Here is a 51,116-nt window from a genome sequence, read left to right as displayed (position 1 = left end):
CACGCGTGGGAGCGGGCTTGCCCCGCGATGCTTTTGGCTGCTTAACAAAACATAACGTCCCACTCGTTGTGTTCCTCAAGAAATCCCCGATAGGATGGCCCAAAGCTATTGCAGGGCTCTGGCACAGGGTTTTCGCAGTGCCTGCAATGAATTGACCCACTTACAAGAACACAACAGGGGACGGTCATGAGGGAGCGGGGAATGGCGCAAGCCAGGCGTGGTGCCTGGCCGCTGGCGACCGGCGCGATGCTGGTGCTGGCACTGGGGATGTGGACAGGCAGCGTTGAAGCTGCTGCTGCCGACGAGTATTCGACCGAATCTGCCAAGGCTAGCGATAGCCTGCTGATCGACGCTGCCCATGCCGGCAAGCGTCTGGTGGTGGTCGGTGATCGCGGCCATATCCTGTTCTCCGACGACCAGGGCAAGACCTGGACCCAGGCCCGGGTGCCCACCCGGCAACTGCTCACCGCAGTGTTCTTCCTCGACGACAAGCGCGGCTGGGCGGTCGGCCACGACGCGCAGATCCTTGCCAGCACCGATGGCGGCGCCACCTGGAGCAAGCAGTTCGAAGACCTTTCCCGCGAAGCGCCGTTGCTCGACGTCAAATTCCTCGACGCCCAGCATGGCTTTGCCGTGGGCGCTTATGGTGCGCTGCTGGAAACCACCGATGGCGGCCAGCATTGGCAGGACGTCGCCAAGCGCCTGGACAACCCTGATCAGCTGCACCTCAATGGCATTGCCGCAATCAAGGACGCCGGCCTGTTCATCGTCGGTGAGCAGGGCAGCATGTTCCGCTCCAGCGATAACGGCCAGAGCTGGACCACCGTGCAAGGCCCCTACGAGGGCTCGCTGTTCGGCGTGATCGGCACCGCCCAGGCGCAGACCCTGTTGGCCTATGGTTTGCGCGGCAACCTGTACCGCTCGACTGATTTTGGTGACAGCTGGCAACAGATCGATCTCAAGGCCGCGCGTGGCCCGCTCGAATTCGGCCTGGCAAGCGCTACGCTTCTCGATGACGGCAGCCTGGTGCTGGTCGGCAATGGCGGCAGCGTGCTGCGCAGCCATGACGACGGCCAGAGTTTCACGGTCTACAACCGCGCTGATCGGATTGCCCTGGCTGGGGTCAGTGGCCTGGCCGATGGCGGCCTGCTGCTGGTCGGCCAAGGCGGGCTGTACCTGGCCAACGGCGAAGGTGCCGAAGAGGTGCGGCCATGACTCGCCAGGAGAGCTTTGACATGCACCAGCACCATCAGGACAAGGCCACGCTGCTCGAACGGCTGATCTTCAACAACCGCCCGGTAGTGATCGGCCTGTGCTTGTTGGTGAGCATCTTCCTGTTCTGGCAGGCCACGCAGATCCGGCCATCGACCAGCTTCGAGAAGATGATCCCGCTCGAGCACCCGTTCATCGAACAGATGCTCGAGCACCGCAACGACCTGGCCAACCTCGGCAACACCGTGCGCATCTCGGTCGAAGCGGTCAATGGCGATATCTTCGACAAGGACTACATGGAGACCCTGCGTCAGATCCATGACGAGGTGTTCTACATCCCCGGCGTCGATCGGGCCGGGCTCAAGTCGCTGTGGAGCCCCAGCGTGCGCTGGACCGAGGTCACCGAGGAAGGCTTTGCCGGCGGCGAGGTGATCCCCAATACCTACAACGGCTCGGCCGACAGCCTCGACCAGTTGCGCGACAACGTGCTCAAGTCTGGCCAGGTCGGGCGCCTAGTGGCCAACAACTTCAAGTCGAGCATCGTCGATGTACCGCTCTTGGAGAGCTACCCCGACCCGCAGGATCAGGGTAAGCAGATCAAGCTCGACTACCAGCAGTTCTCCCATCAGCTGGAAGAGAAGATCCGTGACAAGTTCCAGGCGCAGAACCCCAATGTGAAGATTCACATCGTCGGCTTCGCCAAGAAGGTCGGCGACCTGATCGATGGCCTGGTGATGGTGGCGCTGTTCTTTGGCGTGGCGCTGGTGATTACCTGGATCCTGTTGTACTGGTTCACCTGGTGCATCCGCAGCACCATCGCCGTGCTCATCACCACCTTGGTGGCGGTGGTCTGGCAGCTTGGGCTGATGCATGCGGTGGGCTTTGGTCTTGACCCGTACTCGATGCTGGTGCCATTCCTGATCTTCGCTATCGGCATTTCCCACGGGGTGCAGAAGATCAACGGCATCGCCCTGCAATCGAGTGGCGCCGACAATGCCCTGACAGCTGCCCGGCGCACCTTCCGCCAGCTGTTCCTGCCGGGGATGATCGCCATCCTCGCCGACGCCGTGGGCTTCATCACGCTGTTGATCATCGACATCGGCGTGATTCGCGAGCTGGCCATCGGCGCTTCGATTGGCGTGGCGGTCATCGTCTTCACCAACCTGATCCTGCTGCCGGTCGCCATCTCCTATGTGGGCATCAGCAAGAAGGCGATCGAGCGCAGCAAGAAGGATGCGACCCGCGAGCATCCGTTCTGGCGCCTGCTGGCCAATTTCGCCAGCGCCAAGGTCGCGCCGATCTCCATCGCCCTGGCCTTGGTCGCCTTCGCCGGTGGTCTGTGGTACAGCCAGAACCTGAAGATCGGCGACCTGGACCAAGGCGCGCCTGAGCTGCGCCCGGACTCGCGCTACAACCAGGATAACCACTTCATCATCAGCAACTACTCGACCAGTTCCGATGTCCTGGTGATCATGGTCAAGACCCCGTCGGAAAGCTGCTCGATCCACTCGACCCTGGCGCCGATCGACGAGCTGATGTGGACCATGCAGAACACCCCGGGGGTGCAGTCGGCGATCTCCCTGGTGACGGTGTCCAAGCAGATGATCAAGGGCATGAACGAGGGCAACCTGAAATGGGAGACCTTGTCGCGTAACCCGGATGTGCTCAACAGCTCGATCGCCCGGGCCGATGGCCTGTACAACGCCGACTGCTCGCTGGCACCGGTGCTGGTGTTCCTCAACGACCACAAGGCCGAGACCCTGGAGCGGGTGACGGCGGTGGCCAAGACGTTTGCCGACAGCCATAACAAAGAAGGCCTGCAGTTCCTTCTGGCGGCGGGTAACGCAGGTATCGAGGCGGCCACCAACGAGGTGATCAAGTCGGCCGAGTTGACCATCCTGATCCTGGTCTACCTGTGCGTGGCGGTGATGTGCATGATCACCTTCCGCTCGTTTGCCGCGACCTTGTGTATCGTTCTGCCGCTGGTACTGACCTCGGTGCTGGGCAATGCGCTGATGGCCTTCATGGGCATTGGCGTGAAGGTCGCTACCCTGCCGGTAGTGGCGTTGGGGGTGGGGATTGGCGTGGACTACGGCATCTACATCTACAGCCGCCTGGAGAGCTTCCTGCGGGCTGGGTTGCCGTTGCAGGAAGCCTATTACCAGACCCTGCGCTCGACCGGTAAAGCGGTGCTGTTCACCGGTTTGTGCCTGGCGATTGGCGTGTGCACCTGGATCTTCTCGGCGATCAAGTTCCAGGCCGACATGGGCTTGATGCTGACCTTCATGCTGCTGTGGAACATGTTTGGTGCGCTGTGGCTGCTGCCGGCGCTGGCGCGGTTCTTGATCAAACCGCAGAAGTTGGCGGGCAAGGAGGGCGGCTCGATCTTCGCTCATTGATCGGTGTACGGGGGCCGCAAAGCGGCCCCACAGGTATACTGCGGGTCTTTGCTCCCCAGGTACCCCTTCGATGACCACCCTCGCCACCGCCCTCGAATCCAGCGACATGCTCCTGATCGACGGCCTGCACGCCTTCGACTTCACCTTCAATGCCAACGGTCTGCTGATCGAATGCATGGACGGCCGCGACCTCAAGCGCTGGACCTTCACCCCCGAACAAGTCGCCGCGGCAATCGGCGCGGGTGAACAGTGGCGCCTCAACGATGATCAGGGCGAGCATCAACTAGTCTGTATGAGTGCCGTGTACGGCTCGGACGATGACGATGAATACGACGATGATGAACCGGACCTGGAAGTGCCTGCTGGCCGCTAGTCTGATGAGCCTTGTTCTCCAGGCCCACGCCGTGACCCTGCTGGTGGGCAGCTACACCGACGGCGCCAGCAAGGGTATCTACCGCTACCATTTCGACACTGAGCGCGGCCAGATCGATACCCAGCCGCTGCAAGTGGTCAACAGCGTCAGCCCGTCGTGGCTGGTGCTCTCTGCTGACCAGCGCCTCTTGTTTGCGGTCAATGAAACGCCCAAGGGCCAGGTCAGCAGTTTTGCCCTCAGCAGCAAGGGCGAGATCAAACCGTTGAACCAGGTCGCCAGCCAAGGCGATGAGCCGACCCACGCCAGCCTCAGCCACGATCAGCGCTACTTGTTCGTCGCCAACTACGCGGTCGCCGCCGACCCGGGCGGCAGCCTGGTGGTGATCCCGGTGGCCAAGGACGGCAAGCTCAAGCCGATGGTACAGCAGGCGCGGCATGCGCCGAGCAAGGTCAACCCCGAGCGCCAGGCCGGCGCCCATGTGCATTCGCTGGTGCCTTCGCCTGAAGGCCGCCACCTGTATGCCAGCGATTTGGGCGCGGACAAGGTGTTCATCTACCGCTACGACGGCGCCAGCACCGAACAGCCGCTGAGCGCGGCGATTCCGGCCTCGGTCAGCCTGCCGCCAGGCAGCGGGCCGCGGCATTTGCTGTTCGATGCCAAGGGCCAGCACGCTTATCTCACCCTGGAGATGAGTGGCGAAGTGGTGGTGTTCGATGTTGAGGATGGCGCCCTGATCGAGCGCCAGCGCCTGCCCTTGAGCGAACGCCAAGACGCCGCTGCAAAAGCGTCGGGTGGCTTGCATCTGTCGGTCGATGGACGCTTCTTGTATGTCAGTAACCGCGGTACGGCGAATGAAATCGTGGTGTATGCGGTGGCCAAGGACAACGGCCAGCTAACCTTGCTGCAGCGCCGTTCGGTCGAGGGCGATCATCCGCGTGAGTTCGCCCTGGATCCCAGTGGCAACTACCTGCTGGTGGCCAACCAGAAGAGCAACCAGATCGTGGTCATGCGCCGCGACCCGCGTAGCGGCAAGCTCGGGGAGACGGTACAGAAGCTGGCCCAGGATGCGCCCTCGGACCTCAAGTTCATCGAGTGACTATCAACAGGGGCTATCAACAGCGACTATCAACCGGGGTGATAATTGCTACTGCTGCAATAAATTTCAGTGGCAGACCTTGGCGGCGTAAGTTTGACCCAAGGCCCACCCGGGCCATTGTCAAACCACCGATGTCGAGGTCAGCCCAGATGAACTTCAATCTCTTCCCGGTTATCGCCGCTTCCGCCATTTCCGCCTCGGTTGTGCTACCGACGCATGCCCATGCCGACACCAGCCGCAAGGCATCTGCCACCCACAGCTATACCGAGCAGTACCTGCGCCAGAGTGCCCATTTTCATGCGGCGTTGAGTGGCAAGAACGGCCTCTGATCCCGATGTCAGCACTGAACCTGTGGGAGCGGGCTTGCCCGCGAACAATACCCTGCGGTGTATGGCCAAGGCTTTGCCCTGGTTCGCGGGCAAGCCCGCTCCCACAGGTTCCGCTCTCAGGCTGATAGCTATTTAGCCATAACGGCCTTGAACAGCTCTGAAGCCAGCCACCCCTGCAACCAGCTCCGCACCCGCGGATAAGCCGCCTCGGCGAACCACTGCGGTTCGACCCCGGCAAACTGGCGCATAAGGGGTAGCAGGGCGGCATCGGCCAGGCTTGGATGCCCGGCAAGCAGATAAGGCCGGCCTTCGAGCAGGCCTTCAAGCTCCGCCAGCCAGGGCTCGGCCTGCTGGCGGTAATGCTCACGCGAATGCTCGGGGTAGCGCTCGGCATACTTGTACAGGTTGACCTGGGCCTTGAATACGCTGTCGTTGCGTGCGATCAGGGCCTCAGCGTGCTGCGCCGCAGCCGGGTCTGCTTGCAGCCGCCAGTCCTGCGGATCGTTCTGCGCCAGTGCCCAGCGCATGATATCCAGGCTTTCTTCCAGTACGCCGTCGGCAGTCGCCAGCACCGGCACCGTGCCCTTGGGCGACAGTGCCAGCAGTTCGGCCGGTTTGTTCTTCATTGCCACTTCACACACCTGCACGGCGCAGCCGGCATAGCGCAGGGCCAGGCGCGCACGCATGGCCCAGGGGCAGCGGCGGAACGAGTAGAGGATCATCCGCAGACTTCCACATCGCTCAAACCGTTGCCCTGACGGCGCACCTGGATCTGCACCGGAATCCGTTCGTGCATCTCCTGCACGTGCGAGATCACCGCGACCTTGCGGCCCTGGGCCTGCAAGCCATCGAGGGCGTCCATGGCCAGTTGCAGCGACTCAGGATCAAGGCTGCCAAAGCCTTCGTCGATGAACAGCGACTCGATGCGCAGGGTACTCGAAGCCATCGAGGCCAGGCCCAAGGCCAGGGCCAGCGAAACCAGGAAGGTCTCACCGCCAGACAACGAGTGCACCGAGCGCAGCTCATCGCCCATCTCGGTGTCCAGCACCAGCAGGCCAAGGGCACTGCCGCCGCGTTTGAGGCGGTAGCGCTTGGCCAACTGGCGCAGCTGGCTGTTGGCGTGGTGCAGCAGCAAGTCGAGGTTGTAGCCCTGGGCGATCTTGCGGAACACATCGCCAGAGGCCGAGCCGATCAGGGCATTCAAGCGCGCCCAGCGTTGCCACTGTTGATAGGCCTGCTCGATCTCTGCGGCCAGGGCCTGATGCGCTTGCTGGCGACGCTGGTCGTCGGCCTGTTGCGCGCGCAGTTCGGCGCACTGGTGTTCATGCACGGCCAGTTGTTGCTGCAGCTGGCTGAGGGTCTGCTCCAGCTCTTCAATGGGCATTTCGCTGATGGCGTGCTGGTTGTGCTGTTGCAGGCGCTGCTGGCGCTCTTGCAGCAGTACGCGGCCTTGTTCGATGGCTTTGTCGGCAGCTTGCACGCGTTGGCGTAGCTCGGCCACTGCGCCATCGTCGATAGCCAGCAGCCGGTCCAGGCCTTGGTCGTCCAGCTCCGGATGATCGGCGCGCCATTGGCTGATTTGCTGTTGCAGCGCCTGGTGCTCCTGCTCCAGGGCCTCGCGGCGCTGTTGATTGGCCTTGAGTTCAGCGGCCACTTGCAGGCTTTGCGTGTTGGCCTCCTGGAGCGCCTGGGCAGTGCTGGCTTCGCTGCTGCGCGCCTGTTCTACCTGCTGCTCCAGATGCTGCTGCCAGGCTTGGGCATTGGCGTGCTCGGCCAACAGTTCGGCCAGGGTCGCGCGCGCTTGTTGCTGTTGCTCGGCAAGGCTGGCCAGTTGCTGTTGCAGCTCGCCCAGGCGTTGCAGGCGCGCTTGCTGCTGGTCGCGCAGGCGTTCCAGTTGTTGCTGGCGCTGCTGCTGTTGTTGCTGTTCGTCCTGTTGCTGCTCCAGCTGGAGCATGCGCTGGGCCACCTGCTGATCCAGCGCCAGGAAGGCATGCGCAGGTTCGTCGCGCAGGGCCTGGAGAATGTCGGCGGGCAATACCCCGGCAAAATCAGCCAATGCCTGCTCCAGGCGCTCCTGGTCGGCGTCGAGTGCCTGGTGCTGCTGGTCGAGGCGCCTCTGGGCCTGCTGTTGCGCTTCGTTGGCGGCCTGTAATTGCTGGGTGAGGCGGGCAGCGTCCTTTTGCAGGGTCAGCAGCGCGCTCTGGCGTTGTTCGTCGCGGCTGATCTCGCCGTCCAGACGGCGCAATTGGCCCTCCAGCCAGCTGCTGCGGGTGCTGTCGTCCTGAGCGCTGAGCGACGGCCACAGGGCATGCGCCTGCAACTGCTGCTGCAGCGGTTGCAACTGCTCGGCCAATTGCCCCTGCTGGTGCTGGTACTCCTTGACCTGGCCATTGACCATACCGACCTGGGTGCGCAGGTCGATCAGGCGGGCATTGAGGCTTTCCACCTGAGCCAAGGCAGCGGCTTCTTCGGCCTGGTCATGTCGGCCAAGGCTATTGAGCAGCGCCTCGGGCTGATGGAACGGGTGCTCGGCGCTGCCGCAGACCGGGCATGGCTCGCCATCGCGCAACTGGGCGCGCAGTTCTTCGACGCTGGTATTGCGTGCCAGGCGCTGGCGTTCGAGCAACTGGCGGGTCAGCGTCAGGGCTTGCTCGGCGGTTTCCAGCTCGGCCTTGGCCGACTGGCCTTCGGTGATCAATTGCTGGCGTTGGTGCAGGCCCTGTTGCTGACGTTCGCGCAGCGACTGGATGTTCTGTTGCAGCTCTTGCTCACGGGCGTACAGGCGTGACAGTTCTTCCACGGCGCGCTGCTGCTTGCGGTTTTCCTGCAGCATGGTACCGAGCAGGTCGAGCTGTTCGGCCAGCGCCTGCGGCTCGGCGCCAGCTTCACGGAACAACACCTCGAAGGCGTCGCGCTGTTCCTGCAACTGGGCATTGGCCTGGCTGGCCTGGGCTTGCAGGCCGGGCAGTTCAGCGCGGCCCTGGCTCAGGCGATTGCCGATTTGCAGCAGCTGCTGCAGTTGCCCGCGATAAGCCTGCCAAGCGCTGGCCAATGCGGCCAGCGGGGCGCTGTCGGCCAGGGCGGCATCGATTGCGGCCAGTTGCTGCTGGCTGCGTTGTTGCTGCTCGTCGAGCTGCTGCAACTGCTGCTGAGCGTCACTGACGGCCTGCTCGGCGTCTCGGGCGGAGTCGCCGAGCTTGGCCGACTCACTGTCCAGACGCGCCAGGTTGTCCTGGGCGGCGAAGGCCTGGCGCAGGTGCGGGGCGCTGTCGCTTTGCACGGTCTGGGCCTGGCTCAGCGCCTGGCGTGCCGCTTGCAGGGCGTGTTGCAGCTCCAGGGCGCGTGCTTGCAGGCTCTGTTGCTGGTCTTGCTGCGCCGCAAGCGCAGCAGCCAGCGGCGTGAGCTGGCTGGCCAAGGCTTGCTGGCGATGGAACGGGTGGCGCTGCGGCGCCAGGCGTTCCAGGTGCTGCAGATCCAGGCGCGGTCCGGCCAGTTGTTGCCAGTCGTGCTCAGCGCTTTGCAAGGCTTGGCTGGCAGCGCTGTGCTGGGCTTGCAGTTGGTGCTGTTCATTGAGCCAGGCGCGTTGCTGTTCCAGTTGGCGCTCGCGCGCCTGCTCGGCCTTGAGCGCTTGTTGCGCCTGCTCCAAGCGCTGATCGAGCTCGGCGCGAGCCTCCACGGCCATCGGCAGCAGGTGGCTGGCGCGGTCCTTGAGGGCGTTGTGGGCTTCGCCCGCTTCTCGCGATTTACTGAATGCACGCTGACCGAGGCGGGTATAGATCGCAGTGTTGGTGAGCTTTTCCAGCAGTTCGCTGCGCTCTTTGTCGTCGGCCTTGAGGAAGGCGCTGAACTCGCTCTGGGCCAGCATCACCGCGCGGGTGAACTGCTCGAAGTTCAGGCCAAGGCGCGCTTCGACCAATTGCTTGTATTCGTTCTTGCCGCTGCCCAGCAGCTGCTCGCTGTCCAGGTCGTAGAGGCTCTGGCGGCTGTGCTGCAGCTTGCCGTTGGCCTTGTCGCGGGCGCGGTTGGCCTCCCAGCGGGCGCGGTAGCGGTGGCCGTCGATACCCACGAAGTCGACCTCGGCAAAACCGCTGCCGGTGCCCCGGCGCAACAGGTTGCGCGGATCGTAGGTGGGGATGTCGCCGTCGGCATCGGGCACCTTGGCCTCGCGGCCGATCGCATTGAGGCGCGGCACGGTGCCGAACAAGGCCAGGCACAGGGCATCGAGCAGGGTACTCTTGCCCGCGCCGGTCGGGCCGGTAATGGCGAACAGACCAGCGCTGGCCAAGGGCTCGGCGGTAAAGTCGATGTCGATCGGGCCGGCCAGCGAGGCGAGGTTCTTCAGGCGAATGGCAAGGATCTTCATGGCTGCTCCTGCTCCAGCTGGACATCCTGCAGGAGCAGGGCGAAATCGCTCAGGGCCTGCTCGTCGACGGGATTGCCGTAGGCTTGCTCCCAGGCCCGGCTGAACAAGTCCTGCGGGGTCATCTGGCTCAGCTCGACGAACTCCAGCTCGTCCTCCTCCAGTGTCCCGCGCCCGGCATATTCGGCACTGATGCGCACCAGGCGCACGGCCTTGCCTTGCAGCGCCGTTTCAATCTGCTGGCGCAGGTCTGGCTGTGGCTCGTCCAGGCGCACCCGCACTTCCAGCCAGGGCTGGCGATTGGGGTCTTCGAGCAGGTCGATCACCGGCAGCTCGGCGAGCAGTTCGAGCAGCTCGGCCAGCGGCGCCGGGCCCATGCGTTGCAGGGCTACAGCGCGGGGCACCGGCCGCGGTTCGACGCTGACCAGCTCGGCACCTTCGAGCTCGACTTCCAGCACCTGGTGGGGGTAGTTGATTTCCGCGAACGACAGCGGGATCGGCGAGCCGCTGTAGCGGATGCGTTCTTCGCGATTGACCTTCTGCGGCTTGTGCAAGTGGCCCAGGGCGACGTAGCTGATGGCCTTGTCGAACAGCTTGGCCGGCAGCGCCTCGGCGTTGCCGATGATCAGGCTACGTTCGGAGTCTTCGGAGATCGAGCCGCCTGCCATATGCGCGTGGCTGATGGCGATCAGCGCCTGGTCTTTCTTGCGTTTGGCCTGGCCGGCAGCGATCAGTTGCTGGTGCACCTGGGTGATGCCTTGCAGGTAGTCATCGCCCAACTGCGGGCCGGTGACTTCGGCAGGGCGCAGGAACGGCAGGGCCAGGCACCAGGCGCTGACCTTGCCACGGGCGTTGGTCAGGGGGATCAGCAGGCGTTCGGCGTCCAGCTGGCCTTCGTCGAGCCAGTGCACCCGGCCCAGGGCGTGGGTGCGCAACCGGCGCATCAGCGCGGCAGGCAGCTCGATGCGCGAGCCGGAGTCGTGGTTGCCGGCGATCATCACGATGTCCAGCTTGGGCTGTTGCTCGTGGGCCTGGACGATGAATTCGTAGAGGCGTTCCTGGGCTTTGACCGGCGGGTTGACCGTGTCGAAGATATCGCCAGCGATCAGCAGCGCGTCGGGCTGGCGCAGTTTCAGCTGGCCGAGCAGCCAGTGCAGGAAACAGGCGTGTTCGAAGTCGCGTTCCTGGCCATGCAGGCTTTGGCCCAGGTGCCAGTCGGAGGTGTGAAACAGACGCATGGGTGACCTGTAGGTGTTGAGTCGGGGTTGCTTGCGATGGAATTTTTGCGGGTGGGTATGGTAACCCAAGTTGCGATCAGCAATGTGCGGTGGATGTGCGGGCCTCATCGTGGTACGAGGCCCGAACCCACGCCAGCGAAACGCTACTTGGGATAAAGCGGCGGCAAGCTGCCGCTATCCCCAGTCGGCGCGAGCAATTGCTCGGCTGGCGGGATGGCCCCAATCGCCCGCCACAGCTCATCGCCATGCCAATACTGGCCGCTCTCGCTATACAACGCGCCATTCAATCCATCCAGCGCATCCGACAACGGCACAAAGCGCGCCGCCATTTCGGCCAGGGTTTCGGGCTGCTGGCGTGCCCAGGCATCCAGCGCCTGTCGGGTAGCCTGCGGATCATTGGCCTGACAGGCGCGCTTGAGGTCATCGAGCAAGGTACGCGGGCTCGGGCCAGCCTGCGCCGCGCGCAACACCGCTGGCTGCGAGCGTGCGCGCCACCACAAGGCAAAGCCGAGCAGCGTGGTCAATGCCAACACCAGGGTCGCCAGTTGCCAAGGCCACAGCAGGGTGCTGGCAGAGCTGCTATCACCCACCGGGGTTTCGGCACTCAAGGCAGGGTTGTCCTGCACGTTGAGGCTGCGCGCCGGCAGGCTGCTGTGTTCCAGGTGATCCTCGCGGGTGTTCCACCAGGTCACGTCGACGGTCGGCAAGGTCAGCTCGCCGCTGTGGGTCGGTACCAGCGCTTCACGTTCTTCACGGTTGGCGGTCATGCCGCGCTCGTTGATCTCGTTACGCAGCAGTGGCTGGTCAGGGTAGCGGCGCAGGCCAAGGATTTCGGTGGCCGGTAGTGGCGGCAACTGAGTGCTGGACAGGCCATCGGCGCGCAGGGTGACGCTGCGGGTCATTGAATCGCCGATCTGCACCGTTTGGGTGCTGGGGTCGGGGTTCCAGCGTTCTTCCAGGGTCAAGCTGCGTGCTGGCAGCCACGGGGTGTCGGCAGGATAGTTGGCCGGGATCGGCCGCACGCTAAGACGCAGCGGCAGCGAGCTGACTTGTATCTGGCGACCGGCGCGCTGCTCGGCGCTGTCGGCGGCGGTGGCGGTGAAGGTCAGCGAGGGGATATCGAGGCTGCCGCTGTGCTGCGGATAAACCGCATAGCGGGTTTCGATGACGCCGTGGCGCACGCCGTCGATGTCTTTTTCATAAGTGCGCGACTCGCCCAGCGGCTCGACCTTGGCGTTGTCCAACTGCAGTGGGGTGAGGCTGCTGTCGTCGTACAGCGACACCGAATGGTAAATGCGCAGGGTCAGCACGGCCTGGGCCTGAACGTAGACCTCAGTGCTGTCCAGGGTCGCTTCGATGAACACCTTGGCGGCGCTGTCCGGGCGGCTGGCATCGGCTTGGAGTACTTGCAGGTCGATGGGCAGGCTATGCGACTGGCCCAGTTGCAACGCGGGGATGCTCAAGCTGCCGCTGCGCCGCGGCAGCAGGGTGATGATCCAGCGGGTGCTGGCGCGGGTTTCGCCATCGAGGGTGTGCAGGCTGTTCAGCTGACGGGTGCCGCGCACTTCGAAGTCGGCATCCAGGGCACGCAGGTCGGGTTTGCCGAACTGGGTGACATCCTGGCTTTCGAGGATCAGCTCCAGGGTTTCCCCGGCTTGCAGGCGGCTGCGATCGACGCTGGCTTGCAGGGTCGGCTGGGCGTGGACCTGGACGATCCATAGCAGGGTGAGGAGCAAGACGCCGAAGCGACTCATCGTGGGTTTTCCTGATGCAATTGCTGTTCATACCAGAATTTGCGCCGCAACAGCTGCGCTGGATTGTCCGGAATCTCTCGTAGCCACTGCTCCAACGCCTGGCGTTGTTCGGCATCCAGGCTGGTGGCAGCCGGGCGTTGCGGCGGCTGGGTAAGGCTGTCGTCATCGCCGGCCTGATTGCCTGGCGGCGGCGGGCCGTTGCTGCTGTCGCCTTGCTCCTGGCCGGGCGCTTGCTCCTCGTTGCCGGGGGTGGCTTGCGCCTGATTGGCCGCCGAGCTGCTGTTACCGTCGGTTTCGCTGCCTGGGGTGCCTTGGGCATCGCTGCTGGCTTGTTGCTGTTCGGCCTTGGCTTGACGCTGCAGCAACAGTTGCTGGACCAGGGCCTGGTTGTCCAGTGCCGCTTGCAGTTCCGGTTGGCGCTCAAGGGCCTGCTCGTAGGCGTCCAGGGCTGCCTCCAGCTGATCGGCACGGGCCAGGGCATTGCCTCGATTGTAGTGGGCGGCGGCCGTGCTGCCTTGGGCAAATGCCTTGGCCGCACCTTCATAGTCACCGGCCTGGTACAGGGCTATGCCACGCCATTGCGGATCGTCGAAGTGGCGTGCGGCCTCGGCCGGGCGTTGTTGCTCCAGCAGGCGCTGGCCTTGCTGGTCAGGGCGCAGCCACAGGTCGTTGAATTCGAACGCCTGGCTCGGTTGCGGCAGCGCCAGCAGCAATGGCAGGCAAAACAGCCAGCCGCGCCGTCCGGCACAGGCAGCCAGCAACAAAAGCGGCAGCAGTAGCCAGTAGCCCTGGTCGGCCCAGCTGTCCAATTGCACGGTCTGGCCATCGTTGCGCAAGCCGCGCGGATTATCGAACAGGCCCAGGCCGCGCAGGTCCAGGTCGTCGATGCGAGCGTGGCGATAGCGCCCGCCAGTGCCGTTGATGAAGGCTTTGAGGCTGGCGCTGTCCAAACGGGGGAGGAGGATGCCGCCTTGCTCATCCTTGAGGTATTCGCCATTGACCTGGCGCACCGGCGCGCCCTCGCTGCTGCCGATGCCGAGCATCAGCAGGCTAGGGCCCTGGCGGCCTAGCGCCTGCTTGATGCCGTCGCGCTCCTGATCGCTCAAGGCCGAGCCGATCAGCAATAGGCGGCCTTGGCCCAGGCCACTTTGGGCCAGTAATGCCAGACCTTTGTGCACTGCAAGGTCCGCGCGCTGGCCCGGCTGGGGCATGATCGACGGGTCGATCGCTTCCAGCAGGTTGCGCGTGGTACCGAGGTCGTCGGACAGCGGCACCAGGGTGTGGGCGCTACCGGCATAGACGATCAACGCGGTCTGGCTGTCGCGGCGGTGTTCGAGCAGGTCGAGCACCTTGCGCCGAGCCTGCTCCAGGCGATTGGGCGGGCTGTCTTCGGCGAGCATCTGCGGGGTTAGCTCAAGCATGATCACCAGTGGGTCGGCGGGGCGTTGGCGGGATTCTTCCACCCGCTGCCAACTGGTGCCAAGTAAGGCCAGGACGATCAGTAACCAGGCCAGGCCCAAGGCGATCCACGGCAACTTGCTGTTGCTGCCACTGCCGCCGCCAAGCAGTACCGCATGAAATTGTGGCGGCAGGATCATCTGCCAGCGCCCGGCGCGCTTGCGCCGGTGCCAGAGCTTGAACAGCAGCCAGGCGAGCAGCGGCACGACCAGCAGCCAGAGCGGGCGCAACCATTGTGGCCAGAGATCGATCATCGCCGCCTCCTAAGCCGTAGGCGTTTCAAGCGCTCGCGCCATTGCGGGTGCGGTTGCAAGAAGCTGGGGCGACGCAGGACCCGCTGCAACAGGTTATCCGGCCATTGCACGGCGACTACCAGCAACACACTCAGCAGCAGCGCCAGGGCCAGCGGCCAGGCATACAGCTCCTTGGCAGTGCGCGCCTGGGTCGGTTGCTGGGCCACCGGCTCCAACTGATCGAGGGTGTCGCCGATCGCATCCAGCTCGGCGCCGTCATGGGCGCGGAAATAGCTGCCCTGGGTCAGTTCGGCGATTTCCCGCAGCGAGGCTTCATCCAGGTCCAGGCTCGGGTTCAGCCCCAGCAGGCCAGGAGTGCCGCTGGCCTCGGGGTTGGCGCCGATGCCGATGGTATAGATGCGCACGCCTTCCTGGGCGGCCAGGCGGGCAGCGGTCAGCGGATGGATCTGCCCGCCGTTGTTGGCGCCGTCAGTGATCAGCACCAGTACTCGGCTCTGTGCCGGGCGTTGGCGCAGGCGCTTGACGGCCAGGCCAATGGCATCGCCAATCGCCGTGTTCTTGCCGGCGATGCCGATCTGCGCTTCGTCGAGGAAGGTGCGTACGGTGCGCCGGTCGAAGGTCAGTGGCGCTTGCAGGTAAGCCTCGCTGCCGAACAGGATCAGGCCCACCCGGTCGCCCTCGCGGTCCTGGAGGAAATCGCCGAGCAGCGCCTTGACCAGGTCCAAACGGCTGATTTCCTCATCCTTCCACAGCATGTCGGGGAAATCCATCGACCCGGAGACATCCACGGCCACCAGCAGATCACGCCCGCTGGCCGCCACCGGCACCGGCTCGCCGAGCCATTGCGGGCGGGCGGCGGCGATCAGCAGCAGCAGCCAGATCAGGACGTAGGGTGCCTGCTGGCGCCAGGTCGGCAGGTTCAGTCGCGCGCGCCGGCCGGCCAGGCCTTCGAGCTCATTGAGAAAGCCAACCTTGAGCACCGGCTCACCGCTGTCGGCGGCCGGCAGCAGCAAGCGCGCCAGCCACGGCAGCGGCAGCAGCAGGAAGATCCACGGCCAGGCCAGCTCAAACATGCTTGCGGATCCAGGTTTCGACCGCCTGGCTGAGCCCGGCGATCGCTTTGTCGTCGAGCTTGCACTCGGGTTTGTAGGTGCCTTCGACCAGTACCATCCAGCGGGTCAGGCCAGCAGCGGGGCAGCGGTTGTCGAGAAACGCCAGCCACTGGCGGCCGCTGAGCGTGTGGCTGTTGGCGCCGGGGTAGTGGTTGCGGCACAGGCGTTTGAGCAGGGCGTTGATCTGCTGCAACCAGGCGCCTGCGGGTGCGCCGTCATAGGGGCGGGGCAGGCGTGCGAGCTCGGCCAGGGCTTCCACCCGTACCGGGTCCAGGGGTTGTTCGGCGCGCACGATCCGCCGCTTGCCAGGGCGCCATTTACGCACCCGCCACAGGCCCCAAGCGAGCAGCGGCAGCAGCGCCAGTAACACCCACCAGCCGGGTGCAGGTGGCCACCAGCCAATCGCCGCGGGGGCGATCAACGGCTGCAGCGAATCCAGCGGGTTCATGTGCTGCTCCCTGGGCGCTGGGCGTTGAGGTACTCGCGCAGCTGCTCGATCATCTCGCTTTGGGTGCTCAGTGGCATCAGCACCACGCGCAGCTTTTGCGCCAGCAGCTCCCAGCGCTCGATCCGCGCTTCGGCCTGCTGGTGGTAGGTGCGGCGCAGGTTGGCGTCGAGGGTGTCGAGTTCGAGCTGGGCGCCGCGCTGGGCGAAGCGCAGCAGGCCGGCGGCGGGCAGGGCATGGTCAAGTGGATCGGAGACCGGCATGAGCAGCACGTCGCAGTGGCGTGAGAGCATCGACAGGTGCTGCTCGACGCCCTCGCTGAGTGCGCGTTCGTCGCAAATGACGATGGCCAAGCTGCCCGGGCGCAGCACTTCGCGCGCCCGGCGCAGGGCCAGGGCCAGGCTGTCGGCCTGCGGCACCGCTTCGGTGTGCAGCGCCTGGTTGACCTTGGCCAGCCGGTTGAGCAGTTGCAACAGGCTCTGCTTGCTGCGCCGCGGCTTGACTTCATGGTGCTCGTTATCGCCGAACACCAGGCCGCCGATACGGTCGTTATGGCCCAGCGCGGCCCAGCCGAACAGCGCCGCAGCCTGGGCCGCCAGGACCGACTTGAACATCAATCCGGAGCTGAAGAACAGCCGCTGGCTCTGCTCGACCATGATGAAGATCGGCCGCTCGCGCTCCTCGTGGAACAGCTTGGTATGCGGCTCCTGGGTACGCGCGGTGACGCGCCAGTCGATGTTGCGCACATCGTCGCCAGCCTGATACACACGCACCTGGTCGAAGTCCACGCCACGGCCACGCAGCTTGGAATGGTGCAGGCCGACCAATGGGCTGCGCTGGCCGGGCCGCGAGAACAGCTGGATCTCGCGCACGCGGTGGCGCATGTCGATCAACTCGCCGAGGCTGGTGCGGATACCGGGTTCGGCCAACGTCGCAGTGGGCATGGGCTCAGGCGACTGCAACGACGTCGAGGATGCGTTGGACCACGCGGTCCTGGTCGACCCCTGCCGCCTCAGCCTCGAACGAGAGAATCACCCGGTGGCGCAGGACATCGAACAGCACCGCCTGGATATCCTCAGGGCTGACGAAGTCGCGTCCGGCCAGCCAGGCATGGGCACGCGCGCAGCGGTCCAGGGCGATCGAGCCACGGGGGCTGGCGCCATAGGCGATCCAGTCGGCCAGCTCGCTGTCGAACTTGGCCGGGGTGCGCGTGGCCATTACCAGTTGCACCAGGTACTCCTCCACTGCATCGGCCATGTACAGGCCGAGAATTTCCTTGCGCGCTGCGAAGATCGCCTGCTGGCTGACCCGGCGCTCCGGCTTGGTCTCGCCATTGAGCGCTTCGCCTCGGGCTTGCTGCAGGATGCGTCGCTCCACGGCGGCGTCGGGGAAACCGATTTTCACATGCATCAGGAAGCGGTCGAGCTGCGCCTCGGGCAGCGGGTAGGTGCCTTCCTGCTCGATCGGGTTTTGCGTGGCCATGACCAAGAACAGCGGCGACAGGTCGTAAGTGCTGCGGCCCACGCTGACCTGGCGCTCGGCCATGGCCTCGAGCAGTGCCGATTGCACCTTGGCCGGGGCGCGGTTGATTTCGTCGGCCAGCACCAAGTTATGGAAGATCGGCCCTTGCTGGAACACGAAGCTGCCGGTTTCCGGGCGATAGATTTCGGTGCCGGTGATATCGGCCGGCAACAGGTCGGGGGTGAACTGAATGCGATGGAACTGCGCCTCGACACCTTCTGCCAGCTCTTTGATGGCCTTGGTCTTGGCCAGGCCCGGCGCACCCTCGACCAGCATATGGCCGTCGGCAAGGAGGACGATCAGTAGGCGTTCAACCAGCTTTTCCTGGCCCAGGATCTGGGAGGAAAGAAAGGTGCGCAGCGCGATCAGCGCTTCACGGTGTTCCATCGGCGACGGTTCCTGGAAAGGGGCCAGGGGTGCGGTAAGCGAGCAGCCCGGGCAGGGGGTGATACTTTAATCCATCCGGGCCCATGCCGACTAATGGCGGCACGCAAATTTATGTAAGGGTTACAGACGACAGCGGCCTCGGCCGATTCCGACGAGCAAGCGGAAAAACCCTGATTCTCGCCAACGGTGGCTGTGCCTTTTGATGGAGGCTCGGTAATCAGGACGGGCAGTGACATGGCGGACCATCATGCGGCGGCATTCCCGCGACACCCGACGCCCCTGCGTCTGGGGGTGTTCTTCGACGGCACGGGCAATAATTTCTGCAATAGCCTGCGGGCCGACGATAACCCGGCTGCAGCCGACACGCGCCAGGGCAGCTACGCCAACGCACCGAGCAACGTGGCCTTGCTGCACCAGTTGTATCCTACTGGCTGTGCTGAACTGCCTGACGGCGCGCTGCGCCATTGCTTCAAGCTCTACGTCGAAGGCATCGGCACCACCCGGGGCGCGCAGGACTCGCTCTATCATCAGCTGACCGGGCGGGGGTCGACTGGGGTCAAGGCGCGGGTGGCGCAAGCTGTGCGGGCCATTGTTGAGCAGTTGCTGGGCTGGCGCCAGGCGTATCCAGGCGGACGCACCGTCAAGCTTGAGTTCGATTTGTTTGGCTTTAGTCGCGGGGCAGCGGCGGCCCGGCATCTGGTCAACGATCTGCGCCTGGGCGAAAAAAGCCAGTTGGCGCAAGCGCTGGCAAGCTTGGCCCTGCGCTGCGAAATCACCATTGAATTCGTCGGACTGTTCGATACCGTGGCGGCCATCGTGGCGCCGCTCAAGGGCAATTTCAGCCCGGCCAATGGCCGCTATTCAGGGCTGCGCCTGGGCCTTGAGCCGGGTGTGGCCAAGCAGGTGGTACAACTGGTGGCGGGCGATGAGCGACGTTACAACTACCCGCTGGTGCGTACTGAACATGACATCGTGCTGCCTGGCGTGCATTCAGACATTGGCGGGGGCTACCCTGAACGCAGCGTCGAACGGGTGCTGTTGAGCAAGCCGCAGTCCAATCGACTGCCGTTGCGCACCCCGGTGACGCAAAGTCGTGCCTATGCCTTGGCCCAGGCGCAGTTGCAGTGTGAATACAGCGATAGCCCTGCGCCACGGCCGACCGTTATCACGTGGGAAATCCCCGCGGGCGGCGGCCGGCGTGAGCTGCCAGAGAAACAGGTGTATGCCGCACTGCAGCGCGAGCGCGAGGTGTGTGGGCATCTGTCGCGCATCTACCTGCGCATCATGCACGCCTTGGCGGTGCGCAGTGGGGTGCCGTTCGCTGAGCTGGATGAAGCGCGCCAGGCATGGCGATTGCCGCAGGCACTGCATGAAATCAGCCGTAAATTGCATGCGTTCGCCCTGGGGCGTACTGCACAGCCGGGCTTGACCGAGGAGGAACAGCAACTGCTGCAGGGCCGCTACATTCACGCTTCGGCGCACTGGAACCCGCTCAAGGGGCTGCGTAACAGTATCCTCGACCTGACCTACATCGACCGCCCCGCAGAAGGTGGACGGGCGGTGCATGCCAACCGCTGAGCGAATGCGAGGCCATTGGCGGCCCCGCATTGGCTTTGCCGATCAGTTTTCGCCAATCAGTTTTTCGAATTGGAGTGCTTGCGCCCCTGGTCACACAAGGCGAATGCCACCACCAGCACGCCAGCGATGGTCAGGATCAACGCCACACCTTCGGTGGAGTGGGTCGCGGAGTTGGCCACCAGCGCCAGGCCGCCCAACGGCGCCAGGCCACCGGCCACCGCGGTGCCAATCTCGCGACCGGTGCCAAACCCCGAGGAGCGCGTCTGGGTCGGGAACTGGCGGCTGAGGAACGAGCCCTGTGGGGCGAACATCATCGGCGCCAGAATGCCGGTGCCAATGCCGATTGCGATGTAGATCATGGTCGGCTCGCCAGTGCCCAACAGTTGCAGGAAGGGGTAGGCGAACAGCGCCGACAACACACCGCCGAGCATCAGCACGGTCTTGCTGCTCCAGCGGTCGCACAGCCAGCCGAAGAACGGCACGGCGAAAATCGCCACCAGGCTGGCGATGGTCACCGACAGCGAGGTTACATGCGCCTCGACGCCCTTGAACTGGGTCAGGTAGGCCAGCGAGAAGGTCTTGAAGATGTAGCTCAGGGCGTTGTAGCCGACGGCCACGAAGAACACCACGGCTAGGCCCTTGAGGTCGTTCTTGAACAGCAGCTTGAGCGGCGAGACCTTGGGCTTGTCGTCGGACTTGTCCAGCTCCTTGAAGTCCGGGGTCTCAGGGATGCTTTTGCGCACCCACAGGCCGACAGCGACCAGCACGATGCTGGCGATGAACGGGATACGCCAGCCGCCGGCGAGCAGGAAGTCATTACCGTTCATGGTCAGCAGGTACACGGTCAGCGACGACAGCAACAGGCCCAGGTTCAGCCCCAGCGCCGGCCAGGCACCCTGGCTGCCGCGCTTGCCTTCGCTGGCGTGCTCGTAGGAGGTCACCGCGGCGCCCGACAGTTCCGCGCCAGCGCCCAGGCCCTGGATGATGCGGATCACCACCAGCAGGATCGGTGCCCAGATGCCAATCGAGGCATAGCTGGGGATCAGGCCGATCAGCGCGGTGCACACGCCCATCATGCAGAAGGTGATCACCAGTACGTGCTTGCGACCGAAGCGGTCGCCCAGGTAGCCGAACAGGATGCCGCCTAAGGGTCGGGCAATGAAGCCGATGGCGAAGGTGGAAAACGCCAGCAGCGAGGCCACTGCCGGGTTGCTGGCGTCGAAGAAGATCTTCGAGAACACGATCGCCGCCATGGTCGCGTACAGGTAGAAGTCGTACCACTCCAGCATCGAGCCGAAGATGGTCGCTGCGGCCACCTTGCGCAGGCGTTTGCGTTTCTGATCGGGGGTTTCCGTTGCGGCCACAGCCGCCTCATGTACCGACATCTGAGGTTTCCTTATTGTCTTTGTAGTTGTGTGTGCAGCAGGTTCAGCGGGCCTTGAGGATCTTTTCGGCGATCATCTGGCCGATCGGGATAGCCGAGGTGGCAGCCGGCGAGGGGGCATTGCAGACATGCACCATGCGCGGGGTCTCGGCGAACAGGAAATCGTGCACCAGGCTGCCGTCGCGCATGACCGCTTGGGCGCGAATGCCGGCTTCATAGGGCAGCAGGTCTTCCACCTGCAGCGACGGGCAGTACTTGCGGCACTGCTCCAGGTAGCCGCGCTTGAACAGCGAATTCTTCATCTCGCGGGTGCCGGAGCCGAGGTTGTTCCAGATGGTTTTCCAAAAGCCCGGGAAGCGCGCGTACTCGGCGACATCGCCCCAGTTCACCGAGAGCTTGCGGTAGTTCTCCCGGCCAAAGCCGAGCACTGCATTGGGGCCAACGGTGACGCTGCCATCGATCATCCGCGTCAGGTGCACGCCGAGAAACGGCAGCTCAGGGTCGGGGATCGGGTAGATCAGGTGGTTGACGATCTGGTTCTTGCTCGCCGGCAGGCGGTAGTACTCGCCACGAAACGGGATGATCTGGTGGTCGATCTTGACCCCGGCCAAGCGCGCCAGGCGGTCCGATTGCAGGCCCGCGCAGGCCACCAGTTGACGGGCGCGCCAGCTGTGCTCGGCGCTGCTCACTTCTACGTAATCACCGTGCTCGGCAATGGCCTGCACGCTGGTCGACAGGCGCACTTCGCCGCCGGCTCGCTCGATCACCTTGGCCATGGCGTAGCAGACCTGCTTGTAGTCGACGATGCCGGTGGCATCGACAAACAGCGCGCCTAAGCCTGCGATATTCGGTTCGCGTTGCTTGAGCTCGGCGCCATCCAGGCGCTCCACCTTCAAGCCGTTTTGCTGCGAGCGCTCATAAAGCGCCTGCATGCGCTGCATTTCCAGCTCGTTGGAGGCCACCAGCAGCTTGCCGCAGACGTCGAAGGCAATGCCGTGTTCGGTGCAGAAATCCTTGGTGGCCTGGGCGCCGCGTTTGCACAGTTCGGCCTTGAGGCTGCCCGGGGCGTAGTAGATCCCCGCGTGTATCACGCCGCTGTTGTGCCCGGTCTGGTGGCGGCCGAGGCTGGATTCCTTCTCCAGAATCAGCAATGAGGCGCCGGGGCGCTGTTCGAGCAAGGCCATCGCGGTGGCGAGGCCGACGATGCCGCCACCAATGATGAGGTAGTCGTAAGTCATGCAGGGGTACCTTGGTATTCTTGTCGGTGGATCTGCTTATCAGGTTGTCAGACTAACTAGTGCGCGTGAAAGCCTCGCCAGGTCGCGATGGGGTTCTCCGGGTTCAGTCGAGGGCGGGCAGGTCGATTTTCAGCCGTTTGGCCGAAGCGCGCAGGTGCGCTTCGGCGCAGGCGGCAGCGGCGTGGCGGTCGCCGTCGGCGATGGCCTGGTACAGCGCCTGGTGTTCGCGATTGGCGTCTGCCGACCCCCCCACTGAGTGAGTGGCGGAGTTTTCCCAGGCATTGCGGCGCGCGGCGGCCAATTGGCCGCCGAGGAAATCATGGAAGGCCACGAAGTAGTCGTTTTTGCTGGCTTCGGCGATGGCGCGGTGGAAGGCGACGTCGGCGGCGGCAGCGGCGGCCAGATCGTTACGCTTGTCGAGCATCTGCTCGAGGGCCTTGGCAATGCTCGCCAGGTCGGCGGCGTCGCGGCGGCGGGCGGCGATGGCGGCGGCTTGGGTTTCGATCCACAGGCGCATCTCGAACATCTGCACCAGGTCCGGCTTGCGCCCGTTGCTGCCGGGGAAGCGGAACACCGTGCCATTGGGCGTTTGCGAAATGTACGAGCCGAGCCCGCGGCGAGCGATCAATACACCGTCAGCCTTGAGCTGAGCCACAGCCTCGCGCACCACCGAGCGGCTGACATTGAGCTGCTCGGCCAGTTGCTGTTCGGTGGGCAGGCGCGATTCGGCGGCCAGGCGGCCGGAATCGATCTCTGCGCGGATGGCGCTGACGACCCGTTCTACCAGGGTGTCTGGGCGCTGGAGCTCTAGCATGGACGGTGATGCCTATTGATCAGGTTGTCAGACAATGCCTGTGAGGGAGGTTGGCTGTCAATTGTTTCAGTGAGTGGTGTGTTGACAGTGCTGGCCTCATCGCGGGCCAAGTCGCAGCGCGAACCGCCGCTCCCACAGGGCTAGCGCTAGTCCCGCGATGAGGCCAGCACCTTCAGTCCATCACTCAGAGCTCGCTGACGTAGGTCCCGGTGCCTTCGAGGATGATCCGCAAAGTCTCCTCGACCTCAGCCAGGTCGGTACCTTGGCTGGTCAACACGATCTCCAGGGTGTCATCCCCCTTCAGCGCATCGGTATCCCCCGCAGCCACTTCCAGCAGCAGCCGTTCGGCACTGAGCGTCACCTTCAGCCCATCCAGGGTCGAGGGCTCATCATCCAGGGTCAGGTCGACCGTGTCTTCGTCTGGATAACGGGTGAGCAAGAACATCTGGCCCTTGTCGCTGTGGCAGCACAGGGTCGCCATGTTGTCTTCCTCGTCATCGCAAGGGGTGGCGAAGAGCAGGGCGGTTTTCAGTTGCATGGGCAGCTCGGGTCAAGTGAAGTGAAAGTGAATTCTGCCAGTCTTGGGCGGATCCATAAACGAATGTTACCGGCCATTGACCGAATATGTCGCAGCGCTGCAAGCCGGGATGACCGCTCAGTCGTTAAGCTGCCCAGTCGATGGGTTCGCGTAAAGGCACAGCCGCAGGCAGTCGCTTTTGCAGGTACCCATCGTGCAATGGATGAGTGTGCCGATCACGCTCAACGCCCGGTTTCATCGTCCTGTTTTGCCGTGGGTTAGCTATGGTTGATCCATGCAAGGCGGACGCGCACGACGCTTCTCTTACAAAACAAAGCCCAAGCGGAGTACCACAGATGGCGTTCTTCACCGCAGCCAGCAAAGCCGACTTCCAGCATCAACTGCAAACGGCCCTGGCGCAGCACATCAGCGAGCAGTCACTGCCACAAGTGGCGCTGTTCGCCGAACAGTTCTTCGGCATCATCTCTCTGGATGAACTTACCCAGCGCAGGCTTTCCGACCTGGCTGGCTGCACCCTCTCTGCCTGGCGCATCATCGAGCGCTTCGATCCGCAAACCCCGCAAGTGCGGGTGTACAACCCCGATTACGAACGCAACGGCTGGCAGTCGACCCACACCGTGGTCGAAGTGCTGCACCATGACCTGCCGTTCCTGGTCGACTCGGTACGCACCGAGCTCAACCGCCGTGGCTACAGCATCCATACCCTGCAAACCACCGTGCTCAGCGTGCGTCGCGGGGCAAAGGGCGAGCTGCTCGAGCTGCTGCCCAAGGGCACCCAGGGCGAAGGCGTGCGGCATGAGTCGCTGATGTACCTGGAGATCGACCGCTGCGCCAATGCCGCCGAGCTCAACGTGCTGTCGCGCGAAATCGAGCAGGTGCTGGCCGAAGTGCGCGTTGCCGTGGCTGATTTCGAGCCGATGAAAGCCAAGCTGCGCGAGGTCGTGGCGCTGGTTGAGCAGACCCCATACCCGCAGGCGCAACACGAGAAGACCGAGGTCAAGGCTTTCCTCGAATGGTTGCTGGACAACCACTTCACCTTCCTCGGCTATGAAGAATTCACCGTCCAGGGCGATGCCGAAGGGGGTCGGATCGACTACGACGAGCAGTCCTTCCTCGGCCTGCCGCGCCGTCTGCGGGTGGGTCTGACGCCTGAAGAGCTGCGCATCGAAGACTACGCCGTCACCTACCTCAACGAGCCGCTGCTGCTGTCGTTCGCCAAGGCCGCGCTGCCCAGCCGCGTGCACCGTCCGGCCTACCCGGACTACGTGTCGATCCGCCAACTGGATGCCGACGGCAAGGTCATCAAGGAATGCCGTTTCATGGGCCTGTACACCTCCTCGGTGTATGGCGAGAGCGTGCATGCCATCCCCTACATCCGGGTCAAGGTGGCTGAAGTCGAGCGACGTTCCGGCTTCGATCCGAAGGCGCACCTGGGCAAGGAGCTGGCCCAGGTGCTGGAAGTGCTGCCGCGCGACGACCTGTTCCAGACGCCGATCGACGAGCTGTTCAGCACCGTCATGTCGATCGTGCAGATCCAGGAGCGCAACAAGATCCGGGTATTCCTGCGCAAGGATCCGTACGGCCGCTTCTGCTACTGCCTGGCGTACGTACCTCGCGAGATCTACTCGACCGAAGTGCGGCAGAAGATCCAGCAGGTATTGATGGAGCGTCTGAAGGCCAGCGATTGCGAGTTCTGGACCTTCTTCTCCGAGTCGGTGCTGGCGCGCGTGCAGCTGATCTTGCGAGTCGATCCGAAGAATCGGATCGATATCGACCCGCAGCAGCTGGAAAACGAAGTGATCCAGGCCTGCCGCTCGTGGCATGACGACTACTCGACCCTGGTGGTGGAGAACTTCGGCGAGGCCCAGGGCACCAACATCCTGGCCGACTTCCCCAAAGGCTTCCCGGCCGGCTACCGCGAGCGCTTCGCCGCCCATTCGGCGGTGGTCGACATGCAGCATGTGCTGGCCTTGAGTGAAAGCAAGCCGCTGGCGATGAGCTTCTACCAGCCGCTGACCCAGCTCGGTGAGCGCCTGTTGCATTGCAAGCTGTACCACGCCGACACGCCATTGGCGCTGTCGGATGTGTTGCCGATCCTGGAAAACCTGGGACTGCGGGTGCTTGGCGAGTTCCCCTATCGCCTGCGCCATGCCAGCGGTCGCGAGTTCTGGATTCACGACTTCGCCTTTACCTATAGCGAAGGCCTGAGCCTGGATCTACAGCAGCTCAACGACACCCTGCAAGATGCCTTCATCCACATCGTCAAGGGCGACGCCGAAAACGACGCCTTCAACCGCCTGGTGTTGACCGCCGGACTGCCGTGGCGCGACGTGGCGCTGCTGCGTGCCTACGCCCGCTACATGAAGCAGATTCGCCTGGGCTTCGACCTGGGCTACATCGCCAGCACTCTGAACAACCACACCGACATCGCCCGCGAGCTGACCCGGTTGTTCAAGACCCGCTTCTACCTGGCGCGCAAGCTCACCCAGGATGATCTGGACGACAAGCAATTGCGTCTGGAGCAGGCGATCAACAGTGCCCTGGACGACGTTCAGGTACTCAACGAAGACCGCATCCTGCGCCGCTACCTGGACCTGATCAAGGCCACCCTGCGGACCAACTTCTACCAGCCTGATGGCAATGGCCAGAACAAGTCGTACTTCAGCTTCAAGTTCAATCCCAAGCGGATCCCCGAGCTGCCCAAGCCGGTACCCAAGTTCGAAATCTTCGTTTATTCGCCACGGGTCGAGGGCGTGCACCTGCGCTTTGGCAACGTTGCTCGCGGCGGTTTGCGCTGGTCGGACCGTGAAGAAGACTTCCGCACCGAAGTGCTCGGCCTGGTCAAGGCCCAGCAGGTTAAGAACTCGGTGATCGTGCCGGTCGGCGCCAAGGGCGGCTTCCTGCCACGGCGGTTGCCGCTCGGTGGCAGCCGCGACGAGATCGCGGCTGAAGGGGTCGCCTGCTACCGCATCTTCATTTCTGGCTTGCTCGACATCACCGATAACCTCAAGGACGGCGGCGTGGTGCCACCGGCCAACGTGGTTCGCCACGATGATGACGATCCGTACCTGGTGGTGGCCGCAGACAAGGGCACGGCAACCTTCTCTGACATCGCCAACGGCATCGCCATCGATTATGGCTTCTGGCTCGGCGACGCCTTCGCCTCGGGCGGTTCGGCCGGTTACGACCACAAGAAAATGGGCATCACTGCCCGTGGCGCCTGGGTCGGCGTGCAGCGCCACTTCCGTGAGCGTGGCATCAACGTGCAGCAAGACCCGATCACCGTGATTGGTGTCGGCGACATGGCCGGTGATGTGTTCGGCAACGGCTTGCTGATGTCCGACAAGCTGCAACTGGTGGCGGCGTTCAACCACCTGCACATCTTCATCGACCCCAACCCGGACCCGGCTAGCAGCTTCGCCGAGCGCAAGCGCTTGTTCGACCTGCCACGCTCGGCCTGGAGCGACTACGACACCAGCATCATGTCCGAAGGCGGCGGGATCTTCCCGCGCAGCGCCAAGAGCATCAGCATCAGCCCGCAGATGAAGGAACGCTTCGCCATCGAAGCCGACCGCCTGACGCCGACCGAACTGTTGCACGCGCTGCTCAAGGCGCCGGTCGACCTGCTGTGGAACGGTGGCATCGGCACATACGTCAAGGCCAGCAGCGAAAGCCACGCCGATGTCGGCGACAAGGCCAACGATGCCCTGCGGGTCAATGGCAACGAGCTGCGCTGCAAGGTGGTGGGCGAGGGCGGCAACCTGGGCATGACCCAGCTTGGCCGGGTCGAATTCGGCCTCAATGGCGGCGCGACCAACACCGACTTCATCGATAACGCTGGCGGCGTCGACTGCTCCGACCACGAGGTCAACATCAAGATCCTGCTCAACGAAGTGGTGCAGGGCGGCGACATGACCGAGAAGCAGCGCAACCAGCTGCTGGGCAGCATGACCGACGAAGTGGCCTCGCTGGTGCTGGGCAACAACTACAAGCAGACCCAGGCGCTGTCGCTGGCGGCGCGTCGGGCCCGCGAGCGGATTGCCGAATACAAGCGCCTGATGGCTGACCTTGAGGCGCGCGGCAAGCTCGATCGGGCCATCGAGTTCCTGCCTTCGGAAGAGCAGCTCAATGAGCGCCTGGCTGCTGGCCAGGGCCTGACCCGTGCTGAGTTGTCGGTATTGATCTCCTACAGCAAGATCGACCTCAAGGAGCAGTTGCTCAAATCGCTGGTGCCGGACGACGACTACCTGACCCGTGACATGGAAACTGCGTTCCCGCCGTCGCTGCTCAGCCAGTTCGGCGAGGCCATGCGGCGTCATCGCCTCAAGCGCGAGATCGTCAGCACCCAGATCGCCAACGACCTGGTCAACAACATGGGCATCACCTTCGTCCAGCGGCTCAAGGAGTCCACTGGCATGAGCCCGGCCAACGTTGCCGGGGCCTATGTGATCGTGCGCGACATCTTCCACTTGCCGCACTGGTTCCGCCAGATCGAGGCGCTGGACTACCAAGTCCCGGCCGAGATCCAGCTGACCCTGATGGACGAGTTGATGCGCCTGGGCCGCCGTGCGACCCGTTGGTTCCTGCGCAGCCGGCGTAACGAGCAGGACGCCGGTCGCGACAGCGCCCACTTCGGGCCGAAGATCGCCCAGCTGGGGCTCAAGCTCGACGAGTTGCTCGAAGGGCCGACCCGCGAACGCTGGCAGGTGCGCTACCAGGGCTTCGTCGAGGCTGGCGTGCCGGAGTTGCTGGCGCGGATGGTCGCTGGCACGACCCATCTGTACACCCTGTTGCCGATCATCGAGGCCTCGGATGTCACCGGCCACGATCCGGCCCAGGTCGCCAAGGCGTTCTTCGCCGTGGGCAGTGCGCTGGACCTGACCTGGTACCTGCAGGAGATCAGCAACCTGCCGGTGGAGAACAACTGGCAGGCCCTGGCCCGCGAGGCGTTCCGCGACGATATCGACCTGCAGCAGCGGGCCATTACCATTTCTGTGTTGCAGATGGTCGATGCGCCAGAAGACATGGACGCCCGCGTGGCCCTGTGGGCCGAGCAGCACCGGGTGATGGTCGAGCGCTGGCGCGCGATGCTGGATGATCTGCGCAACGCTACCGGGACCGACTACGCGATGTACGCAGTGGCCAACCGCGAGCTGGTGGATCTGGCCATGAGTGGCCAGGCGGCGGTGGTGCCTTCCTGAGCCCTGAGGTGAGCTAAACCAAAGCCCCGGCAGCGATGCCGGGGCTTTTTCATTCGCAGTTCAGTTGTCTGTTGCGGTTGTAGATTGCGCTTGCGTGGGCGCGGGCTTGCCCCGCGATAACCATGCACAATTCACTGACGCTATCGCGGGACAAGCCCGCTCCCACGCAACTTCGAGAAAACTGCTGGCTTGCTTGAATCTTTGCTCTCCCGCGGTCGCGCCAACCTCAGTGGTTACTTGAACCGCCGCTCAACCCCTTTCTCGACCAAGATCTTCGCCGAAATCTCTTCCACCGAAAAATGCGTCGAGTTGATGTTGGGAATGTTCTCCCGGCGGAACAGATTCTCCACCTCGCGCACCTCGAACTCGCACTGGGCAAAGCTGGCATAGCGGCTATTGGGCTTGCGCTCGTGGCGAATGGCGGTCAAACGATCCGGGTCGATGGTCAGGCCAAACAGCTTGTTGTGATGCTTCTTCAGCACCGCCGGCAGCTGCAGGCGCTCCATGTCATCCTCGGTCAGCGGGTAGTTGGCCGCACGAATGCCAAACTGCATCGCCATGTACAGGCAGGTTGGGGTCTTGCCGCAGCGCGAGACACCCACCAGAATCAGGTCGGCCTTGTCGTAGTAATGGGTGCGGGCGCCGTCGTCGTTATCCAGGGCGAAGTTGACCGCTTCGATGCGCTCCATGTAGTTGGAGTTGCCGCCGATCGAATGGGATTTGCCCACCGAATACGACGAATGGGCAGTCAATTCTTGCTCGAGCGGGGATAAAAACGTCGAAAAGATGTCGATCATGAAGCCATTTGAGGTCGCCAGGATCTCACGAATGTCCTGGTTGACGATGGTGTCGAAGATGATCGGGCGCACGCCGTCACGCTCGGCCGCAGCGTTGATTTGCTGGACCATGGTCCGCGCTTTGTCTGGGCTGTCGATGTACGGGCGGGTGAATTTATTGAAGCCGATGCTATCGAATTGGGCGAGCAGACTTTGACCCAGGGTCTCGGCAGTGATGCCGGTGCCGTCGGAGATGAAAAACGCGGTTCGTTTCATTTGCACCCTAGGCCTTAAGCTGATGACGTTTCTTGGATATGATAAGTTCGGTTTGCCGAATGCGGCTGTCGGCATTCTCACTTATTTTCCAGGTCCAGGCCACAAGCGTCCGGCCCAGTCAATTCAGGCAGGCGGGCGCCCTTTGAGCTTTTCCAACACAGTTAGTGGAGAGATCACCTTGGTAGAGTACGTAGTTTCCCTCGATAAGCTCGGCGTCCATGATGTGGAGCATGTGGGGGGCAAGAACGCATCCCTGGGCGAGATGATCAGTAACCTCGCCGGTGCCGGCGTTTCGGTGCCGGGCGGCTTTGCCACTACGGCTCAGGCGTACCGCGATTTTCTCGAGCAGAGCGGGCTGAACGACCGCATCCACGCCGCGCTCGACGCGCTGGACGTCGATGACATCAATGCCCTGACCAAGACCGGCGCACAGATTCGCCAGTGGGTCATGGAAGCCGAGTTCCCCGCGCGCCTGGATTCGGAAATCCGAACAGCCTTCGCTGCCATGGCCGCCGGCAATGACAACATGGCGGTCGCCGTGCGTTCCTCGGCGACCGCCGAAGACTTGCCAGACGCCTCGTTCGCCGGCCAGCAGGAAACCTTCCTGAACATTCGCGGCGTCGACAACGTCATCCGCGCCGCCAAGGAAGTGTTCGCCTCGCTGTTCAATGACCGTGCCATCGCCTACCGCGTGCACCAGGGCTTCGACCACAAGCTGGTGGCCTTGTCCGCGGGCGTGCAGCGCATGGTCCGCTCGGAAACGGGCACCGCCGGTGTGATGTTCACCCTCGACACCGAGTCGGGCTTCCGCGACGTGGTGTTCATCACTGGCGCCTACGGCCTGGGCGAAACTGTGGTGCAGGGTGCGGTCAACCCTGACGAATTCTACGTGCACAAGAACACCCTGCAGGCCGGCCGCCCGGCTATCCTGCGGCGCAACCTGGGCAGCAAGGCGATCAAGATGATCTACGGCGACGAGGCCAAGGCCGGTCGTTCGGTCAAGACCGTCGAAGTCGACCGTGCCGAACGCGCGCGCTTCTGCCTGACCGATGCCGAGGTCAGCGAGCTGGCCAAGCAGGCGATGATCATCGAGCAGCACTACCAGCGGCCGATGGACATCGAGTGGGCCAAAGATGGTGATGACGGCCAGCTGTACATCGTTCAGGCCCGTCCTGAGACCGTGAAGAGCCGCGCCAGCGCCAATGTCATGGAACGCTACCTGCTCAAAGAGAAGGGCACCGTGCTGGTCGAAGGCCGCGCAATCGGCCAACGCATCGGCGCTGGTAAAGTCCGGGTGATCAACGACGTGTCCGAGATGGACAAGGTCCAGCCAGGCGACGTGTTGGTTTCCGACATGACCGACCCAGACTGGGAGCCGGTGATGAAGCGCGCCAGCGCTATCGTCACCAACCGTGGCGGGCGTACTTGCCACGCGGCGATCATCGCGCGTGAGCTGGGTATTCCGGCTGTAGTGGGCTGCGGCAACGCCACCCAACTGCTCAAGGATGGCCAGGGCGTTACCGTCTCCTGCGCCGAAGGCGATACCGGTTTCATCTTCGAGGGTGAACTGGGCTTCGACATCAAGCAAAACTCGGTCGATGCCATGCCTGACTTGCCGTTCAAGATCATGATGAACGTCGGCAACCCAGACCGTGCTTTCGACTTCGCCCAGCTGCCCAACGCCGGTGTCGGCCTGGCGCGCCTGGAGTTCATCATCAACCGCATGATTGGCGTGCACCCCAAGGCACTGCTCAACTACGCAGGCTTGCCAGCGGAGCTCAAAGAGAGCGTCGACAAGCGTATTGCCGGCTACAACGACCCGGTCGGTTTCTATGTCGAGAAGCTGGTCGAGGGCATCAGCACCCTGGCGGCGGCCTTCTACCCGAAAAAGGTCATCGTGCGCCTGTCGGACTTCAAGTCCAACGAATACGCCAACCTGATCGGCGGCAAGCTGTACGAGCCGGAAGAAGAGAACCCGATGCTGGGCTTCCGCGGCGCCTCGCGTTACATCAGCGAGTCGTTCCGTGACTGCTTCGAGCTCGAGTGCCGTGCACTCAAGCGTGTGCGCGACGAGATGGGCCTGACCAACGTCGAGATCATGGTGCCGTTCGTGCGCACCCTCGGCGAAGCCAGCCAGGTCGTCGACCTGCTGGCCGAAAACGGCCTGGCCCGTGGCGACAACGGTCTGCGCGTGATCATGATGTGCGAGCTGCCATCCAACGCCATCCTGGCTGAAGAGTTCCTTGAGTACTTCGATGGCTTCTCCATCGGCTCCAACGACCTGACCCAGTTGACCCTGGGCCTGGACCGCGATTCGGGGATCATCGCTCACCTGTTCGACGAGCGTAACCCGGCCGTGAAGAAGCTGCTGGCCAACGCCATCCAGGCGTGCAACAAGGCTGGCAAGTACATCGGTATCTGCGGCCAGGGTCCATCGGACCACCCAGACCTGGCCAAGTGGCTGATGGAGCAGGGCATCGAGAGTGTGTCGCTGAACCCGGACTCGGTACTCGAGACCTGGTTCTTCCTGGCCGAAGGCCAAGGCGCAGCCTGATCCAGCCAATGCGCAGGCACCTTCGCGTGCCTGCGCCCGTTTTCTTCGGGGCGAGTTCCAGTGATGGTTCGCGCCCTTTTTCATACAAGTACCTTATGCAAAGCAGCAGCACCCTTTTCCCCGTGGCCTTGCAAAGTGCCGAGCGCCGCGGCGATCTCAGTGAGGACGTGTATCGGATCAAGGCCGGCAACAGCCCCGACCCGAGCGTCGAGCTGGCCGTGACCCGCCTAGGGCTAGCCGACCATAGCCGTGGCCCGGGCGTGCCGGTGATTCTTCTGCATGGCAGTTTTTCCAATCGGCGCTTCTGGTTCTCGCCCAAGGGCGTGGGCCTGGGCGCCTTTCTGGCGCGTGCCGGGTTCGATGTATGGATTCCGGAGATGCGCGGCCATGGCTTGTCGCCACGCAACCGCCAGTGGCGCCATAACCGGGTGGCCGACTATGCCCGCTACGACCTGCCCTTGATTGCTGCGTTCGTGCAGGAACAAGCCGGCCAGGCGCCGCATTGGCTTGGCCATTCATTGGGTGGCACTACCTTGGCTGCGGCCTTGGGCGGCGGTTATCTGGAGCCGGAACGGGTCGCCAGTGCGGCGTTCTTCGGCACCCAGGTCAGCCGCGTCTATTGGCCGTTGAAAGTGCCGACGGTGGAGTGGGGCGCGCGCCTGGTGCTCAAGCGCTTTGCGCAGATTTCCGGCTCGCGGCTCAAGCGTGGCCCGGAAGATGAACCGATCGGCCTGGCGCTGGAAAGCATGCGCTGGCATGGCCTGTTCGGCCGCTTCGGTGGCAAGGACGGCGACTGGTGGGCCGGCTTGGCGCAGGTTGATGTGCCGGTGCTGGCGGTGGCCGGGGCGGGCGATTTCCAGGATCCGGTGTGGGCCTGTCGCAAGTTGTTCGATCAATTAGGTGGCGAGCGCAAGCAGTTTCTGCGGCTGGGGCGCGAAGAGGGCTTCGAGCCGTTCGGACACGTCGATATGTTGGTCAGCAAGGCCGCTCAGCAGCAGGTGTGGCCGTTGGTGGAGGGGTGGCTGCGCGATCCAATGGCGCAGGTGCACGGGGCTGTGGCGGTTTCGCAGGTGGTGCCAGCGGTTTAGCGTGTGGGTGGCTGTTTGTCGTCTCATCGCAGGGCAAGCCCGCTCCCACGCTGTTCGACTCGCAGGACAATGGCGTGGGAGCGGGCTTGCCCCGCGATGAGGCGCCAATCAATCTGACTGCTCGGTCCCGGATGACTGCGACACCGTCCCCGGTGTAGCCTTGCACTCAACCCTTGTTTTCGTTGTGCCTGACAGGAGCTTTCCCATGCAGCATTACGTAACGCCCGACCTGTGCGATGCCTACCCAGAGCTGATCCAGGTGCTGGAGCCGATGTTCAGCAACTTCGGTGGTCGCGACTCTTTTGGTGGGCAGATCGTCACCATCAAGTGCTTCGAAGACAACTCGCTGGTCAAAGCCCAGGCTGAACTGGACGGCAAAGGCAAGGTGCTGGTAGTCGACGGTGGTGGTTCGCTGCGCTGCGCACTGCTCGGTGACATGATCGCCGACAAAGCGGCAAAAAATGGCTGGGAAGGCTTGGTGATCTACGGCTGCGTGCGCGACGTCGATGTGCTGGCGCAGACCAACCTCGGCGTCCAGGCCTTGGCCAGCCACCCGATGAAGACCGACAAGCGCGGCCTGGGTGATCTCAACGTCAATGTGACCTTTGCCGGGGTGACCTTCCGCCCGGGTGAGTACGTGTATGCCGACAACAACGGCGTGCTGATCTCGCCAAGCCCGCTGAAAATGCCGGAGTGATGCGCCGCGCGCGCTGATGGAGCTTCAATGTTCGAGGAAGACAACGCGCAGTGGGGGCTGGTCCATGCTCTGGTGCTCGATGGCAAAGGTGGCGCGCGTTCTATCGCTCGGACCGAATTGGATAGCTTCCAGTTGCAGCCGCAGGAGAGCCTCTGGCTGCATTGGGACCGCAGTCATCCGCAGACCCGCAGCTGGTTGCTGCGCGAAAGTGGCCTGAGCGAATTCAGCTGCGATCTGCTGCTGGAAGAAAACACTCGTCCACGTCTGCTGCCGTTGGCCAATGAACAAGTGTTGCTGTTCTTGCGCGGGGTCAACCTCAATCCGGGCGCCGAGCCCGAAGACATGGTGTCTGTGCGCATCTTCGCCGAGGCACAGCGGGTCATCTCGCTGCGCTTGAGGCCACTGCGTGCCAGCGATGAAATTCTCCAGCTGCTGGATCAAGGGCGCGGGCCGAAGTCGGCGTCCGAGCTGCTGTTGCTGATGGGTGAGCTGTTGACCGAAAAGGTCCAGGCCCTGGTCAGCGATCTGTCCGAGCTGGTCGATATCGAAGAAGAGAAGGTCGAATCCGACGAACGGTATAGTCCAGAGCACGGCAGCCTGCAGCAGATTCGTCGACGTGCCGCAGGCTTGCGACGGTTTCTGGCGCCGCAACGGGACATCTATGCCCAGCTTTCCCGCAACAAGTGGAGCTGGTTCGCCGATGCCGATGCCGATTACTGGAACGAGCTCAACAACAGCCTGATTCGTTATCTGGAAGAGCTCGAGCTGACCCGCGAACGCGCGGCGCTGGTGCTGGAGAGCGAGGATCGGCGGCGCAGCGAGCGGATGAACCGGACCATGTACCGCTTCGGTATCATCACCTGTATTTTCCTGCCCATGAGCTTCATTACCGGCTTGTTGGGCATCAACGTTGGGGGTATCCCCGGTGCCGACAGCCCCTATGGCTTCCTGTTCGCCAGCCTGGTGGTATTGGGCCTGGCGCTGGGCCAGTGGTGGTTGTTCCGCAAGCTGCGGTGGGTGTGAATGGTGCATTTTGAAACAATCGTCATGCTGCGCCGTGTGACCCATCGCCTGGCGCCCTCGTCTTTGACTGACACTGCGCGAGGTGCCTATGCACGATCCGTTTGAACAATCGTTGCGCGACCTGCTCAACGCGTCGCCGTCCGGCCAGGACCGAGACGACGCTGCGTGCCTGGGGCGCGTGCTGAAAACTGCCAACCGCCAGGTTGGTGCCGGCGTTCTGTTCAGCCTGCTTGGCCGTTGGGGCCAGGCGCTGATGATCGCCGTGAACAATGGCTCGGCGCATGTTGCGCCGGTGCGCCGCACCGCTGCCGCTGGCAGCAAAGCTGATAAGGCCGATTGAATATGGAACTCGATCTCTGGACCCAGAGCCTGGTCACTGCGATGACCGCCCTTTGGACCAAGGTAGCGAACTTCATCCCCAACCTGTTCGGCGCGCTGGTCGTGGTGCTGCTCGGTTTCGTGGTGGCCAAGCTGCTCGACACGCTGCTATCCAAGCTGCTGGCCAAGTTCGGCCTGGACCGCTTGATGAGCGGCACCGGCCTGACCAAGATGCTCAGCCGGGTCGGCATCCAGGTGCCGATCTCGACCCTGATCGGCAAGATCGTCTACTGGTTCGTACTGCTGATCTTCCTCGTCTCGGCGGCGGAATCGCTCGGCCTTGAGCGGGTTTCGGCGACCCTGGACATGCTTGCGCTGTACCTGCCCAAAGTGTTTGGCGCAGCCTTGGTACTGCTTGCCGGTGTGCTCCTGGCGCAACTGGTCAACGGCCTGACGCGGGGTGCGGCTGAAGGCATTGGCCTGGAATACGCAGCCGGCGTTGGGCGGATTGCCCAGGGCCTGGTGATCATGATTGCGATCTCTGTGGCCATCAGCCAGCTCGAGGTCAAGACCGACTTGCTCAACCACGTCATCGTCATCGGTTTGATTACCGTTGGTCTGGCAGTTGCATTGGCCATGGGGCTGGGTAGCCGGGAAATCGCCGGGCAGATCCTGGCCGGAATTTACGTTCGCGAACTCTATCAAGTCGGCCAGCAGGTGCGGATTGGAGAGGTCGAAGGGCAGATCGAAGAGATCGGCACGGTCAAGACGACGTTGCTGACCGATGATGGCGAACTGGTGTCGTTGTCGAATCGAGAACTGCTTGAGCAGCGAGTCGATAGCCGCTAACCGCACAAAAGCTGTTAATGTATGCCGCCGCGAAAAACCGACCCTTTGGGGCGGCGCGGCGAATTGACCTGACTGTCGGCCAGATCCGTTTTGAATAAAGTTCACTCGCTGCCCATGCGCTATGACCCCCGCGAGCTCACCGACGAGGAGTTGGTGGCGCGTTCGCATGAGGAGCTGTTTCATGTTACTCGCGCCTATGAAGAGCTCATGCGGCGCTACCAGCGGACCTTGTTCAACGTCTGTGCGCGTTACCTTGGGAACGACCGGGATGCGGACGATGTCTGTCAGGAAGTGATGTTGAAAGTGTTGTACGGCCTGAAGAACTTCGAAGGTAAATCGAAGTTCAAGACCTGGCTCTACAGCATCACTTACAACGAGTGCATCACCCAGTATCGCAAGGAGCGTCGTAAACGAAGGCTGATGGATGCCCTTAGTCTTGACCCTGTTGAAGAGGCGTCTGAAGACAAGGCTCCAAAGCCCGAAGAGAAGGGTGGCCTGGACAAATGGCTGGTGCATGTTAATCCGATCGATCGGGAAATCCTGGTGCTGCGATTTGTCGCAGAGCTGGAATTCCAGGAGATCGCCGATATCATGCACATGGGCTTGAGCGCAACCAAAATGCGTTACAAGCGTGCGCTCGACAAGCTTAGAGAGAAATTTGCAGGTGAGGTTGAAACTTAGTGACCGGCAAATGTCTCTAACCACCGGCGAGTTCTGCTAGACTAGCCGTCGAGTTGTCCCCCGGATTTTGGTGGGACCGCTTAACTATCACCAGATGGGGATTTAACGGATGAAATTGAAAAACACTTTGGGCTTGGCCATTGGCTCGCTCGTAGCTGCTACTTCGTTCGGTGCTCTGGCTCAAGGCCAAGGCGCTGTCGAAATCGAAGGTAACGTCACCAAGCAGTACTACGACAGCGAGCGTAACTTCAAGAACGACGGCACCAATCCTGGTGTTCGCCTCGGTTACTTCCTGACCGACGACGTTTCCCTGGATCTGGGCTACAACGAGACCCACAACGCTCGTGGCGAAGTCTTCAACAAAGACATCAAAGGTTCCAAAACCAAGCTGGACGCCACCTACCACTTCGGTACCGTTGGCGACGCGCTGCGTCCGTACGTCTCCGCTGGCTTCGCCCACGAGAGCCTGGGCCAAGCTACCCGTAGCGGCCGCGACCACTCCACCTTCGCCAACGTTGGCGCTGGCGCCAAGTGGTACATCACCGACATGTTCTTCGCCCGTGCTGGCGTTGAAGCCATGTACAACATCGACAACGGCAACACCGAGTGGGGCCCAACCGTTGGTCTGGGTCTGAACTTCGGTGGTAGCGGCGGCAAGCAGCCTGCTCCTGCTCCTGCTCCAGTTGCTGAAGTTTGCTCCGACAGCGACAACGACGGCGTTTGCGACAACGTCGACAAGTGCCCAGACACCCCGGCCAACGTTACCGTTGACGCCGACGGCTGCCCGGCAGTTGCCGAAGTCGTACGTGTTGAGCTGGACGTGAAGTTCGACTTCGACAAGTCGGTCGTCAAGCCAAACAGCTACGGCGACATCAAAAACCTGGCCGACTTCATGAAGCAGTACCCGTCGACCACCACCACCGTTGAAGGTCACACTGACTCCGTCGGTCCAGACGCTTACAACCAGAAGCTGTCCGAGCGTCGTGCCAGCGCTGTCAAGCAAGTGCTGACCCAGCAGTACGGTGTTGAATCCAGCCGTGTTGATTCGGTTGGCTACGGTGAGACCCGTCCGGTTGCTGACAACGCCACCGAAGAAGGTCGCGCTGTTAACCGTCGCGTTGAAGCGCAAGTAGAAGCTCAGTCCAAGTAATTGGTTTGAGGTTCATGAAAAACCCGGCCTAGGCCGGGTTTTTCTTTGCCTGAAATTCGTCCTGGGTGCTAGCTGGCCAACTGCTGTTGCAGGGTCTGCTGGGCGGCGTGTCCGACGACTTCGCCAATCACCAGGATCGCAGGGCTTCGCAGGCCGAATGCATGGGCATCTGAGCCCATTCGCTGCAGCTGGCTGCGGCATTCGCGCTGATTGGGCAGCGACGCGTTTTCGATCATCGACACAGGCGTATCGCCAGGCATGCCGGCGCTGAGCAAGCCTTGGCGGATCTCCTCCAGGCGGGCGACGCCCATGTACACCACGAGCGTAGTGCCGCCCTGGGCTAGTCCTGCCCAATTCAGCTCGCTGTCATCCTGGGTGTGTGCAGTGACCAGCGTCACCCCGCGGCTGACGCCACGCAAGGTCAGGGGGATACCGCACTGGGTCGCGCCGGCCAGTCCTGCGGTAATGCCATTGACCACCTCCACTTCAATGCCGTAGCCCTGCAACCACAGTGCCTCTTCGCCGCCACGGCCAAAGATGCACGGATCTCCGCCTTTGAGCCGCACTACGCAACGACCCTGGCGGGCATGGCGCAGCATCAGCCGTTGAATGAACGCTTGCGGCGTCGAGCGACAACCGCCGCGCTTGCCCACGGCAATCACTCGCGCCTGCGGGCAGTGCTCGAGCAGCGCCGGATTGACCAGGTCATCGATCATCACCACCTGGGCCTGGCGTAGCGCACGTACCGCCTTAAGGGTCAGAAGCTCAGGGTCGCCGGGGCCTGCGCCCACCAGCCAGACTTTTGCATGCATTGGGGTGTTCCTCATCAGCAGCGCCGCTCAGCCTTTGAACAGGCAGAACAGCGCAATCAGGTTGAACAGCATCGATAGCAGCGCCAAGGTCCGCCAGACTTTCAGCGGTTCGCGCTCAAGCAACGGCCGAGGGCGGCCGGTCAGCTCCTGGCGGTCACCGCGTTCGAGCAACAACAGCCACTGCTCAGCGGTTTCGAAACGCTGCGCAGGGTCTGCGGCGACGGCCTGCTCCAGGTTGCGCTGGAGCCACTCGGGAAGGTCTGGGCGATAGCGCGCCGGGTTAATCGGGTTGTTGAAACGCGGGTGCTGGAACGCTTCGATTTCGCCGTAGGGGTAGTGCCCGGTGAGCAGCTGATACAGGGTTACGCCCAGCGCGTAGAGGTCTTGGCGGGGGCTGGGCGGTTGCCCTTCGAACGCTTCCGGGGCGATGAACGAGGGGGTTCCGGGCAGATCATGCGGGGCGTCTTCGGAGAGACCTGGGCAATAGGCCAGGCCGAAGTCCAGCAGGCGCAGCTGACCGTCTTCGCCCAGGTGCAGGTTGTCCGGTTTGATGTCCCGGTGCAGCAGGTTGCGTCGGTGCAGCACGCCTACCGCTTGCAGCAACTGGCGGGCGACCTCCAGCCATTGCACCAGCGGCAGCGGGCCGCTTTCGGTCAGCAGGGTCGCCAGGGTCTGCCCTGGGTATTCGCGCATCAGGTAGTACAGGTGCTGGCGATGGCTGGCGGCATGCACCTCGGGGAAATGCCGGCCTGCAACGCGGCGCAGGAACCATTCCTCTTGCAGCAAACGCTGCGCGGCGCCGGCTTGTGTTTCTTGGCCAGTGGGCAAGGTCTTCAGTAGCCACGGGTGACCTTGGCTGTCGTGAACGCGGTACAGCAGTGACTGGCGGCTGCGCGCCAGTTGCGCATCGACCCGCCAGCCATCGATCAGTTGCCCTGGGCGCAGCGCTGTCGGCACAGGCCACTGTTGCAGTTGTGCCAGGGTGTCTCCCAAGTTTGCTGGCCCCAGTTGCTCGATCCGCACCAGCAGGGCGCTGGCGTTGTCTTGGCTGCCGCACAGATGAGCGCTGGCCACCAGCGTATTGGCCGCCTCCTGTAGATCAGCGTGCTCGCGCAGCACCGAGAGGATGCCTTGGTCGCCCAGGCTGGCCCACACCCCGTCGCTGAGCAGCAGGTAGCTTTCACCGCTGTGCAGCTCGCCTTCGAGGTAGTCGACCAGCAGGTGCTGATCCAGCCCCAAGGCGCGCTTGAGTACATGCTGCATGCCGGGTTGATCCCAGACATGGTCTTCGCTCAGGCAGTGCAAGCGCCCCTGGTGCCAGCGATAGACCCGGCAGTCGCCAACGTGGGCCAGGGTGAAGCGCCGCCCGCGGATCACCAGCGCGCTCAAGGTGGTCAACAGCGGTTGGCCACTGCCCTGGGCGCGCAGCCAGCGGTTTTGCGCCAGCAGCAGGCGATCGAGCGCCTGCGGCACGGCCCAGGTCGCCGGGGTGGCATAGTAATCCAGCGCCAGCGCCTGCAGGCTGGCTCGCGCCGCCAGGCCGCCGTCGGCGCACTGGCTGACGCCGTCGGCGAGGGCGAACAGATAGCCCTTGCTGGCAGCCAGCTCCGGCGCCGGGGTGACCAGGCGCAAAGCGTCCTGGTTTTCCGCGCGCGGGCCGGTGGCCGTGGCTTGGGCAAAGCTCAGTTGCAGGCTCATGTTGGCTGCCTCAGACCCGTGCCGCGGTGACCGCCGCCGAGCCCCAGGTGGTGCGCCAGCGTTGCTTGACCCCATGCAGGCCGAACCAGGCCAGCAGGCCGAGGCTGGCGAACAGCCACAGCCCCAGCTGATAGTCGCCAGTGTGCTGCTTGATCATGCCCAGGCCTGCGGCCAGGATGAAGCCACCGATGCCGCCGGCCATGCCGATCAGCCCGGTCATCACGCCGATTTCCTGGCGAAAGCGCTGCGGTACCAATTGGAACACCGCACCATTGCCCGCACCAAGACCGAGCATGGCGCTGACGAACAAGGCCAAGGCCGCGGCAGCGCTGGGCAGGTTGAAGCCGACCGCAGCGATGCACACTGCGGCTACGCTGTACATGCCCAGCAGGGTGCGGATACCGCCGAAGCGGTCGGCCAGGGCGCCGCCCAGCGGGCGCATCATGCTGCCGCCAAAGACGCAGGCGGCGGTGTAGTAGCCGGCAGTCACCGGGCTCAGCCCGTACTGGTCGCTGAAGTAGCCGGGCAGGGCGCTGGCCAGGCCGATGAAGCCGCCGAAGGTGACGCTGTAGAAGAACATGAACCACCAGCTGTCACGATCACCCAGCGCCTTGAAATAGTCGGCCATGGCTTTGGGCTTGGGGCGTTGTGGGGCGTTGCGTGCCAGCCAGGCGAACAGCACCAGGGTCAGCAGCAGCGGGATCAGGGCGAAGCCGAACACGTTGTTCCAACCAAAGGCTGCCGCCAGCGCCGGGGCCAGCAGTGCGGCGAACACGGTGCCGGAGTTGCCGGCACCCGCGATGCCCATGGCCTTGCCCTGGTGTTGTGGCGGATACCATTGCGAAGCCAGTGGCAGCGAGACCGCGAACGAAGCGCCGGCAACCCCGAGGAACACGCCGAGCAGCAACGCCTGCTCATAGCTGTGCACACCCAGCAACCAGGCACAGGCCAAGGCCAGGATCACCACCACCTGACCGAGCAGGCCGGCGGTTTTTGGCGACAGGCGATCGACCAGCATGCCCATCGCAAAGCGCAGCAGTGCGCCAGCCAGGATCGGTGTCGCGACCATCAGGCCACGTTGTTGCGGGCTCAGTTGCAAGTCGGCGGCGATCTGCACCGCCATGGGGCCAAGCAGGTACCAGACCATGAAGCTCAGGTCGAAATACAGGAACGCGGCGAACAGGGTAGGCACATGCCCGGACTTCCAGAAACTCGTACTCATCGAACACCTCGCGCGGCTTGCAACGGTAGTCATGCCCTGTCTGTGCAGGGCCGGAACGAAAAAGACGCCGCTACCCGATCCACCACAGTGGAGGGGAGAGCGACGTCTTTGTCGGAGGGTTGGGCAACCGCCGTTGGCTACCTGTGGTATTTGTTCAGCAAGAGCCGGGCCAATCTTGAGCCGGCTGTTTTGGCTTGTCAGTGCCGGTCAGCGTTTACTGGCCGCAAGGCTCAGCCCAGCATCTCGTGCATGGCAATAATCTGCTCGGCCACCTGTATCAGCTTCTGCTGTTTGCTCATGGCCTGGCGACGCATCAGGGTGAAGGCCTGCTCCTCGTTGCAGTCCTTCATCGTCATCAGCAAGCCCTTGGCCTGCTCGATGCGCTTGCGCTCGGCCAGTTGCTGGTCGCGCGCCAACAACTGGGCCTTGAGCGCCTGGTCGCTCTCAAAGCGGGCCATGGCTACATCCAGGATCGGCTGCAGGCGGGCGCTATGGATGCCTTCGACGATGTAGGCGCTGACCCCAGCCTGGATCGCCTGGCGCATCACCTGCGGGTCGTGCTCATCGGTAAACAGCACGATGGGGCGCGGTCGATCACGGCTGACCAGCACCACTTGCTCCATCACATCCCGCCCCGGTGACTCGGTATCGATCAATACCACATCGGGACGCACCGTTTCGACGCAGGCGGGCAGGTCGATGGTCAGCCCGCCAGCTTCGATGACCTCGAAGCCGGCTTCGACCAGTGCGGCCTTGAGCCGGCCAACTTTCTTTTCGGTGTCGTCGATCAGCAGGATGCGTAGCATGTTCGTCCCCCTCACAGACCGACACGGGCGCTGGGTGTTTCAGCCATGGCATGCAGGCGAAAGCTGCGCGCATAGCCGTGGGGATCGCTGCCATCCCAGCGGATGCCGTCGATCAGCAGGCTGCTGCGCATTGGCAGCTCAGCGCAAGGCACGCCGAGTGCTGCCGCAGCTTCCCGGTAGAGCGCCAGCTGCTGCACCTGGCGAGCGACGTCGAGGTAATCAGGGTCTTCGCGCAAAAGACCCCAGCGGCGGAACTGAGTCATGAACCACATGCCGTCGGACAGGTACGGCAGGTTGGCCCGGCCTTGGTCGAACAGGCGCAGCGCATGCCGGTCTTGCCAGCGGTTGCCCAGGCCGTCCTGGTAGTCGCCGAGCAAGCGCGGCTCGATGTTTTCCAGCGGCGTATCCAGGTACGCCTTGCCGCTGAGCAACTGGGCGGTGCTGCGGCGGTTTTCCGGGCTCTGCTCGATGAAGCGGCTGGCGGCGAGAATGGCTGTGATCAAGGCTCGGGCGCTGTTGGGGTATTGCTCGGCAAAGGCGCGCGCGCAACCGAGGACTTTTTCTGGATGATCTGGCCAGATCGACTGACTGGTGGCCAGGGTGAAACCTTGGCCTTGGGCCACGGCATCGGCCGACCAGGGTTCGCCGACGCAAAAGCCATCGATACGCCCGGCCTGGACGTGAGCGACCATCTGCGCCGGTGGCACCACGACACTGTGCACGTCGCGCAGTGGATGAATGCCTTGGCTGGCCAGCCAATAGTACAACCACATCGCGTGGGTGCCGGTGGGGAAGGTCTGGGCGAAGGTCAGTCGTGGGCCATTTTGGTGCGCAAGCCTGGCCAGTGCTTCAGGGCTGGTCACGCCCTTGCGTTGCAGGGCCGGCGACAGGTTGATCGCCTGGGCATTCTGGTTGAGGCCCATGAGCACCGCCATGTCGCTGACCGGTACTCCGCCGATACCCAGGTGTACGGCGTAGATCAGGCCATATAGGCAGTGCGCCGCGTCGAGTTCGCCGCTGACCAGTTTATCGCGCAGGCCGGCCCAGGAGGCCTGGCGCTTGAGGTTGAGGGTCAGGCCCTGTTGCTGGGCAAAGCCTTGGGTGGCTGCGACCACTACCGAAGCACAATCGGTCAGAGCCATGAAGCCAATGTCCAGGCTGGGCTTTTCCGGTGCATCGCTGCCGTTGACCCAGGCCAGAGGTGTTGCGCGGGGGAATGTATTCACGAAGCTCCTCGCCCGTACTGAATAGGCTTTGAAGCCTGAGCGAAGCAAGCGATATGCCAGAGGTGCGGTAAAGGCCTGTCGCGGCGGCGGCGTGCTGGCTATAATCGCCCCCTCACTCACCCCCGAGTCTTGCCCGCCCATGTATACCCTGGCCCGCCAGCTGTTGTTCAAGCTTTCTCCGGAAACCTCCCACGACCTGTCCCTCGACCTGATCGGCGCAGGTGGCCGGCTGGGGCTCAATGGCTTGCTGTGCAAGCAGCCGGCAGCAACCCCGGTGACCGTCATGGGCTTGAACTTCGCCAACCCGGTGGGCCTGGCCGCAGGCTTGGACAAGAATGGCGCGGCCATCGATGGCTTCGCCCAGCTGGGTTTTGGCTTCGTCGAGATCGGCACCGTGACCCCGCGTGCGCAACCGGGCAACCCCAAGCCGCGCCTGTTCCGTCTGCCAGAGGCGAGCGCGATCATCAACCGCATGGGCTTCAACAACCTAGGCGTCGATCATTTGCTCACGCGGGTGCGGGCTTCGCGCTATGACGGCATCCTGGGCATCAATATTGGCAAGAACTTCGACACCCCGGTCGAGCGCGCGGTTGACGACTACCTGATCGGCCTGGAGAAGGTCTACAACGACGCCAGCTATATCACCGTCAACGTCAGCTCGCCGAATACCCCGGGCCTGCGTTCGCTGCAGTTCGGTGACTCGCTCAAGCAACTGCTCGATGCCCTGGCCGTGCGCCGCGAGCAACTGGCGAGCGAGCATGGCAAGCGCGTGCCGCTGGCGATCAAGATCGCCCCGGACATGACCGATGAAGAAACTGCCCTGGTAGCGGCGGCCTTGCTCGAGTCGGGTATGGATGCAGTGATCGCCACCAACACCACGCTGTCTCGCGAAGGCGTCGAAGGCCTGCCGTTCGGCGGCGAGGCGGGTGGGCTGTCGGGGGCTCCAGTGCTGGAAAAAAGCACCCACACGGTGAAGGTGCTGGCGGGCGAGCTGTCCGGGCGGATGCCGATCATCGCTGCGGGCGGGATTACCGAAGGCCGGCATGCTGCCGAGAAGATCGCCGCGGGTGCGAGCCTGGTACAGATCTATTCGGGCTTCATCTACAAGGGCCCGGCGTTGATTCGCCAGGCGGTGGATGCCATCGCTGCCATGCCGCGCCAGTAACGGCGGGGCATAAAAAAGGGCCCCATCAAGGGGCCCCTGGGCCGTAGCCCGCCGCCCGGATGGGGCGTGCATGGTGACTCGAATTCAATGTCCTCGTTCAGCCAACGGCGTGATTTTCGTTGAGTCTATGGATGCCAGCGGTGCCGGTCATACCGTCCCAGTTATCTCCGCGACCTTCGCGCCAGCCGTTGATCCAGGCCTGGCGAACGGATGGAAGGGTGAAGGGGCAAAGTTCGCGAGATTTGCCGGTGACCCCATACTGGTAGCCACGTGAATATGCTCTTTCCAACGGATCACGCTTAAGTCTTCTCATAGGGTGTTGCCCTCACTTGTTGACTGTAATGTCCCGTCGGCCTCTCTGAGGCCGGGCAGAATCTTTCTGCCGGTTTTGCGCTCGCTGCCGGCGTCGCGAGCAGAAGTGTCGTTCCATTGCGAAACGACCTGAGTTCAGTTCTAACGAATGCGAGTCACAGTGTGAATGATCGATTTGTCATAAGGACGTAACCTTTCTGCCGATGAAAGGATAAGTAAAATGCGACTCAACCCTGTTTAGGCTTTAGCCCGCTATGATCAGGGTTTAGTGGCGGTTGCAGTCATTTGGCCATTGTTTCCGGCACATGACTGAAATAATTGGTAATGCGACGAAGGGTCACGCCTTCCCCGCGAACCCACGAAATTTTCACACTGCCCGACGATCAAAGCGTTTTCACCCAGGTGAGTGCTTAACTGTCGGGTGGCCTGGCGCTTGCTCTGCACGCAGCGCCACCCGAGCGCCTGTGAAAAGGGCGCTCGGGTAAACATCGGCGGGACGATGCGTCGACCCGTCACTTAAATAGCCAAAGGCTCTGGATTACTCATGTCGGACCGTTTCGAACTTTATCTCACCTGCCCCAAGGGCCTGGAAGGCCTGCTTGCCGAAGAGGCCCGTGGCCTTGGTCTGGAGGAGGTGCGTGAGCACACCTCGGCGATTCGTGGCGAGGCCGACATGGAAACCGCCTACCGCCTGTGCCTTTGGTCGCGCCTGGGCAACCGCGTGCTGCTGGTCCTCAAGCGCTTCTCGATGAAGAACGCCGATGACCTGTACGACGGCGTCAACGCCGTCGACTGGCAGGATCACCTGACCGCCGATGGCACCCTGGCCGTGGAGTTCAGCGGGCATGGTTCGGGGATCGACAACACTCACTTCGGCGCCTTGAAGGTCAAGGACGCGATTGTCGACAAGCTGCGTAACCGTGAAGGGCTGCGTCCTTCGGTGGACAAGCTCAACCCGGACTTGCGCGTACATCTGCGCCTGGACCGTGGCGAGGCGATTCTCTCGCTCGACCTCTCCGGGCACAGCTTGCACCAGCGTGGCTACCGCCTGCAGCAAGGCGCCGCGCCGCTGAAAGAAAACCTCGCGGCGGCCGTGCTGATCCGCGCCGGCTGGCCGCGAATTGCCGCCGAAGGCGGCGCCCTGGCCGACCCGATGTGCGGCGTGGGCACGTTCCTGGTCGAAGCGGCGATGATCGCCGCCGACATCGCCCCCAACCTCAAGCGCGAGCGTTGGGGTTTCAGCGCCTGGCTCGGTCACGTGCCGGCGCTGTGGCGCAAGGTGCACGACGAGGCGGCAGCCCGCGCCGAGGCTGGCTTGGCCAAGCCAGCGCTGTGGATTCGCGGTTATGAGGCCGATCCACGGCTGATCCAGCCGGGGCGCAACAACGTCGAGCGTGCCGGCCTGGCGGACTGGGTGAAGATCTACCAGGGTGAAGTCGGCAGCTTCGAGCCGCGTCCTGACCAGAATCAAAAAGGCCTGGTCATCAGCAACCCGCCTTATGGCGAGCGCCTGGGTGACGAAGCCAGCTTGCTCTACCTCTACCAGAACCTTGGCGAACGCCTGCGCCAGGCCTGCCTGGGTTGGGAAGCTGCGGTGTTCACCGGTGCGCCTGAGCTGGGCAAGCGCATGGGGATCCGCAGCCACAAGCAATACGCCTTCTGGAACGGCGCGTTGCCGTGCAAACTGCTGCTGTTCAAGGTTCAACCAGATCAGTTCGTCACTGGCGAGCGTCGCTCGTCCGAGTCGCAAGAAGTCGACAGCCCACGTCCGCTGGCGGTGGCCAGTGAACCGGCGCGGTTGTCCGAAGGCGCGCAGATGTTCGCCAACCGCTTGCAGAAAAACCTCAAGCAACTGGGCAAGTGGGCCCGCCGCGAGCAGGTCGATTGCTACCGCCTGTATGACGCCGACATGCCCGAGTACGCCCTGGCGGTCGATCTCTATCAGGATTGGGTGCACGTGCAGGAATACGCCGCACCGCGCTCGATCGACCCGGACAAGGCTCAAGGCCGTCTGCTCGATGCCCTGGCGGCCATTCCCCAGGCGCTGGGCATCGATCCGCAGCGTGTGGTGCTCAAGCGTCGCGAGCGCCAGAGTGGCACCCGCCAGTATGAGCGTCAGGCTACCGAAGGGCGCTTCCAAGAAGTCAAGGAAGGTGGCGTCAAGCTGCTGGTCAACCTCACCGACTACCTGGACACCGGGCTGTTCCTCGACCATCGCCCGATGCGCATGCGCATCCAGCGCGAGGCTGCCGGCAAGCGCTTCCTCAACCTGTTCTGCTACACCGCCACTGCCACTGTGCATGCCGCCAAAGGCGGCGCGCGCGACACCACCAGCGTCGACCTGTCCAAGACCTACCTGGACTGGGCGCGGCGCAACCTGTCGCTCAATGGCTATTCCGATCGCCATCGCCTGGAGCAGGGCGATGTAATGGCCTGGCTGGAGAACTGCCGCGAGAGCTACGACCTGATCTTCATCGACCCACCCACCTTCTCCAACTCCAAGCGTATGGAAGGCGTGTTCGATGTGCAGCGGGACCACGTGCAGTTGCTCGACCTGGCCCTGGCCCGTCTGGCGCCGGGTGGCGTGCTGTACTTCTCCAACAACTTCCGCAAGTTCCAGCTCGACGAGAGCCTGAGCGCACGCTACGCCGTGGAGGAGATCAGCGCCCAGACCGTCGACCCGGACTTTGCGCGTAACAGCAAGATTCACCGGGCATGGCGTTTGCAACTGCGTTGAGGCGACGAGGTACATTGCGTCGCTAGTGGCCAATGGCTATAAATAGCTAGGGCCGGACAATTCGCAGGACGCTGACGTGACGAGAATGCTCTATGTCCAAGTGTGGCGTGCGTGCGAAGGTGTTCGGCCTGTTCAGCCAGGCGCTGTCCGCTTGGGCGGTCGCCCTGGTGGCCCTGGTGGCTGGCGGCCTGCTCACGGCCGCCCTGGCCATTGCCGCACAGACCTTCTACAAGCAGCAGTTGCGCCAGCGCTTCGAGCTGCTGGCCAATGAGCGCTACAGCCGCATCGCCGAACGCTTCGATGATCAGGAGCAGCGCCTGGATGGGCTGCGCCGATTCTTCAGCTACTCAAGCGAAATCACCCCGCGTGAGTTCGATGGCTACGTCAAACCGCTGTTGCATCGCACCCAGGCCTATTCCTGGGCACCCAGGGTAGAAGTCGGGCAGCGAGAAAGCTTCGAGCGTCAGGCCAGTGCCTGGCTCGGCCAGCCTTATCACATCCGCGATCAGGACGCGCAAGGCGTGTTGCAGCCAGCAGCGGCGCGCGAGCGTTTTTATCCCGTGCTCTATACCCAGGCGGCGACGTTGCAGGGGCAGCCCTATGGCTTGGATCTGCTCGGCCAGCCGCTGCGTGAAGCCACATTGGCGCGAGCGTCGGCGCCGGGGAGCATGGCGGTGTCGGCCCCGTTGGACATGATCAATGTCGAGCCGGTGTATGCCCGTGGCCTGCTGATGGTGGCGCCAGTCTTCGCCGAGCGCGGGCCAGACAATGCGCCCAGCGGCTATGTCATGGCGCTGCTGAGCATGCGCCAGCTGATCGCCGAGGGCCTGCCGCCGCCGGCCGACGATAACCTGGTGGTGCGCATACTCGACACCTCCGGGAGCAATGGCCAGGAAGCGCTGTACGACTCGCAGAATCCGGTCGCGCAGATTCCGATGGCCAGCAACCACTTGCTGCATTTGGCCGATCATCACTACCAGCTGTCGATCCGGCCCAGCCAGGCTTTTTTGCAGGCCAACCGTTCTTCGGCGGTGCACACCGTGGCATTGCTCGGAGGTCTGCTGAGCGTGTTGCTCAGCGCCTTGCTGTACAGCCTGTTCAGCCAACGTCAGCGCGCCTTGCGGCTGGTCGAACAGCGCACGGCGCAATTGCGCATCAGTGAACAATCCCTGCGCGGCACCCACAACCAGTTACGCAGTGTGCTCGATGCAGCGACCCAGGTGGCAATCATCGCTACCAGCCTCAAGGGTGTGGTCGGCACCTTCAATGCCGGCGCCGAACGCATGCTGGGCTACTCGGCCGGTGAGGCGGTTGGACAGCTGAACCTTGCCGACTTGGTCGAAGCTGAAGAACTCGGCCAGCGAGCGCATGCCTTGACCGTGCGTTACGGGCGGGAGATCGCCGGCGGCCAGGCAATGTTCGCCGAAACCGTGCAAGAGGCCGGCGCAGAGCCCGGCGAGTGGACTTTGGTGCGCAAGGACGGCAGCCACTTGTTGGCCAATATGCTGGTGACTGCGGTGCTCGACGAGCAGGGCTTGTGGGTGGGCTATCTGGCGATTTGTATCGACGTGACCGAGCGGCGTCGGGTGCATGAGGCGCTCGCTGCGCGTGATCGGCTGCTGGAAAAGCTCAGCGCCGAGGTGCCGGGAGGTATCTACCAGTACCGCCTGGATGCCGACGGGCATTCGTGCTTTCCCTATGCCAGCCAGGGTTTGTACGACATCTACGAGGTCGACCTGCAGTTGTTGGGCGAGGATGCGACGGTGGTATTCGAGCGCATTCATCCGGACGATCTGGAGCGGGTACGGCGTTCGGTGCGTTACTCGGCCGAGCATCTGTCGCCGTGGCGTGAGGAGTATCGCGTGGTTCTGCCGCGGGCCGGGCTGCGTTGGGTGAGGGGCGAGGCGACGCCGGAGATTGGCGATAACGGCTGCACCTTGTGGCATGGCTATCTGACGGATGTGTCTGATACCAAGCGGGTTGAGGAAGAGCTGCGAGCGCTGTCGATCACTGATGTGCTGACCGGTATTCATAATCGTCGCTACTTCCAGGAGCGGCTCAAGAGCGAGCTGGAACGGGCCCAGCGTGAGGGTCTGGAGCTGGCGGTGATCATGCTCGATATCGACCATTTCAAGCGCATCAACGATGAGTATGGGCATGCGGTGGGTGACCATGTGTTGCGTAGCCTGTGCCAGCACATTGGCCAGCGGTTGCGCCGTAGCGATGTGTTTTGCAGGTTGGGTGGGGAGGAGTTCATGGTGCTGTGTCCGGGGAGTGATGCTGAGCAGGCGCGGTGGTTGGCGTTGGAGTTGTGGCAGGGGGTGCGGAGTTTGGCGATTGAGGGGGTTGGGCGGGTTACTGCGAGTTTTGGGGTGGCTGGGTGGCGGTCGGGGGAGGGGGCTGATGCTTTGTTGTTGCGGGCGGATGCGGGGGTTTATGCGGCTAAGCAGGCGGGTCGGGATCGGGTTGAGGTGGTGTTGCTTTGAGGGGGTAGTGGCTGATTTCCTGATTTCCTGATTTCCTGATTTGTCTGATTCAATGTGTTTTGTGTGATTATCCATTCACGATGGTGATATTTCGGCACCCTTCCGCCCTTACGGCGGGTCACTTTTTGGCAAACGCCCGGTGTGCCGGCCCAGCCAAAAGTAACCAAAAAAGGCTGCGCTCCACCATCCGGCCCTACGCTGCGCTTCGGGTCCCCTCGCTTCGGTGCCTTCCGGGCCCGCGCGGCCTACGATTTGCTGCGCAAATCTACATCTCGCGCCTTCGGCTACGCCGAAGGGTGCTGCGCACCTGGCCCTACAGACACCTACGCTCGGCCTCCTGAAGTCGCGAAGTTAGTGGCGGCGACTGGGCTGGCGTTATCTGGCGATAGTGACAGGTGTGGGGGATGCTCTGGCCTCTTCGCGGGCAAGCCCGCTTGTATGGTTAGACTTGAAGGGGTGGTGGGACTAAATGCCCGATTCTGACTGTTCGCAGCAGTACAGACCGTGGGAGACATCGCCCCACCCCTTCCACCAAAGCGCCGATAAAGA

At 63.3% G+C, this 51,116-nt stretch carries 38 protein-coding genes; 18 read left to right on the top strand and 20 right to left on the bottom strand.

Annotated features, from left to right (window positions below; all coding sequences use genetic code 11):
* The first annotated feature begins 186 nt into the window (after nt 1-186).
* From AAZU54_RS22710 to AAZU54_RS22690, 5 genes are all read left to right on the top strand, one after another.
* A complete protein-coding gene (locus AAZU54_RS22710; protein WP_434727709.1) occupies nt 187-1,215 on the top strand; it encodes a WD40/YVTN/BNR-like repeat-containing protein in 1,029 nt (342 codons plus the stop codon).
* A 20-nt stretch (nt 1,216-1,235) separates the two neighbouring features.
* Nucleotides 1,236-3,611 (top strand): efflux RND transporter permease subunit, encoded by a 2,376-nt coding sequence (locus AAZU54_RS22705; RefSeq protein ID WP_186557286.1) that lies wholly within the window; start codon nt 1,236-1,238, stop codon nt 3,609-3,611.
* A 70-nt stretch (nt 3,612-3,681) separates the two neighbouring features.
* Nucleotides 3,682-3,984: a DUF5629 family protein gene (locus AAZU54_RS22700; RefSeq protein ID WP_186557285.1), complete on the top strand. Its 303-nt coding sequence runs from the start codon at nt 3,682-3,684 to the stop codon at nt 3,982-3,984.
* Nucleotides 3,950-5,080: a lactonase family protein gene (locus AAZU54_RS22695; protein ID WP_434727710.1), complete on the top strand. Its 1,131-nt coding sequence runs from the start codon at nt 3,950-3,952 to the stop codon at nt 5,078-5,080. The genes AAZU54_RS22700 and AAZU54_RS22695 overlap by 35 nt, the downstream gene beginning before the upstream one ends.
* A 149-nt stretch (nt 5,081-5,229) precedes the next feature.
* Nucleotides 5,230-5,409, top strand: a complete 180-nt coding sequence (locus AAZU54_RS22690; protein WP_405128820.1) for a hypothetical protein — start codon at nt 5,230-5,232, stop codon at nt 5,407-5,409.
* 128 nt (nt 5,410-5,537) lie between these two features.
* Here the strand turns inward: AAZU54_RS22690 and AAZU54_RS22685 are convergent, their stop codons facing one another.
* The 9 genes from AAZU54_RS22685 to AAZU54_RS22645 form a co-directional block, all read right to left on the bottom strand.
* Entirely contained in the window at nt 5,538-6,131 is a 594-nt protein-coding gene (locus tag AAZU54_RS22685) for a glutathione S-transferase (protein WP_186557283.1), read from the bottom strand.
* Nucleotides 6,128-9,772 (bottom strand): AAA family ATPase, encoded by a 3,645-nt coding sequence (locus AAZU54_RS22680; protein WP_434727708.1) that lies wholly within the window; start codon nt 9,770-9,772, stop codon nt 6,128-6,130. The genes AAZU54_RS22685 and AAZU54_RS22680 overlap by 4 nt, the downstream gene beginning before the upstream one ends.
* On the bottom strand, nt 9,769-11,007 hold the full coding sequence (locus AAZU54_RS22675; protein ID WP_434727707.1) for an exonuclease SbcCD subunit D C-terminal domain-containing protein: 1,239 nt from the start codon (nt 11,005-11,007) through the stop codon (nt 9,769-9,771). Before AAZU54_RS22675 ends, AAZU54_RS22680 begins: the two co-directional genes overlap by 4 nt.
* A gap of 143 nt (nt 11,008-11,150) precedes the next feature.
* Nucleotides 11,151-12,761, bottom strand: a complete 1,611-nt coding sequence (locus AAZU54_RS22670; RefSeq protein WP_392467605.1) for a BatD family protein — start codon at nt 12,759-12,761, stop codon at nt 11,151-11,153.
* Nucleotides 12,758-14,473, bottom strand: coding sequence for a tetratricopeptide repeat protein (locus AAZU54_RS22665; RefSeq protein ID WP_434727706.1), 1,716 nt, complete (start codon nt 14,471-14,473; stop codon nt 12,758-12,760). Before AAZU54_RS22665 ends, AAZU54_RS22670 begins: the two co-directional genes overlap by 4 nt.
* Nucleotides 14,470-15,546 carry a vWA domain-containing protein gene (locus AAZU54_RS22660; protein ID WP_186557278.1) on the bottom strand — a complete coding sequence of 359 codons (1,077 nt, stop codon included), beginning with the start codon at nt 15,544-15,546 and terminating at the stop codon, nt 14,470-14,472. The genes AAZU54_RS22665 and AAZU54_RS22660 overlap by 4 nt, the downstream gene beginning before the upstream one ends.
* The gene (locus tag AAZU54_RS22655) at nt 15,539-16,033 is read right to left on the bottom strand and encodes a DUF4381 domain-containing protein (RefSeq protein ID WP_186557277.1); all 495 of its coding nucleotides are present in this window, start codon (nt 16,031-16,033) and stop codon (nt 15,539-15,541) included. Before AAZU54_RS22655 ends, AAZU54_RS22660 begins: the two co-directional genes overlap by 8 nt.
* Complete coding sequence (locus AAZU54_RS22650) at nt 16,030-16,974, bottom strand: DUF58 domain-containing protein (RefSeq protein WP_186557276.1); 945 nt, start codon at nt 16,972-16,974, stop codon at nt 16,030-16,032. Before AAZU54_RS22650 ends, AAZU54_RS22655 begins: the two co-directional genes overlap by 4 nt.
* Nucleotides 16,975-16,978: 4 nt before the next feature.
* Nucleotides 16,979-17,938 (bottom strand): AAA family ATPase, encoded by a 960-nt coding sequence (locus AAZU54_RS22645; protein WP_186557275.1) that lies wholly within the window; start codon nt 17,936-17,938, stop codon nt 16,979-16,981.
* A gap of 234 nt (nt 17,939-18,172) precedes the next feature.
* On the opposite strand from AAZU54_RS22645, the gene AAZU54_RS22640 reads away from it, so the two are divergent.
* Nucleotides 18,173-19,516 (top strand): T6SS phospholipase effector Tle1-like catalytic domain-containing protein, encoded by a 1,344-nt coding sequence (locus tag AAZU54_RS22640; protein ID WP_312154215.1) that lies wholly within the window; start codon nt 18,173-18,175, stop codon nt 19,514-19,516.
* 56 nt (nt 19,517-19,572) lie between these two features.
* Here AAZU54_RS22640 and AAZU54_RS22635 read toward each other — a convergent pair whose 3' ends face one another.
* The 4 genes from AAZU54_RS22635 to AAZU54_RS22620 all read right to left on the bottom strand — a co-directional run bounded on the left by AAZU54_RS22635 (nt 19,573) and on the right by AAZU54_RS22620 (nt 23,490).
* Nucleotides 19,573-20,901, bottom strand: coding sequence for an MFS transporter (locus AAZU54_RS22635; RefSeq protein WP_434727705.1), 1,329 nt, complete (start codon nt 20,899-20,901; stop codon nt 19,573-19,575).
* Between the two features lie 43 nt (nt 20,902-20,944).
* Nucleotides 20,945-22,138 (bottom strand): L-2-hydroxyglutarate oxidase, encoded by a 1,194-nt coding sequence (lhgO, locus tag AAZU54_RS22630; protein WP_404689219.1) that lies wholly within the window; start codon nt 22,136-22,138, stop codon nt 20,945-20,947.
* Nucleotides 22,139-22,241: 103 nt separating this feature from the next.
* Nucleotides 22,242-22,952: a FadR/GntR family transcriptional regulator gene (locus AAZU54_RS22625; protein WP_392467616.1), complete on the bottom strand. Its 711-nt coding sequence runs from the start codon at nt 22,950-22,952 to the stop codon at nt 22,242-22,244.
* A 184-nt stretch (nt 22,953-23,136) separates the two neighbouring features.
* Nucleotides 23,137-23,490, bottom strand: a complete 354-nt coding sequence (locus AAZU54_RS22620; RefSeq protein WP_186557270.1) for a hypothetical protein — start codon at nt 23,488-23,490, stop codon at nt 23,137-23,139.
* Nucleotides 23,491-23,825: 335 nt separating this feature from the next.
* On the opposite strand from AAZU54_RS22620, the gene AAZU54_RS22615 reads away from it, so the two are divergent.
* Nucleotides 23,826-28,691, top strand: coding sequence for an NAD-glutamate dehydrogenase (locus AAZU54_RS22615; protein ID WP_434727704.1), 4,866 nt, complete (start codon nt 23,826-23,828; stop codon nt 28,689-28,691).
* Nucleotides 28,692-28,924: 233 nt separating this feature from the next.
* Here AAZU54_RS22615 and ppsR read toward each other — a convergent pair whose 3' ends face one another.
* Nucleotides 28,925-29,743 (bottom strand): posphoenolpyruvate synthetase regulatory kinase/phosphorylase PpsR, encoded by an 819-nt coding sequence (ppsR, locus tag AAZU54_RS22610; protein WP_186557268.1) that lies wholly within the window; start codon nt 29,741-29,743, stop codon nt 28,925-28,927.
* Nucleotides 29,744-29,921: 178 nt separating this feature from the next.
* Here ppsR and ppsA point away from each other — a divergent pair, with 178 nt between their 5' ends.
* The 8 genes from ppsA (at nt 29,922) to AAZU54_RS22570 (ending at nt 38,103) form a co-directional block, all read left to right on the top strand.
* The gene (gene ppsA, locus AAZU54_RS22605; protein WP_186557267.1) at nt 29,922-32,297 is read left to right on the top strand and encodes a phosphoenolpyruvate synthase; all 2,376 of its coding nucleotides are present in this window, start codon (nt 29,922-29,924) and stop codon (nt 32,295-32,297) included.
* A 95-nt stretch (nt 32,298-32,392) separates the two neighbouring features.
* A complete protein-coding gene (locus AAZU54_RS22600) occupies nt 32,393-33,385 on the top strand; it encodes an alpha/beta fold hydrolase (protein ID WP_434727703.1) in 993 nt (330 codons plus the stop codon).
* 205 nt (nt 33,386-33,590) lie between these two features.
* Nucleotides 33,591-34,082, top strand: a complete 492-nt coding sequence (rraA, locus tag AAZU54_RS22595) for a ribonuclease E activity regulator RraA (RefSeq protein ID WP_434727702.1) — start codon at nt 33,591-33,593, stop codon at nt 34,080-34,082.
* 27 nt (nt 34,083-34,109) lie between these two features.
* Nucleotides 34,110-35,105, top strand: a complete 996-nt coding sequence (locus AAZU54_RS22590) for a zinc transporter ZntB (protein WP_434727701.1) — start codon at nt 34,110-34,112, stop codon at nt 35,103-35,105.
* 88 nt (nt 35,106-35,193) lie between these two features.
* On the top strand, nt 35,194-35,445 hold the full coding sequence (locus tag AAZU54_RS22585; protein ID WP_186557263.1) for a CrfX protein: 252 nt from the start codon (nt 35,194-35,196) through the stop codon (nt 35,443-35,445).
* Between the two features lie 2 nt (nt 35,446-35,447).
* Nucleotides 35,448-36,272: a mechanosensitive ion channel family protein gene (locus AAZU54_RS22580; protein WP_186557262.1), complete on the top strand. Its 825-nt coding sequence runs from the start codon at nt 35,448-35,450 to the stop codon at nt 36,270-36,272.
* A 114-nt stretch (nt 36,273-36,386) separates the two neighbouring features.
* Nucleotides 36,387-36,953, top strand: coding sequence for an RNA polymerase sigma factor SigX (gene sigX, locus AAZU54_RS22575; RefSeq protein ID WP_372353289.1), 567 nt, complete (start codon nt 36,387-36,389; stop codon nt 36,951-36,953).
* 109 nt (nt 36,954-37,062) lie between these two features.
* The gene (locus tag AAZU54_RS22570) at nt 37,063-38,103 is read left to right on the top strand and encodes an OmpA family protein (RefSeq protein ID WP_186557260.1); all 1,041 of its coding nucleotides are present in this window, start codon (nt 37,063-37,065) and stop codon (nt 38,101-38,103) included.
* 68 nt (nt 38,104-38,171) lie between these two features.
* Here the strand turns inward: AAZU54_RS22570 and cobA are convergent, their stop codons facing one another.
* The 5 genes from cobA to AAZU54_RS22545 form a co-directional block, all read right to left on the bottom strand.
* Nucleotides 38,172-38,915, bottom strand: a complete 744-nt coding sequence (gene cobA / locus AAZU54_RS22565) for a uroporphyrinogen-III C-methyltransferase (RefSeq protein ID WP_186557259.1) — start codon at nt 38,913-38,915, stop codon at nt 38,172-38,174.
* A 27-nt stretch (nt 38,916-38,942) separates the two neighbouring features.
* Entirely contained in the window at nt 38,943-40,613 is a 1,671-nt protein-coding gene (locus AAZU54_RS22560; protein WP_186557258.1) for a bifunctional protein-serine/threonine kinase/phosphatase, read from the bottom strand.
* A 10-nt stretch (nt 40,614-40,623) separates the two neighbouring features.
* A complete protein-coding gene (locus AAZU54_RS22555) occupies nt 40,624-41,835 on the bottom strand; it encodes a nitrate/nitrite transporter (protein ID WP_186557257.1) in 1,212 nt (403 codons plus the stop codon).
* A 230-nt stretch (nt 41,836-42,065) separates the two neighbouring features.
* Nucleotides 42,066-42,641 (bottom strand): ANTAR domain-containing response regulator, encoded by a 576-nt coding sequence (locus AAZU54_RS22550; RefSeq protein ID WP_434727700.1) that lies wholly within the window; start codon nt 42,639-42,641, stop codon nt 42,066-42,068.
* A gap of 11 nt (nt 42,642-42,652) precedes the next feature.
* Entirely contained in the window at nt 42,653-43,867 is a 1,215-nt protein-coding gene (locus tag AAZU54_RS22545; protein WP_312154718.1) for a CmpA/NrtA family ABC transporter substrate-binding protein, read from the bottom strand.
* Between the two features lie 139 nt (nt 43,868-44,006).
* On the opposite strand from AAZU54_RS22545, the gene AAZU54_RS22540 reads away from it, so the two are divergent.
* Nucleotides 44,007-45,032 carry a quinone-dependent dihydroorotate dehydrogenase gene (locus AAZU54_RS22540; RefSeq protein WP_312154719.1) on the top strand — a complete coding sequence of 342 codons (1,026 nt, stop codon included), beginning with the start codon at nt 44,007-44,009 and terminating at the stop codon, nt 45,030-45,032.
* A gap of 97 nt (nt 45,033-45,129) precedes the next feature.
* Here the strand turns inward: AAZU54_RS22540 and rmf are convergent, their stop codons facing one another.
* Entirely contained in the window at nt 45,130-45,345 is a 216-nt protein-coding gene (gene rmf, locus AAZU54_RS22535) for a ribosome modulation factor (protein ID WP_079227119.1), read from the bottom strand.
* Between the two features lie 543 nt (nt 45,346-45,888).
* Here rmf and rlmKL point away from each other — a divergent pair.
* Complete coding sequence (gene rlmKL, locus AAZU54_RS22530; RefSeq protein WP_186557253.1) at nt 45,889-48,081, top strand: bifunctional 23S rRNA (guanine(2069)-N(7))-methyltransferase RlmK/23S rRNA (guanine(2445)-N(2))-methyltransferase RlmL; 2,193 nt, start codon at nt 45,889-45,891, stop codon at nt 48,079-48,081.
* A 92-nt stretch (nt 48,082-48,173) separates the two neighbouring features.
* The gene (locus AAZU54_RS22525; protein WP_392467630.1) at nt 48,174-50,567 is read left to right on the top strand and encodes a sensor domain-containing diguanylate cyclase; all 2,394 of its coding nucleotides are present in this window, start codon (nt 48,174-48,176) and stop codon (nt 50,565-50,567) included.
* Nucleotides 50,568-51,116 lie beyond the last annotated feature (549 nt).

This window comes from Pseudomonas sp. Je.1.5.c (assembly GCF_051129895.1).
Classification (GTDB): Bacteria; Pseudomonadota; Gammaproteobacteria; order Pseudomonadales; family Pseudomonadaceae; genus Aquipseudomonas; species Aquipseudomonas urmiensis.
Note: the sequence above shows the minus strand (reverse complement) of the source record. Positions and strands in the feature narration are given on the sequence as shown.

What these genes read in the sequence shown, in the direction of transcription:
- AAZU54_RS22710 (WP_434727709.1), top strand. Translation starts at nt 187, where the DNA reads ATGAGGGAGCGGGGAATGGCGCAAGCCAGGCGTGGTGCCTGGCCGCTG.
- AAZU54_RS22705 (WP_186557286.1), top strand. Translation starts at nt 1,236, where the DNA reads ATGCACCAGCACCATCAGGACAAGGCCACGCTGCTCGAACGGCTGATC.
- AAZU54_RS22700 (WP_186557285.1), top strand. Translation starts at nt 3,682, where the DNA reads ATGACCACCCTCGCCACCGCCCTCGAATCCAGCGACATGCTCCTGATC.
- AAZU54_RS22695 (WP_434727710.1), top strand. Translation starts at nt 3,950, where the DNA reads ATGAACCGGACCTGGAAGTGCCTGCTGGCCGCTAGTCTGATGAGCCTT.
- AAZU54_RS22690 (WP_405128820.1), top strand. Translation starts at nt 5,230, where the DNA reads ATGAACTTCAATCTCTTCCCGGTTATCGCCGCTTCCGCCATTTCCGCC.
- AAZU54_RS22685 (WP_186557283.1), bottom strand. Translation starts at nt 6,131, where the DNA reads ATGATCCTCTACTCGTTCCGCCGCTGCCCCTGGGCCATGCGTGCGCGC.
- AAZU54_RS22680 (WP_434727708.1), bottom strand. Translation starts at nt 9,772, where the DNA reads ATGAAGATCCTTGCCATTCGCCTGAAGAACCTCGCCTCGCTGGCCGGC.
- AAZU54_RS22675 (WP_434727707.1), bottom strand. Translation starts at nt 11,007, where the DNA reads ATGCGTCTGTTTCACACCTCCGACTGGCACCTGGGCCAAAGCCTGCAT.
- AAZU54_RS22670 (WP_392467605.1), bottom strand. Translation starts at nt 12,761, where the DNA reads ATGAGTCGCTTCGGCGTCTTGCTCCTCACCCTGCTATGGATCGTCCAG.
- AAZU54_RS22665 (WP_434727706.1), bottom strand. Translation starts at nt 14,473, where the DNA reads ATGATCGATCTCTGGCCACAATGGTTGCGCCCGCTCTGGCTGCTGGTC.
- AAZU54_RS22660 (WP_186557278.1), bottom strand. Translation starts at nt 15,546, where the DNA reads ATGTTTGAGCTGGCCTGGCCGTGGATCTTCCTGCTGCTGCCGCTGCCG.
- AAZU54_RS22655 (WP_186557277.1), bottom strand. Translation starts at nt 16,033, where the DNA reads ATGAACCCGCTGGATTCGCTGCAGCCGTTGATCGCCCCCGCGGCGATT.
- AAZU54_RS22650 (WP_186557276.1), bottom strand. Translation starts at nt 16,974, where the DNA reads ATGCCCACTGCGACGTTGGCCGAACCCGGTATCCGCACCAGCCTCGGC.
- AAZU54_RS22645 (WP_186557275.1), bottom strand. Translation starts at nt 17,938, where the DNA reads ATGGAACACCGTGAAGCGCTGATCGCGCTGCGCACCTTTCTTTCCTCC.
- AAZU54_RS22640 (WP_312154215.1), top strand. Translation starts at nt 18,173, where the DNA reads ATGGCGGACCATCATGCGGCGGCATTCCCGCGACACCCGACGCCCCTG.
- AAZU54_RS22635 (WP_434727705.1), bottom strand. Translation starts at nt 20,901, where the DNA reads ATGTCGGTACATGAGGCGGCTGTGGCCGCAACGGAAACCCCCGATCAG.
- lhgO (WP_404689219.1), bottom strand. Translation starts at nt 22,138, where the DNA reads ATGACTTACGACTACCTCATCATTGGTGGCGGCATCGTCGGCCTCGCC.
- AAZU54_RS22625 (WP_392467616.1), bottom strand. Translation starts at nt 22,952, where the DNA reads ATGCTAGAGCTCCAGCGCCCAGACACCCTGGTAGAACGGGTCGTCAGC.
- AAZU54_RS22620 (WP_186557270.1), bottom strand. Translation starts at nt 23,490, where the DNA reads ATGCAACTGAAAACCGCCCTGCTCTTCGCCACCCCTTGCGATGACGAG.
- AAZU54_RS22615 (WP_434727704.1), top strand. Translation starts at nt 23,826, where the DNA reads ATGGCGTTCTTCACCGCAGCCAGCAAAGCCGACTTCCAGCATCAACTG.
- ppsR (WP_186557268.1), bottom strand. Translation starts at nt 29,743, where the DNA reads ATGAAACGAACCGCGTTTTTCATCTCCGACGGCACCGGCATCACTGCC.
- AAZU54_RS22600 (WP_434727703.1), top strand. Translation starts at nt 32,393, where the DNA reads ATGCAAAGCAGCAGCACCCTTTTCCCCGTGGCCTTGCAAAGTGCCGAG.
- rraA (WP_434727702.1), top strand. Translation starts at nt 33,591, where the DNA reads ATGCAGCATTACGTAACGCCCGACCTGTGCGATGCCTACCCAGAGCTG.
- AAZU54_RS22590 (WP_434727701.1), top strand. Translation starts at nt 34,110, where the DNA reads ATGTTCGAGGAAGACAACGCGCAGTGGGGGCTGGTCCATGCTCTGGTG.
- AAZU54_RS22585 (WP_186557263.1), top strand. Translation starts at nt 35,194, where the DNA reads ATGCACGATCCGTTTGAACAATCGTTGCGCGACCTGCTCAACGCGTCG.
- AAZU54_RS22580 (WP_186557262.1), top strand. Translation starts at nt 35,448, where the DNA reads ATGGAACTCGATCTCTGGACCCAGAGCCTGGTCACTGCGATGACCGCC.
- sigX (WP_372353289.1), top strand. Translation starts at nt 36,387, where the DNA reads ATGCGCTATGACCCCCGCGAGCTCACCGACGAGGAGTTGGTGGCGCGT.
- AAZU54_RS22570 (WP_186557260.1), top strand. Translation starts at nt 37,063, where the DNA reads ATGAAATTGAAAAACACTTTGGGCTTGGCCATTGGCTCGCTCGTAGCT.
- cobA (WP_186557259.1), bottom strand. Translation starts at nt 38,915, where the DNA reads ATGCATGCAAAAGTCTGGCTGGTGGGCGCAGGCCCCGGCGACCCTGAG.
- AAZU54_RS22560 (WP_186557258.1), bottom strand. Translation starts at nt 40,613, where the DNA reads ATGAGCCTGCAACTGAGCTTTGCCCAAGCCACGGCCACCGGCCCGCGC.
- AAZU54_RS22555 (WP_186557257.1), bottom strand. Translation starts at nt 41,835, where the DNA reads ATGAGTACGAGTTTCTGGAAGTCCGGGCATGTGCCTACCCTGTTCGCC.
- AAZU54_RS22550 (WP_434727700.1), bottom strand. Translation starts at nt 42,641, where the DNA reads ATGCTACGCATCCTGCTGATCGACGACACCGAAAAGAAAGTTGGCCGG.
- AAZU54_RS22540 (WP_312154719.1), top strand. Translation starts at nt 44,007, where the DNA reads ATGTATACCCTGGCCCGCCAGCTGTTGTTCAAGCTTTCTCCGGAAACC.
- rmf (WP_079227119.1), bottom strand. Translation starts at nt 45,345, where the DNA reads ATGAGAAGACTTAAGCGTGATCCGTTGGAAAGAGCATATTCACGTGGC.
- rlmKL (WP_186557253.1), top strand. Translation starts at nt 45,889, where the DNA reads ATGTCGGACCGTTTCGAACTTTATCTCACCTGCCCCAAGGGCCTGGAA.
- AAZU54_RS22525 (WP_392467630.1), top strand. Translation starts at nt 48,174, where the DNA reads ATGTCCAAGTGTGGCGTGCGTGCGAAGGTGTTCGGCCTGTTCAGCCAG.